The following is a 57190-nucleotide window of genomic DNA, read 5'->3' on the forward strand; positions in this document are numbered from 1 at the left end:
ATTCGGTTTCTGACATGAGTACAAAATCAAAAATCGAATGGACCGAACAGACCTGGAACCCGGCGGTCGGCTGTACCAAGGTTTCACCCGGGTGTGCGAACTGCTACGCTGAGGTTATGGCCCGTCGTCTGGAGGCGATCGGTGTAAAAGGCTATGAGAACGGCTTTGAGCTGACTATTCTTCCCGAACGGCTGGATGAACCACTCAGGCGGAAGAAGCCGACGGTCTATTTCGTCAACTCGATGAGTGACCTTTTTCACGAAGATATCCCCTTTGACTACATCCGCAGGGTGTTCGCAACGATAGAGCAGACCCCGCACCACACGTACCAGATCCTGACCAAGCGTGCCGAACACATGGTCGAATTTTTCTCCTCCTACAAGCCACCGAAAAACGCCTGGCTGGGCGTCACGGTCGAAGACCGGAAACATGGTCTGCCCCGCATTGACTGCTTGCGCAAAGTTCCTGCCTTCATTCGCTTTCTCTCGGTGGAACCCTTGCTGGAAGACCTGGGCGATATTGACCTGACAGACATTCACTGGGTCATCGTCGGCGGTGAGTCAGGACATCGGGCGCGGCCCATGAAGCCGGCATGGGCCAGCAACATCCAACGACAGTGTGCCCGGCAAGGGGCCTCTTTTTTCTTCAAACAGTGGGGAGGCTGGGGACCGGATGGCGTGAAGCGCCGGAAAAAAGAAAACGGTCGGATCCTTGGTGGACGCACCTGGAACGAAGTGCCCGAACTGATCGTGTGATTTATCGGCACGGGAATAATAGAATGGCCTGCCGGCAACTCATCTCAAGACGAATAAAAACGCATCGTCACAAGGTTGACCACTTATGGCCTTGTGCGACCAGCTCGAAGCCAAACTCAACCAGGTTCGGCAGCACAGCGAAAAACTGATGGAAACCACCGTGCAGCAGCTTTTGGTGGCGTAAAATAAACATTGAAAACTTTTCCTCCAAATGATATTGCATATGATATCATTGTGCATGACGGAGCACTTGTGCCAAACAAGAGATTGCTAAAGCGGGTCAGGCAGATAATTGAAAAACCGAAGGATGTTGATTTCAGTGCACTGCAAAGGCTTCTGGAGAGCTTTGGTTATGAATGCCGACAGCCTCGTCGTGGGAGTAGCCACTACGTGTTCAGGAAGGCTGGTGCCGCTCCGATTACTGTGCCAAAGAAAAAACCCGTAAATGCTGTCTATGTAAAACAAGTCATCAAGCTGCTTGACTTGGAGGAATGGTATGAAAAAAACAGTTGAAGAGTATATGGAGCTTCCTTACACCGTAGAACTCACGCCGGACGATGGCAGTTATTTCGTGAAAATTAAAGAGTTGGATGGATGTATGTCTGTCGGCGACAGTCCTGCTGATGCTCTTGCAATGATCGAGGATGCGAAAAGGGAGTGGTTTGCCGTTGCCATTGAAGATGGCTTGGAAATCCCCTTGCCCGAATCAATGCGTGACATTAAGCAAAGCGGGAAGTTTGCCTTGCGTATGCCGAAATCTTTGCACCAGAAGCTTGCTGAAAGCGCAGAGGATGAGGGGGTCAGTTTGAATCAGTATATTGTGACTCTACTTGCAGAGAATCACGTTTTGGCAAGTTTCAAGAGGTTGGTTGTTGGGCCAGGAGTTCAGACTGCTCAGAGCGATATTGTTGATGATGTCCTCGGTTGGGCTGTTACCGACAGAGAAAAATCTCGCAAGGTCTTACCTTATGAACGTCGTAAGCTACGCGTTGTCGGAGAATAAAAGATGGAAAGCAAGTATGAAAAATTGATTTCCGGAATTGAGATGGAAGAGATTTTTCTCTCTTCTGTGAAGTACAAGCGTTCTGGAACCCCAGACCCCGAAAAGTACCCGGAGGTCAGGGTAAGTTTTACACCGGAAAAAGCTTCATATAAGCAAAAAGGGAATCAGCTTGAGGTCAGGCAAAAATTTATTTTCCTTCTTGATGAGTTTGAAGATGGTGACCAAAAACCGCACAAACTTTTCGAGTTAAAAGGTGAATATGCCCTGACCTATCGTTCAGAGGCCAAAATGGATGATGAGCTGTTTGAGTTATTTAAGGCAAGAAATATCCCTGTAAATCTGCAACCTTACATTCGCGAGCTTGTTCAAAGCTCTTTAACGCGAGTTGGGTTGCCCCCGTTTACATTGCCAGTTTTGAAAATTAAAAGGTAAGTTTGGGCCTCTTCGGAGGCCCTTTCTGCTGGGGCAGTCGGTATTTTGGAGATGTCTCCGTGAGCTCGTAAATACAGCGAAGACCAGTTGGGGTTCGGTTTCTGACATGAGTACAAAATCAAAAATCGAATGGACCGAACAGACCTGGAACCCGACCGTTGGCTGGCACCTCTGAGCTTTTACTCTCCATCATTGTACATGAAGTGCCACATTGACTGTCTGGCCCGCGACACATCTTTTCAGACAGTCGTCTGCTTACGGCTCCGGTTTGTCATCATTTACATTTGAGACGGGATAACGTAAAACAATCAAGAGAGTGGATGGCGTCGCAAAAACTCACCAGCGGCTGCGTTGCTGCGCTTGTCTCGCTGCTTCAACGTACGTAAGTACGCCTCATGGCTCGACAATCGCACGCCTTGCTGCCGGCGCTTTTTGCCTGGCCAACAACATTGATGCTTTTTTGCGAAAGCATCAATGATTTGATACTGCTTTTCCCTCCACGTGAGAATGGAACTTCTGGTGAAAGAGACCGACCTGACCGAGATTTATCGCGCCACCCTCGCCAAGTGGGGGGAAGAGGCGCAATACGACCAGATGGTTGAGGAGTGTGCCGAACTGATCGCCGGCCTGAAGCATTTCAAGCGGGACAAGGTCGGTACCGAGGCGATTATCAACGAACTGGCCGACGTGACGCTGATGGTCGGCCAGCTGACCTGGATGTTCGGACCCGACCGGGTCGAAGCGGCCATGGAAGCCAAACTGAAGAAACTGCGGGCGCTGCTCGCTGTCCCCGAAGCACGCTGAAGGTGCCGGGGTATAAAGGAGAAAAATATGGGTATGCTGGATCGTTTCAAAATTGATCGTCACCAGGCGACCCTGCTGGTTGTCGATGTGCAGGAGAAACTCGCTCCGACCTTTCCGGCGGAACAGTACCGGGAGATGCTCGGCACCATCGACCTGCTGATCAAGGGGGCCGAGGAGCTGAAAATCCCGGTTGTGACCACCGAGCAGTACCCTAAAGGCCTGGGCCCGACGGTACCCGAACTGCGGCAGGCCTGTGCTTCCGGAGTTATCGAGAAGACCAGCTTCGGCTGCTGTGCCGAGCCGAGTTTCATGGAGCGGATGCGGGAGCTGGGCCGCTCGCAGGTCATCGTCACCGGGGTCGAGGCCCATATCTGCGTCTACCAGACCGTGCTCGGGCTGCTCGATGCCGGTTATCATGTCCACCTGGCGCGGGATGGTGTCTGCTCCCGGCGGCGTGGTGATTACCGCACCGCCCTGCAGCTGGCCCGGGAGGCCGGCGCCGTGGTGAGCTGCGCTGAAACCGTGCTGTTTCAGTTGATGCGGGACTCCCGGGTGCCCGAGTTCAGGGCCGTTTCAAAACTGGTTCAGGCCCGCTGAGGACGCAGGATGCCTGACTGTGGGCGGTCTCAGCCTTGGTGGCATCCTGTCGTTACGGAAACAGGTTGCTGAAAAAACGTCGGGAGCCGGACTGTGACCCAGACTAAAGAGTTGCCGAAAATTCTGTTGGTCGATGACATCGCTTTTTTTCGCGATGTCATGCAGACCTACTTTCAGCGGACCCCGGCGAAGGTGCTCACCGTCGGCAGCGGCCTGGAGGCTTTTGATCTCGCCGTTGCCGAGCGGCCGGAATTGATCTATCTCGACGCCGGGATGCCGCAGATGTCGGGGTTGGAATGTTGCCGGCGTCTCAAGGCCGATGCCCGCACCGCCGGGATCCCGGTGATCATCATCTTCACCCCCGAACGGGACGCCGGGGTCGACGAGGTCGAGGCGAGCGGTTGCGACGGCTACCTGACCAAGCCGTTCGGCAAGGAGGAGTTTCTCAACCTCGGCCATCGTTTCCTGTTCCATATCGAGCGCCGCGAGCGCCGTGTGTCCTGCCAGATGACGGTCGATTTCACCATTGCCGGACGGGACTTCCGGGGGCGCGGCCATGATATCAGCCGGCATGGACTCTACGTCGAATTTCGCGAGGAGCTGCCGCCGGACAAGCAGATCAGTCTGAGTTTCATGCTGCCGACGGTCAGCACCGAACAGTTCACCGGCCAGGGACGCGTCACCTGGCTCAACCAGGGGTTTCCGCGCCGCAACCTGAAGCTTCCGCAGGGCTTCGGCGTTGAGTTCCAGGGGGCTCCGGAAGGCCTGGCAGAGGCTATTGAGGCCTATCTCAAACAGTTTTAGCCGGAGGATGTCGATGCTTGAACTGCTTCGCCAGAGACGCAGTATCCGCAAATTCCAGTCCCGTCCCGTGGATGTTGAAACACAGCAACAGCTGATCGAGGCGGTTCTGCGTTCCCCCAGTTCCCGGGGGCGCAATCCCTGGGAATTCATTGTTGTTGATGACCCCGCGCTGCTGACAAAGCTGGCCGCCTGCAAGCGGCATGGTTCGGCCTTTCTCGCCGGCGCGCCGCTGGCCGTGGTGGTGGCCGCCGACCCCCGCAAGTCGGATGTCTGGATCGAGGATTGCGCGATTGCCGCCATCATCCTGCAGTTGACCGCGGCCTCGCTGGGCCTGGGCAGTTGCTGGGCGCAGATCCGGCTGCGCGACCATGATGACACGACCGGCGCCGATGATTATATCCGCCAACTGCTCGGGTTGCCGGAGGGGTTGCAGGTCGAATCCGTGGTGGGAATTGGTTATCCGGCGGAAGAAAAACCCGGGCATCCGGCTGCAAACCTGTTGTCAGGGCAGGTTCACCGCAATCGTTTTGGAACGGGGCGTTGATAAAGGGGAGATGTTTCAGTTGCGCTCCAGGGTGGCATAGCCGGAGGGCAGCTTGGATTGCTCGATCGAGTGGCCGGCCATCAGCGACAGCCAGCTTATGGCCAGCAGCATCAGTATAAAGGGAAGGATATGCAGGAGCAGTCTGCGTCTCAGGTTCCGGGCGCGTTCCCGGGTGACCGGGCGGGGCCGGTCCAGGGGATGAATAAGGTTTCCCCGAGAGTTTCTGTATTTCAGCGCCAGACGCATGATCGGTCTCCTGGCAACAGTGCCGACAGCGACACCTGCTCTTCATGAATGCATCACGGGTGCCAAAACTTGCTGTTTTTAATGAAAACTGAATTTCGTAGTGATTCAGGATGGTTGCCTGGCCGGAGAGGTTAACTCCGGTTGAGAGGGAAGGTTGCAACTGTGCCGCAGTTGCACACCTGGCACGCCCGGCGTGTCATGACACAACGGCTGGGTGGCTCGGACTTCCGGGATTGTTGACGAGGGAGGTGTTCAATGCGGGGGTATCTCAACGATTGCTGCAAGATCGAGTTGCTGGCCGGTCGTATCTACCAGCACTTTGCTGGACAGAACGATTTTCCCGAGCGGCTGCGCGAGACCTTTGCCAGCTGGCTCTTGACGAAGAGGCCCACGCTCGCCAGTTCGACCTGGCGCTGGAGTTGCCGGAAGGGACGCTGGGTGATGTTAAACGCGTTGCCTGGGATAGGATTGCTGCCGGTCTTGATGACCGGATTCGGGCCAGGTTCCAGGACCTGCATTACGAGCCCTGTACGGCGGAACAGGCCTTGAAGACCGCCCTGCGGCTGGAGAAGGATTTCATCCGCATCCATCTCGATAACAGCCTTTATATCGAGGATCAGCGTATCCGTCAGCTTTTCGCGGGTCTGGCCCGTGTCGATGAGGAGCATCTGGCGACCCTGCGGGAAGCCATCATCTGGTGGGACCGTCGGCAGGAGGTACAATCCGTCCCGCGTTCAGCAGGCTGAGCAAAAACGCCCATCTGCGGCGTTGCCCTTACCCTGTGTCAACGACGTACCTTTCAGGTACGCCTTATTCCGCAGAGTTGCGGGCGCCTTGCATCTGGACATTTTTGCTCAGCCTGGAGGGGACCTGTTTGGGTAGGCAGGTTCGGGGTTATTCCTCGCTGAAAACCTGCGCCGTGAAGATGTAGATATCGGCGTCGTCGCCCTGCCAGGCGTTGGTGGGAAGACCCGCCTTGATGCAGGTCTGTTTGAGGAATTCATCCCGGTCCCACCCGTGTTCCGCGGCGACCTGGGGCAGCAGAACCCCGCGATGGAAGCTTTTTTCGAGATAGATGCCGTGCCTGCCGACCTGGATCTCGGCAATATCCTCAATTTTCTGCAGTGGCGAGAGGACGGAAATCTCAAGCTTCAGGTCGGTCAGTTCATCCTGCTGGACGGGGTAGAAACGGGGGTCCTGGGTCGCCGAGGAGATGGCCATTCGGGCGACCTCGCGAAAGAGCGGCAATTCGGCCTGAAAGTTGCCGATGCAGCCGCGCAGTTCGCCTTCCTTGTGGATGCTGACAAAACAGCCGTTGCGCATATTGAGGGCTTTTTCTTCGCGCGGTTCCGGCTCGTAGGGCTGTTCCTGAACGGCGTGCTCGATGGCCTGGCGGGCGATTTCGAGCAGCGTCCGGCACTGCTTGACGGTCAGCTTCTTTTCCACGCGGTCACCTCCTGAAGAGCACATTCACCTGAACTGCGCAAGGTCGTTGCCGATACCCGGCAACGGCTATGATAAAATCCCATACTGCCAACCGGCAATATGGGATTTCATGGTAAGGCCCTGCGGGCCTTATTTCAAGCCCTTATTTCGGACCCGAATCCACCAGCAATTTCGGGATTCGGCTGCCGTTACGGATGAATCTGCTTCGTTGACTTCACCGATTCGGTGCCTCGCATCTCCCTGTCCCGTCACCCTCGGTCCGCAAAACAGCCGGCGGATCCGGGTCAGAACGATCAGCTGCCCTCATTGCGGCGTTTTTCGCTTTTCTTCCGTTCGTTGGCGTTGAGGATCTTTTTCCGCAGACGAATCGACTTCGGGGTCACCTCGACCAGCTCATCGTCATCGATGAATTCCAGCGCCTGTTCCAGTGAGAGGATGCGCGGCGGGGTCAGACGCACCGCTTCGTCCGACCCGGAAGCGCGGACGTTGGTCAGTTTCTTCCCTTTGCCGGCATTCACCACCAAGTCATTTTCCTTGGCGTGCTGGCCGATGATCATCCCCTCGTAGACTGAAACCCCCGGTCCGACAAAGAGGATGCCGCGATCCTGCAGTCCGAACAGGCCGTAGGCGACCGTTTCGCAGGCCTCCATGGCGATCAGCACCCCGTTCTTGCGGCCCGGGATCGGTCCCCGGTAGGGGCCGTAGCTGTGGAAGGTGTGGTTCATCACCCCGGTGCCGCGGGTGTCGGTCAGAAACTCGGTGCGAAAGCCGATCAGGCCGCGTGCCGGAATGACGAATTCGAGCCGATTGACGCCGTCGAGATTTTCCATCGAGACCATCTCCGCCTTGCGCGGACCAAGTTTCTCGATCACCGTCCCCTGAAACTCCTCCGGAACGTCGATGGTCAGGTTCTCCAGCGGTTCGACCCGCTGACCGTCTTCTTCACGGAAAATAACCTCCGGCTTGGAGACGGAGAATTCATAGCCTTCCCGGCGCATGTTTTCGATCAGGATCGAAAGGTGCAGTTCGCCGCGGCCGGAAACCTTGAAGGTGTCGGTGTTGTCGGTTTCTTCCACCCGCAGCGAGACGTTGGTCCGCAGCTCGCGGAACAGGCGGTCGCGCAGGTTGCGCGAAGTGACATACTTCCCTTCGCGGCCGGCGAACGGGGAGTTGCTGACGATGAAGTTCATCGACAGAGTCGGTTCGTCGATGTTGATGCAGGGCAGGGCGGTCGGGTTTTCCCCCCCGGCGAAGGTCTCGCCGATGCCGATCTCTTCAAACCCGGCGATGGAGACGATGTCGCCGGCCGCGGCGGTTTCCAGTTCCACCTGCTTCAGGCCCTGGTAGCCGAGCAGCTTGGAGATCCGGCCCCGAATGACGCTGCCGTCGCGTTTGATCATGGTGATCTGTTCGCCCGCTTTAACCCGGCCATTGAAAATTTTCCCGGTGGCGATGCGGCCGATGTAGTCATCATAGTCGATGCTGGTCACCAGCAGCTGGAAGTCGGCCTGCGGATCTCCCGCCGGGGCCGGTACATGGTCGCGAATGGTGTCGAACAGCGGCTCCAGGTCCTGGTTGTCGCTGTCGATCTCGAAACGGGCGAAGCCGAGCTTGGCGCTGGAATAGACGATCGGAAAATCGAGCTGTTCTTCGTTGGCGTTCAGTTCGCAGAAGAGATCGAAAACCATGTCGACGACATCGTCCGGCCGGGCGCCGGGGCGGTCGATCTTGTTGATCACGACGATGGGGCGCAGCCCCAGGTCCAGGGACTTCTTCAGCACGAAGCGGGTCTGCGGCATCGGCCCGTCGAAGGCATCGACCAGCAGCAGCACCGAGTCGACCATGGTCAGCACCCGCTCCACCTCTCCGCCGAAGTCGGCGTGACCGGGGGTGTCGACAATGTTGATTTTCAGGCCGGAATGGTGAATGGAAAGGTTTTTCGACAGGATGGTGATGCCGCGTTCCTTCTCCAGGTCATTGCTGTCCATGACCCGTTCGGTGATCTCCTGATTCTCGCGGAAAACCCCGGATTGTCTCAGCATGGCATCGACCAGGGTGGTTTTACCGTGGTCGACATGGGCGATAATGGCGACGTTGCGAATTTCCTGCTGCATGGTTTCACTTTACTCAGGTTAGGGGTATGTTGTCATCTTTTGGCAAACCCGCCAATATTAATTGAAGTGGATTGTTTTTGGCCAGTAAAAAATGATGATCATTTTTTCATCCCGGCGGAGTGCAATCGACGAAAGGACCGCGGCGGGGCTTGCGTCGACGGATCTTTCATTTTATTCTGCATTGGTTATCCTTGTTTTCAACGCGAGGTTCTACCTTCATGTGGCAAAAACTACTCTGGTTCTGCTGTGCCCTGGCGCTGACCGGCTGCGCCGTCAACCCGGTCACCGGCCGCAATGAACTGGCCCTGAGCCCGGTTTCCACCCAGCAGGAAATCGAGATGGGACAGAAGGCTTTTCCGCGGGTCCTGCAGAAAATGGGAGCGGACTTCCCCGATCCGGAGCTTGATGTCTATATCAACCGGGTCGGCATGCGACTTGCGCGGGTCAGTCATCGTCCCGATCTGCCCTATCGCTTCAAGGTCGTCAATGATTCGTCTCCCAATGCCTTCGCTCTGCCGGGCGGCTCTATCGTCATCAGCCGCGGGTTGCTGGTCGGCCTGCAGAACGAGGCGCAGCTGGCGGCGGTGCTGGGGCATGAAATCGGCCATGTCACCGCCCGCCACGCGGTGCAGGGGATGCAGCGTGAATCGCTTCTGAACCTGGGGCTGGCGGTTCTCGGAGCGGCCGCCGACCAGACCCCCTATGCCGGCCTGGCGGGTCCGACCGGACAGCTGGCTGCCGGTTTGATTGACAAGACCTACAGCCGCGAGCAGGAGAGTGAAGCGGACCGGCTCGGTATCGATTACATGGTCAAGGCCGGGTACAACCCTCTGGGGTCGGTTCAGGTCCAGGAGTATTTCTATCGTCAGATCGAAGGGGGTGCCCAGCCGAGCTGGCTGGCCGGACTGTTCCGCTCCCACCCCTTTTCCAAAGACCGGATGCGGGCCAACGACGCCTATGTCCGGCAGAGTTACGCCGCCACCCTCAACAACCCGGCCTATCGTCTCGATGTCGACCCCTTTCAGGCGGCTGTCCGGAACCTCCGGGCCCTTGAACCGGGTTACCGGCTTTATGACCGCGCCCGTCTGCAGGAACGCAAGGGAGACCTGAACGGCGCCATCGCGACCTATCTGCAGGCGGCGGCCAAAGCTCCCGACCAGGCGCTGATTCTGACCGGACTCGGCATGGCCTACCTGAAGGCCGGGGATCTGCGGTCGGCACGGCGCCACCTGGCCCGGGCGGTTCGGCTGCAGGGGGATTATTACCGTTCGCGACTGGGCCTCGGTTATGTTCTGCTGCAGCAGCACAAAACCGCTCGCGCCATCACCCAGCTGGAACGCAGCATGGACCTCTACCCCACCGCCCAGGGCGGTTTCCTGCTGGCCGAAGGGTATGAAAAAAACGGCCGCAGGCGAGAGGCGCTGCAGCTTTACCAGGCCGTTGCCCGGGCCGATTCACGCGGCGAACTGGGGCAGACCGCGGCCCGTCGGGCGGCCCGGCTGGCGGGGCGGCGATGAGCTGGGTCGGACAGCTGGAAGCTGGAGAGTCGCTGCGCTGGGAAGCGAAACCGGCGCCGCGCTGCTATACCTTCCGCAACTGGAAGCACAGCCTGTTCGGTCTGCTGCTGGTGGTTCTGGCGGCCTGGTGGGAATCGATCGGGCTGCAGCTCGCCGTGGTCTATGATCTGCCGCTGCTGGCCTGGATTCCGATTCCGGTCTGGCTGATCGGTCTCTACCTGGCTTTCGGTCACCTGCTGCTGGCCCGCCTGGAGTGGGAGCAGGTCCGCTATGCTGTCACGGATCGCCGTCTTCTGCTGCGACGTGGGGTGCGGGGGGACAAGTGGTTCTCGATGCCGCTCGACCAGGTCGCCTATTTCTGCCTGCAGCCCCATGGTGAACAGCTTGGCAGCGTGCTGGTCATCTCCCGCGACCGGCAGCGGCTGAAGCTCTGTTGCATCGAGCACCCCCGCATGCTGACCGACCTGCTGGAGCAGGCGATGCGCGACAGTGGCGTGCTCTGTGACGGAGATAATTGAGGCCTTCGCAAGAAAACAACAATGTTGTCGGTCAAGCCAAAAGCGCCGTCATCATATTGACTTTCCGCTCCGGCAGAGCTTAGTATCGGCCCCTGTTTCGCTTCCATAGTCGGCTGATGAAAAACGCCCATCTGCTGCGTTATCCTCACCCCGCGTCAACGACGTACCTTCCGGTACGCCTTATTCCGCGGGGCTACGGACGCCTTGCATCTGGACATTTTTGCTCAGCCTGGGGAACGTGGCTTTTTCAACAGCTCGATAGCTTCGGGTCCGGCAGGGGCCTGAGAATGAAAGTCGTTGACGCATGTCCAAGCAATTCTATCTTGAAACCTTCGGCTGCCAGATGAACGTGGTCGATTCCGAGCGGATTGTTGTTCTGCTCGAAGAGATCGGCTACCGGCAGACCGACCGGGTCGAAGATGCCGACCTGATCCTGCTCAACACCTGTTCGGTGCGTGACAAGGCCGAGCGGAAGGTGATCGGTCACCTCGGTCGGTTCAAGCCCCTCAAGGAAAACAATCCCGGTCTGATTGTCGCTGTCGGCGGCTGTGTCGCTCAGCAGGAAGGCGCGTCTTTCCTGGAGAAAATTCCTCATCTCGACCTGGTCTTCGGCACCCACAACATCCATAAACTGCCCGAGCTGGTGCGGCGGGTGGAGGAAAAGCGGGAACGCTGTCACGAGGTTGAATTCCTTGATCGCGAGACCCGGCTGCGGCTTTTCCCGCAGCGCAGCGGATCGGAAAGCGTGACCCGTTTTGTTACGGTGATGCAGGGATGTGACAACTTTTGCTCCTACTGCATCGTGCCGCATGTCCGCGGTCGCGAGGTGAGCCGACCGAGCGGCGAAATCCTTGAGGAAATCAGGCAGCTCGCCGCCGCCGGGGTCCGCGAGGTAACGCTGATCGGTCAGAACGTCAACTCCTACGGCGCCAGGGATGCCGGAGAGAAGAGCTTCGCCGAACTGCTGCGCGCGGTTCATCGGGTCGACGGCATCGAGCGCATCCGCTTCACCACCTCCCATCCCAAAGATCTTTCTGATCAATTGATCGACTGCTTCGGCGAGTGCGGGAAGCTGGCACATCATCTGCATCTTCCCCTGCAGGCCGGTTCCGACCGGGTGCTGCGGACGATGAACCGCGGCTATACCGTCGCCGACTATCTCGGCAAGGTCGAACGGCTCAAAGCGGTCTGCCCTGATATCCGCCTGACCACCGACCTGATTGTCGGTTTCCCCGGCGAGACCGAGGAGGATTTTCTTGGCACGCTGCAGCTGGTCGAAACCCTGCGTTACAGTGATGCCTACACCTTCCTCTACTCACCGCGTCCCGGTACCGCCGCCGCCGAGCTGCCGGATGACACCCCGCGCGCGGTCAGGCAGGAGCGCTTCGAGCGGCTGCTGAAGCTGCAGAACCGGATCAGTGAAGAGGCCTGGCAGGGGGATGTCGGCAAGACCCTGGAGGTCCTGGTTGAAGGAACCAGCCGCCAGGGCGAAGGCCAGCTGTTCGGCCGTTCAAGCTGGAACCGGATCGTCAATTTCAGCGGCCCGACGGAGCTGGTCGGTCGTATGGTAAAGGTCAGGGTGACACGCTCGTTGCGCAATTCACAGCTTGGCGAACGGGTTGATTGAAGTTTTATTGAGGCAAAAGCGGAAGGCCGCCAAGCCGCCAAGGACGCCAAGAAGGTCAAAAACTCATTTAACGGAGAGTCGCAGAGGGGGAGAGGGCGCAGAGAAAACCAAAAGCAGATGTCAGGTTTTAAACCCGAAGAATTTTCTCTCCGTCTCTGCTCCTCTCCGCCTCTCCGTTAAAAAAGGTTTGGCGACCCCATTCCAGTGGTTTAAGCCCTGCTGAGGGAATCACATGTCCAAGGGACGTATCCTCGCCATTGATGATGAAGCCTTTTTCCGCGACTTCTACCAGGAGTTGCTGAGCGAGGAGGGCTACCGGGTGCGCACCGCCGCCAGCGGGGCGGAAGCCCTGAAGTGGCTGCGGCGCGAGGATTTCGACCTGGTCATCACCGACATGGATATGGACGGCATGAACGGCGTCGAGACCTCGGCGGCGATCAAGAAGTTCAATCCCGACCAGGAAATCATGGTGGTCACCGCCCGTGAGGATGTCTCTCTGGCGGTCGAGGCGATGAAGCGCGGGGTTTCCGAGTACCTGCTCAAACCGATCAATCCCGATGAATTCCTGCTGGTGATCAACCGCATCCTGTTCCGCCAGAGTCTCGGCAGTGAACACCAGCGGTTGATGCATGAAAATATCGAGTTCATTTCCCTGCTCGCCTATTACCGCAAATGCCTCGCTTTTCTGCGGGTGCATGACATCGACCGGCTCGGCGACCTGATTCTCGACACCCTGATGGAGATGTTGCGCGCCGAGGGGGGGCTGCTGTGGCTGGTCGCCTACGGCGGCCACAGTTTCCGCCTGCGTTGCCGGCGGGGGCTGGTGCGGGTTGCCCCGGGGCGGGAAAAACTTGAGCCGGGTGCCGGCGAGGAGCGTCTTTTCCGCAGCGGGGTGCCGGCCCTCGATGACAACGGCCGCGCCATGCTGATTCCGCTGCAGGTGGAACAGGAGAGCCTGGCGGTCATCCGGATCGAGGCGCCGACCGGGCGCGAGGCCTTCAACCGCCACGACCTGAAACGCGCCGAGATGGTCAGCGAGTTTGCCGCGACCGCGCTGCACAATGTCCTGACCTATCGCAGCCTGGCTCACGACAGCCTGCGCATTCCCCACAGCGAAGCCTATAAAATGGCCTACTTCCGTGACCATGTCGCCAAGGAACTGCACAAGGCCAGGCGTTACAATCGCAATCTTTCCTTTATCAAGCTCAACGTGGTCAATTATGCCGAGCTGGCCGCCCACTTCCGCGACCGTGACCTCGACGAGGCGATGGCGCGGCTGGTGGAGATTATCAACACCGCCCTGCGGGACGCCGATATCATGGCCCTGGCGGCTCCCGGCATGTACTACATCATGCTGCCGGAGACCGACTACTGGGGATCCCTGGTCACCCAGCAGCGCATTCGCCGGGCGTTGTCCGGCAAGCTGACCCTCTGCGATCTGAAGAAGAGCTATCCGCTCAAGGTGTTCCTGCGTTCGGCCGCCTATCCGGTTGACGGTGAAAGTTTCGAGGAGTTGATCGCCGTGGCCGCGCGGCGCCAGGAACGCCTGCAACACAGCCTCTATCATCGTGGGCGGATGGAGCAGAGTTCCTTCTGGGGGGTGGTCGGTCGGTTGCTCGGGGCTCCCGGTGATTATGACTTCAGCGGCCCCGCTCTGAAGGTTTCGGCGCGGCTGCAGGCGTTTCAGGATGAGCTGTCGAGCAGCTATTTCCGCATGCCTTTCTGGCAGTTCCGGGAGCTGCAGAAAAGTTTCAGCCGCGATGTCGTTGAATCGCGACGGGTACGGGGGATTATCTACCGCGGTTGCCGGGATTTCGATGAAGTGCGGCGGAACCTTCCCGATCTGGATGCCATCGAGCGCTCGGCCACCAGCCTGTTTCTGCTCGGCGGCCGCCATCGTGTCAATTGGGAATTGCAGCGGGTGGTGCCGATTCATATTGACGATGAACATTTTTCCCGCGTCAGTTTTCTGCTCTATCTCAACGAAGATTACGCCTATGCCCTGTTCGCCCGCAGGCGGGGCGATGAGCTGGTCGGGTTCCACAGCTCCGATTTCTACTTTGTCGAAAACATGATTGCCAAGCTGCAGGTGCAGTACCGACTGCAACCGAAGATTTGATGCCCATGCCGTCTCATTCACGCAAAATCATTCTCGTCAGCAGCCGGGACGATCTGCTCACTCTGGCCGGACAGTTGCGGGCGCAGGGCTTCGATGTGCTCAACTGCGAGGACGGTGCCCGGGCCCTGGAGATGGCGCTGACTACCGGCCCGGCACTGATGATCCTGGAAACCGACCTGCCGTTGCTGCCGGCCTCGCGGTTGGCGCAGATTCTGCGCGCCAACCCGCGCACCGAGGGGATCGCCTTTGTCTTTATCGGCCGGGAAGGGGAGGAGGTGGACGGCTTTCAGCGTCACCGGGACCAGTTCTTTGTCCGCCCCTTCAACCAGGAACAGCTGCTCGGTGCCCTGCTGGCCTATTGTCGGCGGCAGGAACAGACCCGCCAGGTCGGTCGTGAAGAGCAGGAGGTCGAGGGCCACCTGAACCAGATCTCGCTGGTGGACCTGCTGCAGATTTTCAGCCTCAACCGCAAGGATGGTCTGTTGACCCTCCATCATGGCGACCGGCAGGGGAGCATCGCCCTGCTCGGCGGCCTGGTCTGTAATGCCCGGCTTGGTCGGCTGCAGGGAGAAAAGGCCTTTTTCCGTATGCTTGCCTGGAGTGAGGGAACCTTTCACTTCAGGCCGGGGGTGAGCGGGGAAGAAGCCCGGATCACCACGCCGACCGATCACCTGATCATGGAAGGCCTGCGGCAGCAGGATGAACTGGCGGCTCAGGCGCATGCCCTGCCGCATCCCGAAGATAAGCTGGTCCTCAAGGTTCCGAACGGCCATCTGCCGCGTGGTCTGCGGCCCGCCACCCAGGAAATTCTGCTGCTGCTGCAGTATTATCATCGGGTCGGTGATATTCTCGACCATTGCAGTCGTCCGGATCTCGAAGTGCTGCAGATTCTGCAGGTGCTGCTCGACAAGGGGTTGCTCGGCGCCGCGCCCCGTACGGCCGAGGATGATGACGACCGGCAACTGCTCAGTTCCGAGGAGATCATCGCCATCAAGGACAGCTTGGGAGAAGGTGATATCCTGTTGGAGGAGGCTTCGGCCAAACTGGTGGTGCTGGCCAACAGCCCGGCGGATCTGAACTATGTCCTCGATGCCCTGCAGGGCATTCGGGAATTCGAACCGGAAGGAGAATTGCTGCGACATCCGGGACAACTGCCGTTGGGGGATGTCGGCCGACTGAAGATTTCCGAGAATTTTTCCGTGCGGCTTTTCTGCCTGCCGACCGACGCGGAAAAGACCCCGCTCTGGCGGCCTTTCTGCAGGCGTCTACTGGGGGTTCTGTCCCTCGGGGGCAGCAGCGGGACCGCCCGGGCCGAAGAATTTTTCCGTCATCACAGTGATGCCCCGGTTGTCCCCCTGGCCGGTGCCGTTCCGCGGCCCGGGGTGTTGCGGCTGGAACCGGGCGATCGCCAGGGGTTGCGGCAGTTGCTGCACGCCTTTGCCGAGCCGTTCCGCAGCCCGGTGGAGCTGACCCTGTCGTCAACCGGCTGAGGAAAAACGCCCATCTGCGGCGTTGTCCTGCCCCCGCGTCAACGACGTACCTTCCGGTACGCCTTATGCCGCGAGGGTGCGGACGCCTTGCATCTGGACATTTTTGCTCAGCCTGGGGGACGTGTTTTCATTTTAGCGATGTTCCGTACGAGCGGAGAACTGGAGAGACAATGATTGATCTGCACACCCACACAGTTTTCAGCGACGGTGAACTGATCCCGGCTGAACTCGCCCGGCGGGCGGCGGTGGCCGGTTACCGGGCCCTGGCGATGACCGATCATGGCGATCGCTCCAACCTCGACCTGATTATTCCCCGCGTCGCCCGCGTCGCCGGGGAACTCGGCAGCGCCTGGGGGCTGACCGTGCTGTCCGGGATCGAACTGACCCATGTGCCGCCGCAGCAGATCGCCGCTGCGGCTGATGAAGCGCGCGGACTCGGCGCAAAGATCATTATCGTTCACGGTGAAACCATCGTCGAACCGGTTGCCGCGGGCACCAACCGCGCGGCGCTGGAAGCCGACATCGATATCCTCGCCCACCCCGGCCTGATCAGCATCGAGGATGCCCGGCTGGCCGCTGAGCGCGGCATCCATCTCGAACTGACCACCCGCCGGGGGCACTCCCTGTGTAACGGCCACGTCGCCCGCGTGGCGCTGGAAACAGGAGCGAAGCTGGTGATCAACAACGATGCCCACGCCCCCGGCGATCTTCTCTCCCCGGAACTGATGCGCCGCGTGGCGCTCGGCGCCGGACTGGACGAAGCCCGGGTCGACGAGGCGCTGGCCAACTCGGCGGCGCTGGTGGCGCGGGTAGAAAAGGTTTAACGCAGAGCTGGAGAGAGGCAGAGTCGGAGAGAAAACTCTTGTCTCTGCGTACTCTCCATCTCTGCGCCTCTCCGTTAAAAATATTTGCTGCGCATCGGCGGTGACCAACGACACGAAGCCAGGACGGATATCCCCATGACCGACGAGTCTTTCGCCTTTCTCAAACAACTGCTTGAATCCCCCAGTCCCTCCGGTTACGAGGCGCCGGCGCGGGCCCTGCTGCGGCAGCGGGTTGCAGCATGCGCCGACCGGGTCGAGGTCGACATGCTCGGCAACCTGGTGGCGGTGCTCGAAGGGGAGGGGGAGCATCGTCCGCGGCTGATGCTGACCGCGCACTGTGACGAGATCGGTTTCCTGGTGCGGCACATCGATGACCGCGGATTTCTCTTTTTCGCACCCATCGGCGGGGTCGACGCCCACCTGGTGCCGGGCCAGCGGGTCAGCGTGCAGACGGCCAATGGCCCCCTGCGCGGGGTGGTCGGCAAGAAACCGATTCACCTGCTGGAGGCCAAGGAGCGCAAGCGGGTGGTGCCGATCACCGAGCAGTTCATCGATATCGGTTGCGCCGACGGTGAAGAGGCCCGTGCGCTGGTGGCGGTCGGTGACCCGGTGGTGTTTGCCGCCGGTCTTGAACGGTTGCAGGGGACGCGCGTCACCTCGCGGGCGCTGGATGACAAGATGGGCGCCTGGCTGGTGGCCGAGGCCTTCTGTCGTCTGGCGGCGGGCAAGCGGCCGGCGGCCGACATCCACGCCCTGTTCACCGTCCAGGAAGAGGTCGGCCTGCGGGGAGCCGGTCCCGGCGCCTTCGGGGTCGCTCCTGACGTGGCGATCGCGGTCGAAATCGGTCACGGTACCGATACCCCGGCTCACAGTCCCGCGCAGAGCGGCGATGTCCGTCTCGGGAAGGGACCGCTGCTCTCGCGCGGGCCCAATATCAATCACGCCCTGTTCGGGCTGCTGCGGGCCACCGCCGCCGAGGTCGGGATCCCCCTGCAGGTGATCGGTGAAGCGCGCGGCACCGGAACCGACGCCAATGTCATCCAGCTCTCCCGCAACGGGGTGGCGACCGCCCTGCTGCGGGTGCCGACCCGCTACCTGCATACGCCATCGGAAGTCCTCGATCTGAACGACCTGGAACAGGCGCTCGACCTGCTGGTCGCCGTTGCCGGAAAGGTGCGTTCCCGACGCGATTTTATCCCTGACTGACGGCCGTTGCGGCGGGGGATCCGGGCGGGCTGGCGCGTCACGGTCGGCAGGTTGCCGGCGGCGTCTTTTTCTCGCTCTTTCCGGTTGACTCGCATTCGGCTCTGACCTAGTATTCCGGGTTATATTTTTTCACCCGTTTTTTCCAGCATCTCAGCTGCAAGGAGATCCCCATGCTCGACCCCGAGGTACGCGAAGGCCTGACCTTCGATGATGTTCTGCTGGTTCCCGCCCATTCCGAGATTCTGCCCAAGGAAGCCGATATTTCCACCTGGCTGACGTCGACCATCCGCCTCAATATGCCGTTGCTCTCGGCGGCCATGGACACCGTGACCGAATCACGCAGCGCGATCATCATGGCCCGTGAAGGCGGGATGGGGATCATCCACAAGAACATGACACCGAAGGAGCAGGCGGTCGAGGTCGACCAGGTCAAGAAATCGGAGTCGGGCATGATCGTCGATCCGATCACCATGGAGCCGGAGCAGAAGATCTTCGAAGCGCTGGCGGTAATGAAGCAGTACCGGATTTCCGGGGTACCGGTCTGCAAGAACGGCAAACTTGTCGGCATCATGACCAACCGCGACCTGCGCTTTGAAACCAATCTCGACCAGCCGATCGCCAACGTCATGACCCGGGACAAACTGGTTACCGTGCCGCCCGGAACGACCCTCGAAGAGGCCAAGCAGCACCTGCACGCCCACCGCATCGAAAAACTGCTGGTGGTCGATGACAACTACACTCTCAAGGGGCTGATCACCATCAAGGACATCGAAAAGGTCCGCAAGTATCCCAACTCCTGCAAGGACGACATCGGCCGGTTGCGGGTCGGCGCCGCCATCGGGGTCGGTCCGGATCGCGAGGAACGACTCGCCGAGCTGGTCGCCGCCGGTGTCGACGTGGTGGTGATCGACACCGCCCACGGCCATTCCCAGGGGGTGATCGACGCGGTTGTCGATACCCGGCGCCAGTATCCCGATCTGCAACTGATTGCCGGCAATATCGCCACCGGCACCGCCGCCGAAGTCCTGATCAAGGCCGGCGTTAACGCCGTCAAGGTCGGCATCGGTCCCGGATCGATCTGCACCACCCGCGTGGTCGCCGGGGTCGGCGTGCCGCAGATCACCGCCATCGCCGATGTGTCCGCCGTCACCCGCCGGCATGGGGTGTCGATGATCGCCGATGGCGGCATCAAGTATTCCGGTGAACTGCCCAAGGCGATCGCCGCCGGTGCCGACGTGATCATGATCGGTTCGCTGTTCGCCGGCACCGAGGAGTCACCCGGTGAAACCATCCTCTACCAGGGTCGTACCTACAAGTCCTATCGCGGCATGGGCAGCCTCGGGGCGATGAAGCGCGGCAGCAAGGACCGCTATTTCCAAGGGGATGTCGACAACGATGTCAAGCTGGTTCCCGAGGGTATCGAGGGACGGGTTCCCTACCGCGGACCGCTCTCCGACAATATTCATCAGCTGCTCGGCGGTCTGCGTGCCGGCATGGGCTATACCGGTTGCCGGACGATCCGTGAACTGCAGGAAAAGGGGCAGTTCATGCGCATCACCAACGCCGGGTTGCGTGAATCCCATGTCCACGATGTCAATATCACCCACGAAGCTCCCAACTACCGTATCGAGCGCAATTAACCGGATCGCCCGCGGGGCCGATCGCAAGATCGTTCCGCGGGCGCTTTCTTTCTCCGCCGCGATTCCGGCCGGTCACAGGAAATACCATGTCCCAGGATATTCACCAGGAACGGATTCTGATCCTCGATTTCGGTTCCCAGTACACCCAGCTGATTGCCCGCCGGGTCCGCGAAGCCCACGTCTACTGCGAACTGCATCCCTTCGACATGTCGCCGGCCGACATCAGGGCCTTCGCGCCGAAGGGCATCATCCTCTCCGGCGGCCCCAAGTCGGTTTATGAGGAGGGTGCTCCGGCGGTCGCCGAGGAACTGTTCGAGCTCGGCGTGCCGGTGTTTGGTATCTGCTATGGCATGCAACTGCTCTGCCACCATTTCGGCGGCGCCGTAGTGCCGGCCGGCAAGCGTGAATACGGTCATGCCGAACTGCAGCGAAAAGGAACGCCGGGGCCGTTGTTCGACAGTTTTTTCGTCGAAGGCAAAAGCCCGGTGTGGATGAGCCACGGCGATCACGTGGAGAAGGTGCCCGACGGCTTCGAGGTGATCGCCGCGACCGAGAACGCGCCGGTCTGCGCCATCCAGAACGTTGCCCGCAATCTCTATGGCGTTCAGTTTCACCCCGAAGTCAACCACACCCCGCGCGGCGAGGTGCTGATTGACACCTTTGTCCGCAAAATCTGCGCCTGCCACGGGGAATGGACCCCGGGGCAGATCATCGAGGACGCGATACGCCGCATCCGGGGCCAGGTTGGTGATGACAAGGTCATTCTCGGTCTCTCCGGCGGGGTCGACTCGTCGGTGGCGGCGGCGCTGATCCATCGCGCCATCGGCGACCAGCTGACCTGTGTCTTTGTCGACAACGGCCTGCTGCGGCTCGGCGAGGGGGACCAGGTGATGGCGACCTTCGCCGAGAATCTCGGCGTCAAGGTGATCCGGGTCGATGCCGAGGAGCGCTTTCTCGGCAAACTCGCCGGGGTGACCGACCCGGAAGCCAAGCGCAAGATCATCGGCGGACTGTTCGTCGATATCTTCGAGGAGGAATCGAAGAAAATCACCGACGCCAACTGGCTGGCGCAGGGGACCATCTATCCCGACGTGATCGAATCGGCGGGCGCCAAAACCGGCAAGGCGCACAATATCAAGAGCCATCACAACGTCGGTGGCCTGCCCGACTACATGAAGCTCAAGCTGCTCGAACCGCTGCGCGAGCTGTTCAAGGACGAGGTACGGGCGATCGGCGAGGAACTCGGTCTGCCGCACCAGATGGTCTGGCGGCACCCCTTCCCCGGACCGGGGCTGGGGGTGCGGATTCTCGGCGAGGTGAAGAAGGAGTACGCCGACATCCTGCGCCAGGCCGACGCCATCTACATCGAGGAACTCTACCGCAGCGGCCACTATGAGAAGATCAGCCAGGCCTTCGCCGTCTTCCTGCCGGTCAAGAGCGTCGGCGTGATGGGGGACGGGCGCACCTACGAGTACGTGGTCGCCCTGCGCGCGGTTGAGACCAGGGATTTCATGACTGCCGGCTGGTACCCGATGCCCTACGAAGACCTGGCCCGCATCTCCAACCGGATCATCAACGAGGTCAAGGGGGTCAACCGGGTCGCCTACGATATCTCCTCAAAACCGCCGGCCACGATTGAGTGGGAGTAGGGCTGATCTCTGCGCTGCCAGCCGGAAGATTGCGGTCAAGTCGCTGCATCTCGCGCCTGACCTGCTAATCTTGTTTCCATGTGTCCTCTTTTCAGATTGGCCATCGGCCTGTCGCTCCTGCTCCTTTCCGTGACACCGGTCGCGGCCGAGGAGCAGATCAGTGAATTCCAGGTCCGTTCCTTTACCGCCCAGTGCATCAACCTGCTGCGGCAGGACCGATTCGACCTGGTGGCCGGTTATTATCTTCTCGACCCGGGTCGGGATGCCGACCCGGTTGCCCGCGAGCGGCACCAACTGGCCGCCGGCCTGGCAAAACTGCGTGGCATCTTCGGGGATTTCGGCCAGGTGCGGATTCCGGACGCACCGCAGCGTTCCCACCAGTTTGAGATCCAGGGGATGACCGACGCCTACTGGCGGGATCGACCCCGGCATTTCCAGGTGGTCTATGGCACAACCTTTTCCCGTATCGGCGAAGGGGCGCTGGTTTTCCGGGTGGTGGTCTACGATCATCGGCTGCGGTTGCGTTCGGTCGCCTACGCCCTGTCGGCTGACGAGCCCGGGGCCGACCAGCGCAAAGCCGGGATCGAAAAGCATATGCAGAGCTTTTTCCAACATCTTCAGTCCGGTCGGCGCTAGTGCGCGAAGCTTGTTGCTCAACCTGTTCATCAGGGAGGGATCATGAACGGTGAAACGCGTCGCCGGGGAAAACCGGCCAAGAAGTACAGCCAGGCCGCCCGGCTGCACGATGTCATCCGCATCCTCGAGGCGCGCTATGGTGCCACCGTCGACGAACTGGCCGAGGAATGCGGCGTCACCCGGCGGACCATCTATCGCGACCTGCAGGCGATCAGCGACGCCGGCTACCCGCTGGTCAGTGAGCCGGGTGTCGACGGTCGCACGCTACATCGCTTTGTCAGCGGATTTTCCCGCATCCCGCCGGTTGCTTTCTCTCTTGAAGAGCTGATGACCCTCTACTTCTGCCGTGGACAGCTCGGTTTTCTGCGGGGAACCCCTTTTCAGGATGACCTTGACGCCATCTTTGGTCGTATCCGCTCGGTGCTGCCGCCGCGCAGCGTCGCTCACCTGGAGCGGATCGCTTCGGCCGCGGCGCCGAAGTTCCTCGGCATCCGCGACTATGCCGGCAGGAAAAAGCAGCTTGAACTGCTGCGCAGGGCGCTGCTTCATCAGTACCGCTGCCGGTTGCGTTACACCCCCCCGCACCGCGACACCGTCGCGTACCTGTTTGACCCTTACACCCTGCTGTTTCACAAAGATTCTCTCTACCTCGGCGGTTATGCTCACAACCGCGAGGCGTTGCGACTGTTCCTGGTCGACCGCGTGGAGGATGTGGAACTGCTCGATGAACGCTTCGAGGTCCCCGAGGACTACCGGGCCGAGGATCTGACCGGTCAGTCTTTCGGTCTGATCGACGAGGGGGAGGAGTTCACCGCGCGGGTGCGATTTTCCGGCGAGATCGCCCACCTGGTGCGGGAACGAACCTGGCATCCGAGCCAGCAGCTTCGCGAACTGGCAGACGGTTCCATTGAACTGAGCCTGACCGTCAGCGGCGAAACCGAATTGCTGGCCTGGCTTTATTCCTATCTCCCCCACGTCGAAGTCCTGGAGCCCGCTCCGTTGCGGGACCGCTTCGCGGACGGGCTACGCTGCGCACTGCAGAAATATTCCTGAATCAATATTGATGCTTTTGCAAAAAGCATCAAGAGTGTTGGCTAAGCAAAAAGCGCCGGCAGCAAGGCGCGCGATTGTCGAGCAATGAGGCGGACTTAAGTACGTTGAAGCAGCGAGACAAACGCAGCAACGCAGCTGCTGGTGAGTTTTTGCGACGCCATCAACATTGTGTGACTTATTCTGTCGTAAGGCCGGATATCCTGTAAGAGAAGTCAACTTGCTACCTTACGGGAGGTCAACATGGTCTTGCTGAACAGCGTGACAGAGACGGGGCAGGTCCTCTACCTGGATATCTGGAAACGGGAGAAATCGCGGGCCGCGGCCGGCGGGGAGCTGGTCTCCGGGATTCTTGGCGATGGCAGTTACGAAGGGGAAGTCCTGGTGGAGATCACGGCCGGCCGCTGTGAGCTTACCTTTCTCGACCAGCATCTCGATCCTTTGGCCCTCAAGGACTTTTTCGCCCGTGTCGACCGCGAGCAACTGCTGGAAGATCTTCAGGAGGCTCTGCTTCCCACCAGCGACGGGGCGCGCAACAACGGTCTGCCGCTCTTCCGGCGTGATGCGCCGCTTGCAGGCGCCTCGGGGGATGCGTTTCCTGAGCCGCTGGTGCGCGAGGGGCTGGCAGCCTGGCAGCCGAATCCCGAAATTGCCGATGGATTTGGGCTGGGGTAAAGGATTTGCATTTGCCCCGCCGCTGAGCTAAAACAGGGGGAACTTTCCGGAGACCCCCATGCGCACCCTTGTCCTGGCATCCACCAGCCCCTACCGTCGCCGCCTGCTTGCTCAGCTGGGCCTCAGGTTCATCGCCGCCGCTCCCCGCTGCGACGAAGAACTGAATCAGAGTGTCGCCCCCGAACTGCTGGTCAAGCATCTCGCCGCGCTCAAGGCCGAAAGCCTGGCGGAACGTTATCCCGACGCCCTGATCATCGGTTCGGACCAGGTCTTCGTCGATCCGCGCGGCCGCATTCTCGGCAAGCCGAAAACCGCCCATCGGGCCCGGGGCCAGTTGAAGGCCATGGCCGGCCGCACCCACACGTTTTATACCGGTCTGTCCCTGCTCGACAGCGCCAGCGGGCAGGCGCTGACCGATTTTGCCTCCTTCAGCGTTTCGCTGCGGGCTCTGACCGACGCCGAAATCGAGGATTACGTCGAACGGGAACGGCCCCTCGACTGCGCCGGTTCCTTCAAGATCGAGGGGCTCGGCATCGCCCTGATGGAAAGCATGGAGGGCGAGGACTACAACGCCCTGATCGGTCTGCCGCTGATCAAGCTGGTCGATTTTCTCCGCCAGTTCGGGGTGCCGGTACTCGGTTCCTGATTGTTGACCCCGCGTCGCCGCGGATGCTAAACTCGGCGCGCTTTCAGTCGCCGCCGCCGGGAACCCGCCGTCTCCCTTTTGCCTTTCTATCTTATTGGAATTCCAAGGTCTTATGCAGCACGCCAACTTTGTCCATCTGCATCTTCACAGCCAGTACAGCCTGCTTGACGGCGCCATCAAGATCGGTGACCTGGTGCAGCGTGCCAGGGATCTGAAAATGCCCGCCATCGCCGTCACCGACCACGGTAACATGCACGCCGCGGTCGAATTCTATCTCAAGGCCAACGATGCCGGGATCAAGCCGATTATCGGCAGTGAACTCTATGTCGCGCCCGAGTCCCGTTTCAAAAAGACCGACGCCCGCGGCTCTTCGGAGGCATCCTATCACCTGGTGCTGCTCTGCCAGAACCAGGTCGGCTATCGCAATCTCTGCAAGCTGGTGTCGGCGGCCAACCTCGAAGGTTTCTACTACAAGCCGCGCATCGACTGGGAACTGCTGCGTGATCACAACGAGGGGTTGATCGCCCTGACCGCCTGTCTCGGCGGCGAACTGCCGGCGCTGATCACCCTGGGCCAGTTTGACGAGGCCAAACGGCGGGCCGCGCAGATGGCGGAAATCTTCGATGACAACCGCTTCTTCCTCGAACTGCAGGAAAACTTCATTCCCGAACAGGAGCCGGTCAACAACGGCTTGAAACAGATCGCCCGTGATCTCGGCCTGCCGCTGGTGGCGACCAACGACTGCCACTACCTGACCCGCGAACAGGCTCATGCCCATGAGGTGCTGCTCTGCATCCAGACCGGCAAGACCATGGATGACCCCAAGCGGATGCGTTTTTCCAATGACGAGTTCTACGTCAAGACCCCGGAGGAGATGGCCGCCCTGTTCAAGGATGAACCGGAGGCGCTGGCCAACACGGTGCGTATCGCCGAACGCTGCAATATCGAGTTCGATTTCGACACCTACCATTTCCCCCAGTATGAAAAACCGGCCGACAAGAGCCTTGATGACGTGCTCGAAGAGATGTCCCGCGAGGGGCTGGAAGTGCGCCTGGCGGATATCCGCCAGGTGCGCGAGCTCTCCGCAGAGGAGGAGCAGACCTACCGGGACCGCCTGCGGCGGGAACTCGACTGCATCAAGCAGATGGGCTTCCCGGGCTATTTCCTGATCGTCGCCGATTTTATCAACTGGGCCAAGGATCATGATATCCCGGTCGGTCCGGGTCGCGGCTCGGCGGCCGGTTCGCTGGTCGCCTTTTCCATCCGCATCACTGACATCGACCCGATGCCCTACAATCTGCTGTTCGAACGCTTTCTCAACCCGGAGCGGATCTCGATGCCTGATATCGATGTTGACTTCTGCATCTACGGGCGGGAGGAGGTGATCGAATACGTACGCCGCAAGTACGGCGAGCCGAACGTCGCCCAGATCATCACCTTCGGCACCATGGCGGCCAAGGGGGTGATCCGCGATGTCGGCCGGGCGCTGGGCATGACCTACGGCGAGGTCGACCGTATCGCCAAGCTGATCCCCGGGGTACTCAACATCACCCTCAAGGAGGCGATGCAGCAGGAACCGAAGCTGGCCGAGCTGCAGCAGTCCGACCCCAAACTCAAGGAATTGATGCGGGTCGCCCTGGCGCTGGAAGGCCTGACCCGGCACGCCTCGACCCACGCCGCCGGGGTGGTGGTGACGCCGAGACCGCTCTCCGACTACCTGCCCCTCTACAAAGACCAGAAATCGGGCGGCCAGGTTACCCAGTACGCCATGAGTTACGTCGAGAAGATCGGCCTGGTCAAATTCGACTTTCTCGGCCTGAAGACCCTGACCGTCATCGACAACGCGGTGCGGCTGATCCGCAGTGGCGCCGATCCTGACTTCGACCTTAAACTGGTGACCGACGACGATCCGAAGACCTACGAACTGCTCTCCCGGGCTGAAACCACCGGGGTCTTCCAGCTCGAATCCTCGGGGATGAAGGAATACCTGGTCAAGCTCAAGCCGAACTGTTTTGAAGACCTGATCGCCATGGTCGCCCTCTACCGGCCGGGTCCCCTCGGCTCGGGCATGGTCGACTCCTTCATCAAGCGCAAGCACGGCCAGGAGGAATTCGATTACCCCTTCCCGCAACTGGAGCCGATCCTCAAGGACACCTACGGCGTCATCGTCTACCAGGAGCAGGTCATGCTGATCGCCCAGGTGCTGGCCAACTACAGTCTCGGCGGTGCCGACCTGCTGCGTCGGGCGATGGGCAAGAAGAAGCCGGAGGAGATGGCCAAGCAGAAGGAAATCTTTCTCGCCGGCGCCCGCGAGAACAAGCTCGACGCGAAGAAGGCCGAAGGGGTCTTCGACCTGATGGAAAAGTTTGCCGCCTACGGCTTCAACAAGTCGCATTCGGCCGCCTACGCCCTGGTCGCCTACCATACCGCCTACCTCAAGGCCCACTACCCGGTGGAATTCATGGCCGCGCTGTTGACCGAGGACATGGAAAACACCGACAAGGTGATCAAGAACATCAACGAGGTCCGCTCCATGGGCATCGAGGTGCTGCCGCCCGACATCAACGCTTCGGAGCGCAGCTTCACCGTCCATGACGGCCAGATCCGTTTCGGGCTCGGCGCCGTCAAGGGGGCCGGCAGTGCCGCCATCGAGGCGATCCAGCAGGCCCGCGAGGAGGGCGCCTTTGCCAGCCTGAGCGATTTCTGCGAGCGGGTCGATCTGCGGCGGGTGAACAAGAAGGTGGTTGAAGCGCTGGTCAAGTGCGGTGCCTTCGACTCCCTCGGCGGCCACCGCGCCCAGTTTTTCGACGCCCTGGAAGAGGCGATGGAGATCGGTTCCAAGGTCCAGCGTGAGCGGGAAATCGGCCAGGAATCATTGTTCGGCAGCGAGGAGATCATCTCCACGCAGAACGGCAACGGCTACGGCAAGCTGCCCGACGTCCCCGAATGGGAAGAAAAGGTCAAGCTCAATTTCGAAAAGGAATCCCTCGGCTTCTATATCTCCGGTCATCCCCTGGCGCGGCACAAGGAGGCGATCAAGCGCTTCGCCACGGTCGACACCGCCAGTATCGCCGAATGCGGCGACAAGGAGGAGGTTCGGCTGTGCGGCATCGTCAGCGGCATCAAGGAACTGACGACCAAGAAGGGGGACCGCATGGCCTTCGTCACCTTCGAGGACCTCAACGGTTTCGTCGAGACGGTGATCTTCCCCGAGACCTACGCCGCCTGCCGGGAGCTGCTGCAGGGGGATGATGCTTTGCTGGTCAGCGGCACCGTTGATGTCGGCGAGGAGAGCAACAAGCTGATGGTCAACCAGGTGCAGAACCTGGCCGAGGTGCAGTCGAGCCAGACCCGCCGGGTCCATTTCCGGCTCAGCACGCCGGGACTGGACGAGACCATGCTGCGGCGGCTCAAGGAGATCATCGAACGTCACCGGGGAGAATGCCGGGTGCTGCTGCACATGGTTATCCCTGACCGCAGCGAAACCCTGCTGAGCCTGCCGGAGAATCTCAAGGTTGCGGCCAGCGACCAAATGATGGATGATGCGGAAAAACTTTTCGGCTATAATGTCGTTACTTTTGAGTGATAAAAGGAATTTATTGCCAGGAAAATCTTTATTAACGGAGAGCCGCAGAGAGGAAGAAGGCGCAGAGAAAAATTGAAACTAACTTTGATGTTTTCGCCCGAAAGTCAAAATGGCTTTGGCGACGTCATCAACTGTGGTTTCATAATGAAGACCTCTCCACCTCCGCACCTCTCCGACTCAGCGTTAAAAAATCGCCTTTGCGTTTTTTTCGGGAGCCCACAAATGCAACATTACCTCGATTTTGAAAAACCGATTGTCGATCTGCAGCAGAAGATCCGCGAGCTGCGCGACTACTCGACCGATAATGTCGATTTTTCCAGCGAGATCAAGAAACTGGAGAAGAAGGCCACCAAGCTGCGGGACGAGATTTTCTCCAAGCTGAGCCGCTGGCAGCGGACCCAGTTGGCCCGTCACCAGGACCGGCCCTATACCCTCGACTACATCGAGCATGTCTTCACGGACTGGTTCGAGGTCCACGGCGACCGCAACTTCCGTGACGACCCGGCGCTGGTCTGCGGCTTCGCCCGCCTCGACGGCGAGCCCTGCGCGGTGATCGGGCACCAGAAGGGGCGGGACACCAAATCGAAGGTCTATCGCAACTTCGGCATGCCCAACCCGGAGGGCTACCGCAAGGCCCTGCGGGTGATGAAGATGGCTGAACAGTTCGGCCTGCCGATCTTCTGTTTCGTTGACACCCCCGGCGCCTTTCCGGGGATCGGCGCCGAGGAGCGCGGCCAGGCCGAGGCGATTGCCCGCAACCTGCGCGAGATGGCGGCTCTGACTGTTCCGGTGATCGTCACCATCACCGGCGAGGGGGGCTCCGGCGGAGCCCTGGCGATTGCCGTCGGCAACCGGGTGCTGATGCTGCAGTACTCGGTCTACGCGGTGATCTCGCCCGAGGGCTGCGCCGCCATTCTCTGGTCGGACGGCGCCCGCGGCCCGGAAGCCGCCGAGGCCCTCAAACTGACCGCCGCCGATATCGATTCTCTCGGTTGCGTGATCGATGAAGTGGTTCCCGAACCGGTCGGCGGAGCGCACACCGACTATGTTCTGGCGGCCGCCAACCTCAAGCGTTCCCTGAAGAAACACCTGGGCGAGCTGCAGGCCCTGTCGGGCGAAGAGCTGGTCGAACAGCGCTATCAGAAATTCCGGGCCATGACCCGGGTGCAGGAATAGCTTTTTCGCCGCCCGGCTGGAGACATCCCTTGGCCCCCGTCCTCTCGCGTTTTCCCGCTCTGTTGCCGTTCACGACCTGTCTGCTGCTGACGCTGTCGGTTGTCGGCTGCGGCGGTCCCGCCTATCGGACGCGGGTGATCGACACCCCGCAGAACCGGGAGCTGCAGGGCCATCAAAAGCCGTACATGGTCAACGGCCGTCGCTATGACCCGTTGCGGCAGTCGAACGGCTTCGTCCAGGAGGGGATGGCCAGCTGGTACGGTCGGAAATTCCACGGCCGCAAGACCAGCAACGGCGAAATCTACGACATGTACAAGATGACCGCGGCACACAAGACCCTGCCGCTGGGTGTATCGGTGCGGGTGACCAACAAGCGCAACGGCCGTCAGGCCGTGGTGCGGATCAATGACCGCGGTCCCTTCGTTGCCGGCCGGATCATCGATCTCTCCTACGCCGCCGCCAAGCAGCTCGGCGTGGTCGGCCCGGGAACCGCCCCGGTCAGGATCGAGGCACTCGGCTATGCCGAGCAGGGTTCGGGGCGCAAGGTCGCCTATCGGGCCCCGCGGAGTTACGATGTCGGCGAATTCTCGATCCAGGTCGGAGCCTTCGCCCTGGCCGACAATGCCTACCGCCTGGCCGACCGGCTGCGGGCCCGTTACGGCGCTTCCAGCGTCGCCGAAGGCTGGGTTTCCGGACAACGTTTCTACCGGGTGCGGGCCGGGCGTTACCGCAGCCTGGAGGCGGCCGAGGCGGCTCGCGAGCAGCTTGCCGGGCAGGGTTATGCCGGAGCCTTCGTGGTGGCGACGGAGTAGTAGCCGATGAAGCCTGAAGATCTGGCGAAACAGCTCGGCAGGGCGGATGCCCCGTTGGTGGTTGATGTCCGCAGCGGTTTTGAATACCGCGGCGGCCATATTCCGGGCGCCCTGCACATGCCTTTCTGGCGGTTGCCGGTTGATTGCGGGAAACTTCCTGACCGGAACCGGGCCCTTGTCCTGACCTGCGAACACGGGCCGCGGGCGCAGTTGGCACTCGGGTTCCTGCGGATGCGCGGTTTCAGCCGGATCGAGCTGCTGGACGGACACATGCATCGCTGGCGCGGCAGGAAGCTGCCGCTGGAGAAGGGCGGCTGATTCTGCCGTTCAAAGGGCCCGGTTGCGGGTTTCTGCCGCTGCCTCTTCCGTCCCGTTCCGTTTAATCTTTCGGGTGCTGATTCAAACCTGAATCAGTGGGTTTGTGCCGGATGAAGAGTGCAGGTGACAAGCTCACTGATTCAGGATAAAGGAGGGGTGATGCGTTTTCGTCTCTGGTTTCCGGTCCTGTTGCTGGGGCTGCTGACCGGCTGCGGCAGCAGCAATGATGCCACTCGCAGCAACAATTTCCTGCCGCTGACCGCCATCGAGGTCACCTCCAACCTGTCGCAGATCGCCAACCTGACTTCCGCCCAGCTGACGGCGGTCGGCAATTTCTCCGGTCAGTTCACCCGCGACATCACCGCCGAGGTGACCTGGAGCAGTTCCGATCCGGCCATCGCCACGGTTGACAACCAGCCCGGCAGCGTGGGGCGGGTGACGGCCGTTGCTCCCGGGACCGTAACCCTGACCGCCGACCTCGACGGGGTGACGGCCGATTTTCTGCTGACGGTGAGCAATGCGACCATCTCCACCTTGACCCTCAGCCCCCTGACTCCGAGCGCGGCCAAGGGTTTGACCCGACAATTCACCGCTACCGGCACCTTTTCCGACGCGACCAGCCAGGACCTGACCAGCGATGTCTCCTGGTCCTCGACCGTGCCGACGGTGGCGGCCATCAGCAACAGTCGCGGCAGCGAGGGACTGGTCTCGGCGCTGCTCGAAGGAACGACCGACATCTCCGCGACCTTCGACGGCCTGACGGCCTCCACCACCATGACGGTGACCGCGGCGGTGCTGCAGAGTCTCGCCCTTGCTCCCCAGAATGCCGCCATGGTCAGCCTCTCGATGCGTTCTTTCACAGCCACCGGGTCCTTTTCGGACGAGACGAGCCAGGATTTGACAGCCCAGGTCGCCTGGAGTTCAACGGATGCCACGGTTGCCGAAATTGACGCGGCCGGGGTTGTCACCAGCCTGAAGTCGGGGCAGACGACGATCAGCGCGGCCCTCAACGGTGTCAATGCCGGGACCGGACTCAAGGTCACCGGCGGGGACCTGACCGGTATCAGTATCACTCCCGTATCTCCCCTGTCGCTGGTCGCCGGAACCCGCGCGCAGCTGACCGCCACCGGGCAGTTCAGCAACAACACATCCCGCGACATCACGTCGCTGGTGACCTGGAACTCCGGCACCCAGGCCGTTGCTTCCATCAGCAATGTCAGCGGTCTGCAGGGCCGGCTGTCGGCCCTGACGCAGGGGACATCGACCATCACGGCCACCTATGACACCTTCTCACCCTCGGTCAGTCTGACCGTGAGCACACCTGTTCTGAACAGGTTGGACATCAGTCCGGCGGCACCCATCATTTTTGCCGGGACGACCCGGGCCTTTACCGTGACCGGGACCTTTGCCGGGAATGTCACCCAGGACCTGACCCTGGACGCGGCCTGGAGCAGTTCCAATTCGGCGGTGGCCGGTATCGGTGCGGTCGACCCGATCAGGGGGGTGGCGACCGGGGTGGCAGCGGGCCAGACCACGATCTCGGCCGCTTTCGGCGGGGTGCCGGACGGGACCGCCACGCTCGCTGTCCAGACGGCGACTCTCCAGTCGCTCAGCATCGTTCCACAGACGGTGAGTGTTTCATCCGGGGCGACTGTTCAACTTGCGGTGACGGCCACCTACAGTGGCGGCAGCCAGGATGTGAGCGCCGATGTCACTTGGAGCAGTCCGGACGAATCGGTCGCGGCATTTCTGGATTCAGTGCGCCACCCGGGTCTTCTGACCGGTGTCGATGTCGGTACCCTCGACGTTCAGGCCGCTTTCGGCGGTCAGACAGCCACGGTAACAGTCAATGTGCAGTAGTTCGGGAAGGATCTTGGCGATGAAAACGATGCTGTTGACGATCCTGATGCTCTGCTGGTCGATTGGCGGATGGGCATTTGACGGGACATTCTACAGCCAGCTCAATGCCGGTGCCGGCCTGCTGAATGATGCTGACAACAGCAGTGCCGATGGGACCTTCATTACCCAATCCGATCCCGGCGTGATGGCGTCCCTGAGCCTCGGTTACGCTCTTCCCGAGTCCTCCGCCTATCATGGCGGCCGGGTCGAAATCGAAGCGGCCTGGCGGCAGAATGCCGTCGACAAGGTCGAGTTCGTTGAAGGAAAGTTTGCCGGTGACGGCGACATCACCGCCTGGAGCCTGTTGCTCTGCAGCTATGGTGAACGTCGTAATCGCACCCCCTGGACTCCCTACTTCGGCGCCGGGCTCGGTGTCGCCTCGATCTCCCTCGACACGGTGACCGTGGCCGGTTCCCCGCTGGCGGATGATGATGACCTGGTGCTGGCCTACCAGGTCGGACTCGGGGTTGATTACGCCATCAACCCGCGCTGGAAACTCGACCTCGGTTACCGCTATTTCGGTACCACCAGCCCGAGTTTCAAGGACGCGACCGGCGAGGAGTTTGACGGCGAGTATGACAACCACAGCTTCATGGTGGGGTTGCGGGCGTCGTTCTGAAGTATCTGCAGAGGGGATTGATATATCCCACCCCTGATTTCCCGGTTGTATGAGGGGCCAGGCTAAGGAACCTTGCCCCATTGCCGATCAATTTCGCTCCAGATTCGGCGTATCTCGTCTTCCGATACCACTGTCATGAGGCTGTCATAGAGTCGGCAGAGTCGCTTTTTTTTGTGTTGGGCCGCCTCACCCAACACCCTCTCCTTCGGGAAGAAATCATCATTGGGGGCGAACATGCTCAGCGTCACACTGAAATTGCGTCGTGCCTGCTGTAACGTCCAGCCCCCGTTCGGCCCGCCATTATCCTGGTCCGCATAAGGGTCGTCCTGGCCGTCATCCTCCCAATGGCAGATGGAGCAATAGTCAAAAGCTCCCCGGAATTCCAGGGTGGGATAGCCGCAGCAGGGGCAGGTCGTGTGTCCGTTGCAGTGGGTTGGATGGTGATTGAAGAACAGTCGCCTTCGGGCAAAAGGTGAATCCTCCAGCCCGGCCGGGGGCGTCCACTCTTTAGGTGCAAGAATATCTCCCTTGAGCCATTGATAGCTATACTGTTCCATTGTTCCTCCCTGTGGTCGGCAAGGATATCATAACAGGCTTTTGATCAATAGCGGACAACTCGCAAATTCCCTTGAGATGGCGTCTGAAATGACCTACATTGTTGATGTTTTTTGCTCTGTTGCGGGATAGCGGATCGCCTTGACGACGAACTGCGGCACAATCCATTCGGGCTGCTCGGCGAACATCAGCACCCCGGCAATAAAATACACGCCACCGACTATCTTGATACGGAAGATTTCGCCGGACCGCTGCCGAAAATATTCGATGGTGCCCTGGCCTTTGTCATGCGCAATCTGCACAAGGTACAGGCCGGGCGCGGGGTGAATGCGCCGGGGACGCCGGAGATTCCTGAAACCGTCTTCGAGGAACTGCTGGTCAATGCTCTGGTCCACCGTGACTACCTGATAAGTGCTCCAATCCGCCTGTTCATGTTCGACAACCGCATCGAGATCATCAGTCCCGGTCATCTGCCGAACAACCTGACGGTAGAAAAAATCCGCGCCGGGAACTCCAATATTCGCAACCCGATCCTGGTGTCCTACGTGGCCAAGGGTCTGTTGCCCTACCACGGGCTGGGCTCGGGCATCAAACGCGCCCTGGAGAAGTGGTCCGACATCGATTTTACCGACGACCACGACGGCTGCTTGTTCACCGCAACGGTGCACCGAAAACCTGTGGAGGAGCCGGAGCTTGTGGAGCACGATGCTGTTTTATCCGGTCAACCTGACCCGAGTCGTGATCTTTTAACCGACGCTCAGTCGGGAAAACGTCGGGAAAACGTCGGGAAAGATCCTGAAAGCCTGTCGAGACAAAAGCACTATCACTATCCCGGAATTAGCTGTTTTGATTGGTATAACCGAGCGATCTATTGAACGGAACATTCAGAAGCTCCAGGCGCAAGGTTTGCTTCGGCGGGTTGGAGGGAGGAAAGAAGGGTATTGGGAGGTGGTCGAGTGAGAATTCAGACCATTGGAATCACCCACTACAAGGCCTTTCTCGGTACCCGTGAGGTCCAGCTGGCCGGAAAGTCTCTTTTCATTTACACGCCCACATTGACGCAGTCCTTTGAGGGTTCGAAACAGAGAATCGCTTCCCGCAGGTGATATGGATTTTTGATTCAGTTGATGCCGGATTGTTCCGACGTCAATGGGGTTTAATGCGGACGCCCATGGCCCGGCAGAAACTGATCAAGTCGTTAAGCCCTTCAGAAATAATCGTTTTAAGAATTTCCAGATCCAGTTCCTGGTACTCATGAATGGCGATGTTGCGAAATCCGACCATCGCCTTCATTGCCCGCGCCAGAGACTGTTCCAGCAACCCCCTGGCAACCAGCATCTCAAAAGCCTGGGCGGCACCCTGCGGAATGCCGAGATGATGCCGTGCCACCTGGTGCATGGCCATGTCGATTGTCGCCTGGCAGGCCCGTTCAAGGTTCAGGATCAGAGCATCAACATGGGTGAAATTGTCGAGGTTGGGGCAGGCCGTCACTTCCTGATGAATCCGGCTGATGCATCGTTCGATAATCTGGGCCTTATTCAGCAGTATATTCATCTGAGTCATTCTCCCGGATCAGGTACGCGTCCAGAACCTCCCGGCGGGCGTAGTTGTAGTCGACATAGGCCGAAAGCATCTGCATGAGAAACAGGTCACGGCAGTCCTCGTCACGGCAGAAAATTTCCTTGCCGTGCCGGTAAACTTCGGTGGCGTAAATCAGGTTTTCCAGGGAAAGAATTCCCAGATGGACGGGGCGGCCGGCGATTGTTTCGAGGTCTGCCGACAGGGAGAGCAGTTTGTTCGTGAGCGGAGCAGGCCCATTGAAGAGCAGGGCGATGTCAAGATCGCTTGCGGGGCGCAGTCGCCCTCTCGCTGCCGAGCCGTGCAGATAAGCGACGGCAAGGCCGGACAGGGAACCCAAACTTTCAGCGATTGCCGACAGTTGCTTTGCGGGGACTGTAAGGGAGCTTGCCGTCATGATGAGTGATAATCCATTTCAGGTCCAGGAATTCGGCGGTTGAACCTGAATCCGTCGACAAGGGGCTCATGGAGTCAGGTTGAAATCAATCTTAGAGTTCGCCGGTAAGGCAGTCAACCGCTATATCTTCGTGATGTTGGATGCAGACAGTGCTGTGAAACCTAGCCGAGCCCGCGTTTTTTCATTTCGGCCTTCAGCAGCTCTTTTTGCCGCACCGGCAGGTTGCGCTGTGCCGCGAGGGCGCGCAGGTCGCCGCTTTTCAATCGCGGCAGCCAGAGGGTGTACCAGACGGCCGGGGTCTTCGGGCACTTGAGGATGGCGAGGCGCAATTGTCGGCGCTGCTGCCAGCGCGGATGGCGGGCGATCTGCGAGATGCTCTCGGCGTTGGCCTTGCCGCTGCGCAGGAATTGCAGCAGCGCGACCTCCTTGAGGCGCGGGTTGTCGAGGCAGGCCTGGACCAGGCGCGGGTCGCCGTCCCTGATCAGGGCCTGCAGAATGGTGGAGGTGGCGCGGCGCGCCAGGCTGAGCTTGTTGCCGAGTTCCTCGCCGGGCAGGCGCAGGATGATCTGGCGCTCGGCCGCCAGGCGCTGGTCGGGTGTGGGGCCGGGCAGGGTGCAGAGGTCAAGCAGTTCGAACAGGTAGAGGTGCGGCAGCAGGCGCAGCACGGTGGCCGCCGGGGTGTTCGGATTGCGCGCCAGCGCCAGCTGCAGCCGGTGCCCGGCCTTCTCCCGGGTGCGCTGGTCGATCGCCTTGAGCAGTCCTTCCGGCAGGTCACGCCTTTTCAGCAGCACCAGCAGGTGCTCTTCCCCGACCCCGGGGTTCTTCAGCAGGTTGAGCAGCACCTCAGGATCGGAGTCGCGGACCAGCTGGAACAGCTCGTCCCCGTCGGCCCGCAGGGCGCACAGCAGCCTGATCGCCTTGTCCCGCTCATCCCCCATGGTTCCGCTCAGCCCTGGCGATAGAATCCGTACTCTTCGAGGAACGCTTTCTTGAAGGCGACGAAGTCGTTCCGCTCGATCGCCCGGCGCGCTTCCGCCACCATGGTCAGGTAGAAGTGGACGTTGTGGATCGCCGACAGGGTCGCCGAGAGCACCTCGTTGGCATTGAACAGGTGGTGCAGGTAGGCGCGGGTGAAATTGCGGCAGCAGTAGCAGTCGCAGGAGGTGTCGACCGGGTAGAAGTCACGCCGGAACCTGCGGTTGGTCAGGCGCAGCTTGCCGCGCCGGGTGAAGAGGGTGGCGCTGCGGGCGTAGCGGGTCGGGATCACGCAGTCGAACATGTCCATGCCGCGCTCGATGCTTTCGAGGATGTCCTCCGGCAGGCCGACCCCCATCAGGTAACGGGGTTTGTTTTCCGGCAGGAAGGGCTCGGTGAACTCGACCACCTGCTTCAGCAGTTCCAGCCCCTCGCCGACGCTGACGCCGCCGACCGCGTAGCCGGGGAAGTCCATCGCTGCGAGCTGCTCGGCGCACTCGCGGCGCAGATCCCGGTAGACGCTGCCCTGAACGATGCCGAACAGCGCCTGGTCTTCGCGGCGGTGGGCTTTGCGGCAGGCTTCGGCCCAGCGCAGGGTCTTCTTGATTGATTGGGCGGCATAGTCGTGGCTGGACGGGTAGGGGATACACTCGTCGAAGGCCATGATGATGTCGGCGCCGAGGGCGTTTTCGATGGCGATCGCCTCTTTCGGGCCGAGAAAGGTCTGTTCTCCGGTCACCTCGTTGCGGAAGGTGACCCCGTCTTCGCCGATCTGTTTCTTCGGCAGGGAAAAGACCTGGAAGCCGCCGCTGTCGGTGAGAATTGGCTTGTCCCAGTTCATAAAGCGGTGCAGGCCGCCGGCTTTCTCCACCAGTCCTTCCCCCGGTTTCAGGTGCAGGTGGTAGGTGTTGGCGAGGATGATCTGCGCGCCGGCGGCATCGACCTGATCGGGGGTCATCGCCTTGAGGGCGCCGTGGGTGCCGACCGGCATGAAAATCGGTGTTTCAATAACCCCGTGCGGGGTGGTCAGACGACCGCGCCGGGCACGGCTGTCTGTATCGTTGGCGAGAAGCTCGAAGGGAAACATCAGTCGGTCTCTTTCGGTTGAATTGCGGGCATTGAAAAGGCCTCTTCTTTTACCAGAAAACGGCGATATCGACAAGCATTACCGGCTCTTTTTGTCGCCCCTCAACAGGCATTCAAACCCGCATGAAATGGGCCCTTGACGGAGAAGAACAAAGTTTGAAACATTGTATACAGTGTGCATGTTTTCAGTTGACATGTATACGTTTCGAGTGGTATGTAGGGCGGGCTGAACCGGACCTTGAAGCGACTGTCCGGTTCCTGCATTCTTTGTTCCTTTTTCAACCTTTTTAACTCTTGATACAGGGGGTCTGTCAAATGCAATCTGTGATCGAATGGAGAGGTCCACCCCGTTCCAACTGTCCAGCCTCAGTGCCATCGCCGTTGCAGGGAGGCGGCGAGGCTGGTGTCCCGTTCCCCTGATTCTTTAGTTCACTTCACTACTTTGAGGGATTAAACATGAGTATGCTGAAAAGTTCCGTGGGCAGAAAGCTCACCATGGCCGTGACCGGGGCAATCCTGGTCCTCTTCATCCTTGGCCACGTGCTCGGCAATATGTCGATTTTCGTCGGCCCGGAAGGCATCAACGCCTATGCTGTTCACCTGCGGGATCTCGGTCCGTTGCTGTGGGTCGTGCGCCTGGTGATGCTGGTGGTTTTTGTTCTGCATGTCTGGTTCGGCATCCAGCTGACCTTGGAAAACCGGGCGGCCCGTCCGGTCGACTACCAGCAGAAAAAGAACCTCGTCACCACCTTCGCCGCCAAGACCATGATTGTCAGTGGGCTGGTGCTGCTGGCCTTCGTCATCTACCACGTGCTGCACTTCACCCTGCATGTCGGTGTCGACAATGTCGATCAACTCGCCAAGGCCTATATGGGTGAGCATTTCGATGTTTACACCATGGTCGTGACCGGGTTCGGCAAGGCGATCAATGTTCTCGTCTATGTGGCCGCCATGATCCTGCTGTTCTTCCATGTCAGCCACGGCTTCCAGAGTTTTCTGCAGACCCTGGGGCTGAGCAACGAATGTGTTCAGCCGAAATACCAGGCGGTCGGCAAATTTCTTGCTCTGGTGGTTTCCATCGGCTTCATCTCCATTCCCGTCCTTATCATGGTCGGCATTGTCAAACTCTAGGGGGTACATACAGTGATTCTCGACGGCAAATGCCCTACAGGGCCTATTGAAACTTCATGGGATCGCCACCGCTTTGACATGAAGCTGGTGAACCCGGCCAATAAACGTAAATACAAGATCCTGATGGTGGGAACCGGCCTCGGCGGAGGCGCCGGCGCGGCCACCTTGGGTGAACTCGGCTACAATGTCGAATGCTTCTGTTACCAGGACAGCGCCCGCCGCGCCCATTCGATCGCCGCCCAGGGCGGCATCAACGCGGCCAAGGCCTACCCGAACGACGGCGACAGCATCCGCCGGCTTTTCTACGATACCATCAAGGGCGGCGACTTCCGTGCCCGTGAGGCCGATGTCTGGCGTCTTTCCCAGGTGTCGAACAATATCATCGACCAGTGTGTCGCCCAGGGCGTTCCCTTTGCCCGTGACTACGCCGGTTACCTGGTCAACCGCTCCTTCGGCGGCGCCCAGGTTTCGCGGACCTTCTACGCCCGCGGCCAGACCGGCCAGCAGCTGCTGATCGGCGCTTACCAGTCCCTTTCCCGCCAGGTGAAAGCCGGCAAGGTCAAGATCCACAACCGTCGCGAGATGCTCGACCTGGTGGTGGTTGACGGCCATGCCAAGGGGATTACCTGCCGCAACCTGATCACCGGCGAGATCGAGTCCCACTGGGGCGACGCGGTGGTGCTGGCGACCGGCGGCTATGTCAACGTCTTCTACCTGTCGACCAACGCCATGGGGTCCAGTGTCACGGCGAACTGGAAGGCGGCCAAGAAGGGCGCCTTCTTTGCTAATCCCTGCTACACCCAGATTCACCCGACCTGTATTCCGGTGACCGGCGATCATCAGTCGAAACTGACCCTGATGTCGGAATCGCTGCGGAACGACGGCCGCGTCTGGGTGCCGAAGAAAGCCGGCGACAAGCGGCCGGCCAACGAGATTCCCGAGGACGAGCGCGACTACTACCTCGAAACCAAGTACCCCTCCTTCGGCAACCTGGTGCCGCGTGACGTTGCTTCGCGCAACGCCAAGCTGCAGGCCGATGCCGGCAAGGGAGTCGGGGCTTCGGGCTATGCGGTCAATCTTGATTTCCGCGATGCCATCAAGCGCGATGGCGAAAAAGCCATTCGTGAGCGCTACGGCAACCTGTTCCAGATGTATGAGAAAATTGTTGATGAGGATGCCTACAAAGTGCCGATGCGTATCTACCCGGCCCCGCACTACTGCATGGGCGGTCTTTGGGTCGATTATGAACTGCAGAGCAACGTCCCCGGCCTGTTCGTTCTTGGCGAGGCCAACTTCTCGGTTCACGGCGCCAACCGTCTCGGCGCTTCGGCGTTGATGCAGGGGCTCTCCGACGGTTACTTCGTCATTCCCTACACCATCGGTCCCTACCTCGCCTCGACCACCCCGGGCGCGGTGACCACCGACCACGACGCCTTCAAGGAGTCGAAGGCCCAGGTTGAAGCGAACATCGAAAAGCTGCGTAATATCAAGGGCAACAAGACCCCGTTTGAGTTCCATCGTGAGCTGGGCAAGATTATGTGGGACAACGTCGGCATGGCCCGTTCGGAAGAGAGCCTGAAGAAGGCTCTGACCGAAATTCCCAAGCTGCGTGAAGAGTTCTGGCAGAACCTCAAGTGTGTCGGCAACGACAAAGAGGTCAACCAGCAACTGGAGAACGCCGGCCGCGTCGCCGACTTCCTTGAATTTGCCGAAGTGCTGGCATTCGACGCCCTCAACCGCAAGGAATCCTGCGGCGGCCACTTCCGGGTCGAGAGCCAGACCGAAGAAGGCGAGGCGCTGCGCGACGACGAAAATTACGCTTACGTCGCCGCCTGGGAGTACAAGGGCGAAGGGAAGGCTCCTGAGCTGCACAAGGAGCCCCTCAAGTTTGAAAATATCCATCTTGCCCAGAGGAGTTACAAATAATGTCCGAGAAAACAATGAATCTTACGCTGTACGTGTGGCGGCAGGCCAATGCCAAAGCACCCGGAAAAATGGAGCGTTACGAGGCCAAAGGTATTTCTCCGGACATGTCTTTTCTCGAAATGCTCGACGTGACCAACGAGCAGCTGATCAAGCAGGGGATCGAGCCGATCGTCTTCGATCATGATTGTCGTGAGGGCATCTGCGGCATGTGTTCCCAGGTGATCAACGGCGTGCCCCACGGCCCCGAAGAACTGGTCACCGTCTGCCAGCTGCACATGCGTCGTTTCAACGACGGCGACACCATCTTCATCGAGCCCTGGCGCTCGAAGGCCTTCCCGATCGAGAAGGACCTGATGGTTGATCGCGGCGCCTTCGACCGCATCATGCAGGCCTATGGCTATACCTCGATCACCTGCGGCGGGGCTCCGGATGCCAACGATCATCCGATTCCGAAGTGGCAGCTTGACCGGGCCATGGATGCCGCCGAGTGCATCGGCTGCGGCGCCTGTGTCGCCGCCTGTCCGAATGCTTCGGGAATGCTCTTCACCGCCGCCAAGGTGGCGCATCTGAACATGCTGCCGCAGGGCAAGCCGGAAGGCGCCCGCCGGGTCAAGGCGATGATTGCCGCTCATGATCTCGAAGGTTTCGGTAACTGCACCAATCACTACGAGTGTGAAGCCGCCTGCCCGAAAGGGGTCAAGACCGCTTTTATCTCGTATCTGAACAAGGAGCTGATCAAGGCGCTGCCGAAAGGGGCCCAGGATTAAGCTTTCTGCATCCAGCTTTTATGGGCGGGTCCTTTCGGGCCCGCCCTTTTTTTGTTAGTCTGTCGCCATGGAATGGTTCGATACCCAGGCACTGAGGCAGGTTGACTACGTCCACGCGCGTTTTCAGATCGAATTCGACCGGGATTTCGAGCTGGGGCCGGACGTGTTGCTGCAGTTGCGTCGCGAATTGAAAATGGCCCGTAAAATTCTCGCCGGGTGTTGCCGGGAGGAGAAACTCCAGGCACAGCTGGACCTGTTGTTCACGCCATGCCGAAATCCGGATCCTCGGACACGCAAGGCGTTCCCGTTTTATCCACCTCCCTTTGTCATTCAGCTGCCCGAGAACCTGCCTGTTGTCCTCTCGGCAGGTGACCTTTTCTCCCTCGATGTGGTTTTCTGGGGAGAGGGAAGGCAGTTGATCGGATCCTTCTGCAGGTTGTTGCTGACTTTGGGGGAAATCGGGATCCATCGCCGGGAAGGTGCTTTCAGTATTGTCCGGGTTGCGGCTCAGCTCCCCGATGGTACCTGGCATGACCTTGAATTTGGAGGTGATCCTGAAGTCGATCCCGCGCTGCCGATCCTTCAGGCGCTCGATCTGGTCGAATCGCAGCGTTGTGACGCGACCCTGAAGTTTCTGTCTCCGGCCCGGTTGCTGGTTCATGGCCGGCCGCTGTTTGCTCCGAATCATACCGTCCTGCTTCCCTTTTTTTTACGACGCCTGACCGGAATGTGCGTTGCCTGGTGCGGAGTGGAGGTTGTCCCGAACCCTGCTGAACTGCTTGCGCGCTTCGCCGTGGTGGATAAAGGGGCTTCCCGTCTGCATTGGCAGGATTGGCGGACCCTTGACAAGGGCCATTCAACCCAGGATCTTGGCGGTCTGGCAGGGGAGATCGACCTGCCGGGTCCATGGCGGGAGGAACTTCACCCTCTGTTTGCCATCGGTCATTTACTTAATCTCGGCAAGGGAGCTTCCTATGGCGGCGGCTCCTGGAAGTGCCGCTGAATTCTCCGGTACCTGTTGCGACCCTTCGATTGCCCGGTATAATGGAGAAAAGGCTTGTAAAATCAAGGGGGTGCCGAATGGTCGATATCTGGAAAGAACGTGAAAAGGCCTTGGAAAACGAATACATCTATCGTCAGGAAAAAGAAAAAATCCGCAAAATGCAGAAGGACGCGCGCGAAGAGCTGATTCATGACCTTTGCCGAGGTCGCTGCCCCAAGTGTGGAGAAATGATTGAGGCGATGACCTTTCGTGGGGTTCCGCTTGACAAATGTCCCGGTTGCGGCGGCATCTGGCTGGGGCCTAATGATCTCCAGATTCTTTCCGGAAAGGATCATCGCAACTGGTTTGACCAGTGGTTCAACGCAGCCGATGATTATCCCGAAAAACTTGCCGAATAGTGTCGCGGCGGTATTGATGTCCGCGGTGTCGCCCTGATGGGAGGAGCATGCGATGGGTTTCTGGTTGTTTCTGATTCTGGTGATTTTGATTCTCGCCGGAGGGTGGTTTTACCGTCGTCTGCTCGACATCGAACGGGATATCCGGCGGGAGATGGCCGAAGAACAGGGCGCAGTCGCGAACCGGGGTGAGGTGCCGACATTGGAAGAGGCTCCGGAGATCCGGTCTCAGGAGCCCCCGGAGATGGCTGATGTTGAGCGACGGATTCAGGATATTGTCTCTGCCGAATCCGGATTGCTGCAGACGGAACTGTATGACAGGATTGCCGACCTGCCGCGCCGGAAACTGCAGCAACTGTTGCGCAGCATGGAAGGTGAAGGTCGTCTGCGCCGGGAAAAAGAGAAAGGTCGTTACCGGCTCTATCCTTCGGGATGACGTGGATCCAACCCGAAGCAGATGCACCTGGTCCAATAAAAATGCCCCCGGCCTGTCAACCGGGGGCATTTTTACTGGTCTCGCCCGGAGGTTTACCGGTTGCGCAGGTTATAGAAAACATCTTTGCCGTTGAAGACCGCAACCTTGTCGAGTTCGTCCTCGATACGCAGCAGTTGGTTGTACTTGCAGATCCGGTCGGTACGGCAGAGAGACCCGGTTTTGATCTGGCCGGCGTTGGTGGCGACCACCAGGTCGGCGATGGTGGTGTCTTCGGTCTCGCCGCTGCGGTGAGAGACAACCGCGGTGTAACCGGCGCGTTTGGCCATCTCGATCGCTTCAAGGGTTTCGGTCAGGGTGCCGATCTGGTTGAGTTTGATCAGGACCGAGTTGGTGATGTTCTTCTCGATCCCTTCCCTGATGATGCGGGTGTTGGTGACGAACAGGTCGTCACCGACCAGCTGAATGCGTTCACCAAGCCGCTCGGTCAGCAGTTTCCAGCCGTCCCAGTCGTTTTCCGCCATGCCGTCTTCGATCGAAATGATCGGGTAGCGGTTGACCAGATCTTCGTAGAAGTCAACCACCTGTTCTGCTGTCTTGATGGCATGCTCTTCGTTGGCGAAGTTGTATTTGCCGTCTTCGTAGATTTCCGACGCGGCAACATCGAGGGCCAGCAGGACATCTTCCCCGGGTTTGTAACCGGCGGCCTCGATCGCCTCGACAATCACCTGCAGGGCTTCCTCGTTACTGGCCAGATTCGGGGCGAATCCACCTTCGTCGCCGACGGAGGTGTTGTAGCCTTTGTCCTTCAGGACTTTTTTCAGACGGTGAAAGATCTCGGCGCCCATCCGCAGTGCCTCTTTGAAGGAAGCGGCACCGGCCGGCAGAATCATGAATTCCTGAATGTCGACGTTGTTGTCGGCGTGCTCGCCGCCATTGAGGATGTTCATCTGCGGCAACGGCAGCTCCTTGGCGTTGGCGCCGCCGATGTACTGATAGAGAGGCAGTCCGGCCTCTTCGGCGGCCGCCTTGGCGCAGGCCAGGGAGGCACCGAGGGTGGCGTTGGCGCCGAGATTGCTCTTGTAATCGGTGCCGTCCAGCTCGATCAGCTTGCGGTCGATGCCAACCTGATCCGAAGCTTCCCAGCCGACCAGGGCGTCGGCGATGATTTCGTTGACATTTTCGACAGCCTTGAGAACGCCCTTGCCGAGGTAGCGTGACGTGTCGCCGTCGCGCAGCTCCAGGGCCTCTCTTTCGCCGGTCGAGGCGCCGCTCGGTACCGCCGCGCGGCCCATGGCGCCGCTTTCGAGGAAAACTTCAACTTCAACGGTCGGGTTGCCGCGCGAATCAAGGATTTCGCGGGCGTAAACATCAATAATTTCGCTCATTTTTGCCCCCTTGGCGATGGGATTGGAAGTTTGGGCCGAAACAGCCGGTCCTATTTATATCATAAGGATTTGATTTGGGAAGGGTTTTTCCTGCCGCCGGAGGACAGGCAACAGCGTTGCTTTTCTGAACCCGGAATGATATTTATTTGTCTCTTGGCCGGTGACGGCCCTCAGTCGCCGGCGGACCCTGGTTCCGACTGTCGTCAAAGGTGGTTTTACTTGAACGAAAGTGATCGCTCCAATCGTTTTGAAGCGCCTGATCCCGAGTTGGCTGCACGTCTGTTCGGACGTCAGAATTGTCATCTTAAACTGGTGGAACGACTGCTGGACCTGCGGATCGGCTCAAAAGGAACGATTCTTCATTTCCGCGGAGAGCGCTGTCGGATTGAACTGGCGCAGCGGTTGTTCGAGGAACTGACCGACCTGCTCCGTCAGGGGTATCCCCTTTATCCGCAGGATATCGATTATGCTATCCGCATTCTGTCTGCCGATTCCCGCACCCGGTTGAAGGATATTTTCCTCGATACCATCTATGTTTCGGCGCGCAAGAAGATCATCACGCCGAAAAGCCTGGCGCAGAAAAATTATATTGACGCCATCCGTGAGTATGATGTGGTTTTTGGTGTCGGACCGGCCGGAACCGGCAAGACCTACCTGGCGATGGCGATGGCTGTTGCCGCCCTGATGCGCAAGGAAGTCAGCCGTATTCTGCTGGTGCGGCCGGCGGTGGAGGCGGGGGAGAAACTCGGTTTTCTGCCGGGAGATATCGCCGAGAAAGTCAATCCCTACCTGCGGCCGCTGTATGACGCGCTGTACGACATGGTCGATCTGACCCACGGACAGGAACTGGTCGAGGAAGGAATCGTCGAGGTTGCTCCCCTGGCGTTCATGCGCGGTCGCACTCTCAATAATGCTTTTGTTATCCTCGACGAGGCGCAGAATACCACCACGGAACAGATGAAAATGTTTCTGACCCGTCTTGGATTCGGCAGCAAGGCTGTTGTGACCGGCGATATCACTCAGATCGACCTGCCCTCCGGGCGTGCGTCGGGATTGCTTGAGGCGATTCAGATTCTCAGGGGCGTTCAGGGCATCGAAATCATGACCTTCTCCGACCAGGATGTGGTCCGGCATCCGATCGTGCAGACCATCGTGCAGGCCTACGAGCGGGCCTCAAAACTGCCAAAACGGGCACAGCCCGGGATGAAACAAGGTTCACCATGAGCAATCCGGAACGCAAACCGGAATCACCGGTGAGGAAGAAGACGCGCGACCATGGCGTGTCCGCCACCCTGCAGGGTGTTCCGTCGCACAACCAGTCGCTGGTCCTGCTGGCGATTCTCGCCCTGCTGCTGACCCTGATTATCATTCCCAAGGGTGGGGGGGCGCCGGCTCATTATGCACCGGGTGATATCGCATCGCGGGACATCAAGGCGCCGCGGGATCTGTTGATCCCGGATCTCGAACTGACCGAAAAGAAACGCCGCGAGGCGCAGCAGGCGGTGTTGCCGCTGTATGATTATGATCCCTCTGTCGGACGGGGACTGGCGGATCGTCTTGGTCAGGTTTTTACCCTTTTAAAGGAGGGCCCGCAGGATAACCTGGCTCCCGGCAACCTGCAGCCCGAGGTTGAAAAAATTCTCGGGGTCAATCTTGGGGAGAAGGAATTCAAGACCCTGGTGGCATTGGCGTCGCAGGAAGAAATCCATGCCGCTCTGCAGCAGGGGCTGGTCAAGGCTCTCAAGACCAAGGCGGTTGCCAATCTGCGCCTTTTTCAGCAGGATCGCAACCGCGGGGTGACGGTTCGCAACCTGGTCAGCAACAGTGAAACAGAGCTGGCGGATCTGACCACCGTGGTCGGGGTCGGAGAACTGCGTAACCGGATTCTTGCCGCCGTGAAGGGTGTTGCCGGTCTCAAGAAGAGCAATGGCAAGGTTCTGGCTGACCTGCTCGGTCGGTTGGCCCGGCCGAACCTGACCTTTAACAAGAATGCCACCGAGGAACGCAAGCGGCTTGCCGCTGAAGCGGTTCAGCCGATTCTTTCCCAGGTCAAGAAGGGGGAGATGATTGTCCGCGAGGGTGCCAGGGTCAGCGCCGACCAGGTCAAAAAGCTGACTGCGGTGCGGGCCCTGAACAAGGACCAGGGACGCCTGCCTCTGGCAACCGGCCTGTTGTTGACGATCTTCCTGCTGTTGATCGTCTGCAACAATTACGCGGACCGCAACATCAGCAAATACCGGTTGAAATCACGAGACCTCTTTTTCCTGGTGACAACCTTCATCGGCCTGATGGTGCTGATCAAGCTCTCGATTTTTATCGTAGCCGCGGTCGATACCGCGTTTCCGATGATCGAATCGAGCAGTTTTTTCTATCTCTTTCCGTTTGCCGCCGGCGCGATGGTGGTGCGGATTGTCCTCAACTCGGAAATCGCGCTGGTTTTCGCGGCCCTGATCGCGCTGGTCGTCGGATTCATGTTCGGCAACAGCCTTTTCCTGTCCCTTTTCACCCTGGTCGGTTCGTTGACCGGCGCGCACTGGGTGCGCCACTGCAACGAACGCTCGACGCTTTATCGGGCAGGCTGGCACCTCTCACTGATCAACATGGCGACCGTGGTCGGGCTGCATCTGCTGGGGGGGCAGCAGCTTGATCTGCAACTGCTCTACAAGCTTGGTTTCGCTTTCGGCGGCGGAATTTTCTCGGCGATCGTCGTCACCGCCGCGGTGCCCCTGGTTGAAACCGTCTTCAAGTACACGACCGACATCAAGCTGCTGGAGCTGGCCAATCTCAACACCCCGGTGCTGAGACAGCTGATGGTCCAGGCGCCGGGGACCTATCATCATTCGATCGTCGTCGGCAATCTTGCCGAAGCCGGTGCCGAAGCGATTCGCGCCAATCCGCTGCTGGCCAGGGTGGCGGCTTACTATCATGATATCGGCAAGATCAAAAAACCGCTTTATTTTGTTGAAAACCAGAGTGGCAGTGAAAACCGGCATGACAAGCTGACGCCGTCGATGAGTGCCCTGGTGCTGATGGCGCATGTCAAGGACGGCGTCGAGCTGGCGCGTGAGAACCGGCTGGGTGATGCCCTGATCGATATCCTCCGCCAGCATCACGGCACGGCGCTGATGAAGTTCTTCTATGACAAGGCCAAAAATCAACAGGATCCCGATGTGCAGCAGGTCGATGAACGGGATTACCGCTACCCCGGACCCAAACCGCAGACCCGTGAAGCGGCCCTGATCATGCTGGCCGACGCGGTCGAGGCCGCCGGCAGGACTCTGGCCGACCCGACCCCGGCCCGTATCCAGGGAATGGTGCAGAAGATCATCAACAATATCTTTATCGACGGCCAGCTTGATGAGTGTGAACTGACGCTGAAAGACCTGCACAATATCGCCAAGAGCTTCAACCGCATCCTGGCGGGAATTTTCCACTATCGTATTGATTATCCCGAGCCGGTTCACAAGGAAAAGGACCAGACGAAGAAAAAAAATGGCGACCATTCAGATAGAGAATCAGGCCAGGAATCAGCAGACCGATCCGGTCATGCTCGAAAAGGTAGCGCAGAGGATCTTAAGCGTCTTGGCATGTCCTGACGCCGAATTGTCCATTCTGCTGGTTGACGATGAGCTCATCCGCGAGATCAACCGTGACTACCTGCAGCGTGACCGGCCGACCAATGTTATTTCCTTCGCCATGCGCGAAGGGGATGGCCCCGAAAACAGCGCTGATCTGCTCGGCGACGTGGTTATTTCAACCGAAACAGCGGCCCGTGACGCGGTCGAAGCCGGGATCGGCTATCGCGATGAACTCTATTTTCTGCTGCTGCATGGCATTCTGCACCTGGTCGGTTACGACCATGAACGCAGCGGCGAAGAGGAGGCCCGGCGCATGGAGGAACGCGAGCAGGAAATTTTCGCCCTGATCAAAGCGGAATTCCTGCCGACGTGAACCGGCAGCCGATCAAGCCGGGCAACTGGCTGGAGAGCGTCAACTGCGCCATTGAAGGCATCCTCTGGGCGGTCAGAAGCCAGCCGCACCTGCGCTGGCACTTTCTCGGCAGTATCTGCGTGCTGCTGGTGGCGCTGTTTTTCCGGGTTTCGGTGCTGGAACTGATCCTGCTGGTTTTTGCCATCATCCTGGTGCTGTTTGCCGAGATCATCAATACCGCCGTCGAGGTGGTGGTCGATATGATCTCCCCCGATTACCATCCCCTGGCCAAGCGTGCCAAGGATGTCGCCGCCGGATCGGTGCTGATTGCCAGTATCGGCGCGGCGGTGATGGGTTACCTGGCGCTTTCCCAGTACCTGTTGCCTCCGTTGAGCAAGGGACTGAACCTGTTGCGTCATCCTCCCGGCGAAGTGAGTGTTATCGCCGTGCTCGCGGTGACGATCCTGGTGGTTCTGCTCAAGGCCCGTTTTGCCGGTGGTACCCCGCTGCATGGCGGCATGCCGAGCGGTCACGCGGCGGTCGCGTTTTCGATCGCGACCTCGATTGCCGTCACCGATGTCAGTTTGGTCATCGTGGTGATGGCGCTTTTGCTGGCGACCATGGTCAGCCACAGCCGCCTGCTGATGAAGATTCACAGCCTGCGTGAAGTTCTGGTCGGCGCCGCCATCGGTGTGACGATAACGCTTCTGATCCACCTGGTCTTCTGAACCGGTCATTGGGTTCACGGATTCAAGGGTTTGGAAAAAACGGAGGATCGTTTGGACGAGGAACAACCATCAGAACAGAAAAAATCTTTCTTTTCCGGTTGGCGACGGCTTTTCGGCGGGCGCCGTCGGGCTCTTTCAGAGGAGGACCTGCAGGCGATTATCGAAGAATCGGAAGAGGACGGGATCATCAATGAAGAAGAGGGCGAAATGCTCGCTTCGATTTTTGAATTCGGTGAAACCATCGTGCGCGAGGTGATGGTGCCGCGAACTGATATGGTCTGTTGTCCGGTCGACGCCGGCATGGAAGATCTGCTGCAGATCATCATCCGTTCCGGGCACTCCCGTTTTCCGATTTTCGAAGGGACCACGGACCGTATTGTCGGCGTCATCTATGCCAAGGACCTGTTACGTTACTGGGGAAGGGCCCCGGACGGGTTGAGCATCCGCCAGCAGATGCGGGCCCCGTTCTTTGTCCCGGAAACCAAGAAAATCGAAGAACTGCTCAAGGATTTCAAGAGCCGGCGCATACACATGGCGATTGCCGTCGATGAGTTCGGCGGCACTTCGGGGCTGATCACCATAGAGGATCTGATCGAGGAGATCGTCGGCGATATCCAGGATGAATATGATCTGGAGGAGAGCCTTTTCTCCGTCGAGGGGCCGGACAGCTATCTGGTTGACGCCCGCCTCAGCCTGTCCGAACTTGAGGAACATCTCGATCGGTCACTGACCGACAATGAGGAGATCGATACTCTTGGCGGTTATCTCTGCCATCTTTTCGGCCATGTCCCGGTGGTCGGTGAAACGATCGAGGATGCCGGATTGCAGATGACGGTTCTTGAGGCTGATGAACGTCGGATCAGCAAGGTTCGACTGGTTGTCACCGGGCAGGACGAGGACGAGGCCTGATCATGGTGCTGCGTTTTCCCCGCCGGGATACCCTTTGCGCCCTGGCATCCGGTCTGGTGTCGGCATTTGCCTTCCCTCGACCGTCCTGGTTTGTTTTCGCCTGGTTCGGTCTGCTGCCGTTGTTGTTGACCGGGGAACGGCGTCCCTTCCGCAACGGCTGGCTGGCAGGCTGCGGCTTTTTCGCTCTGGTTCTTTACTGGCTGAATATTGTCATGACCACCTATGGCCGGTTGGAACCTCTCCTCTCGCTGGCGGCCTACCTGCTGCTGGTCACCTACCTGTCCCTCTACTGGGGACTGGCCTGGTGGGGAAGCTGCAAGTTGCGGGAACGGTTGGGGCTCCCGCATGTGTTCAGTCTGCCGCTGCTCTGGACCGGTCTTGAGTACCTGAGAGGTCATCTGCTGAGCGGTTTTCCCTGGGCCCTGCTCGGCTATTCCCAGCAGCCTTTCACCACGCTGTTGCAAAGTGCCGACCTGTTCGGTGTTTACGGCCTCAGTTTCCTGCTGGTGCTGGCCAATGCGTCGCTGGCGGGACTGGTGCGGGCTGGAAAGGGAGAACGGCGCAAACCGTTATTTGCTGCCGGCCTGACCGCAGTGCTGGTGATCGCCGCGCTCTGTTACGGAGGATGGAGGCTGGATCAGCGGCCGGTTGCCGGAAAACCCCTGACCATCGGTCTGGCGCAGGGCAACATTGACCAGGCGGTCAAGTGGGATCCCGCCTTCCGGCAGTGGACACTGCGGACCTACCGGGAATTAACCGCCAGGGCCGCTGCCGCGGGTGCCGACCTGGTGATCTGGCCCGAGAGTGCCGTACCCTTCTATTTTCAGGAACCGGGGCAGGAACAACGTGAAGTTCTGCAGGTGGCCGGCAGACTCAAAGGTTTTCTTCTCTTCGGCAGTCCGGCCTACCTGCGCCAGGAAGGAAAGGTGCGTTACCTCAACAGCGCCTATCTGTTGAATGCGGACGGCAGACAGCTCGGGCGCAGTGACAAGGTGCATCTGGTTCCCTTTGGTGAATACGTTCCCCTGAAGTGGCTTTTCCCTTTTATTGACAAACTGGTGGTCGGAATCGGTGATTTTTCACCGGGACGGGTCGAGCCGCTGGTCATGAACGGACACCGGCTCGGCGTGCTGGTCTGTTACGAGGCGATCTTTCCGGAGCTGGCCCGTGATTACGTCAACAGCGGCAGCGACCTGCTGGTCAATATCACCAACGACGCCTGGTTCGGCCGTTCTTCGGCGCCCTGGCAGCTGCTGGAGATGAGTGCCGTGCGTGCCGTGGAAAACCGGATCTGGATCGCCCGTGCCGCCAACACCGGTATCTCTGCTCTGATCTCCCCGCTGGGCGAGATCAGGCAGCAGACCCCCCTCTTTAAACCGGCCCTGCTGGTCGGGAAGGTTTATCCCGGTGCCGGGGCGTCTCTCTATCGACGGATCGGCGATCTGCTTCCGCAGGGCTGCCTGCTGGTCGCGGTCCTGCTTGGATTTGCCGCCCGGCTGCGACCCTGCCGCCGTTTCCGGGGGCAGCTTTCCGGGGAATGAAGGATTCCGGTTTACGGTGCTTGCTCCCGGAACGGAGGGGAGCTATAATCGCGCCTCCCGCCGGGAAATTGTCATCTTTGGACGGTGCCTGTCCTGCCGGCCACATTGTGCGAGGTTATTCATGTTTCGTGAAGAAAAAGAACAACTGCAGAATCTGAAGGAAAAGCTCGTCGAGCTGAGGAGGTATCTTTGACGTCGACAGCAAGCAGGAAAGATTGCTGGAACTCGACGCCGAGATGGCCCAACCCGATTTCTGGGACCGCGGCGAGCAGGCCCAGGAGATCCTCAGGGAGCGCAACGGATTGCAGAAGACGGTCGAAACCTGGCAGGAATGCAGCCGGGAACTCGATGACCTGCTGATTCTCTGCGAGCTGGGTGAAGAGGGGGAAGACGAGGCGACTCGGGACGAAATTCGCGGGCTGCTGCCGGACCTCGAAAAAAAAGTCGGACAGATGGAGTTCGCCCGCATGCTCAGCGGCGAATATGACGCCAACAACGCCATCGTCAGCATCAATGCCGGCGCCGGCGGCACCGAGGCCCAGGACTGGGCGGAAATGGTGCTGCGCATGTTCCTGCGCTTCTGCGAACGGCGCGGTTTCAAGACTGAAATCACCGATTACCAGCCGGGCGAAGAGGCCGGTGTCAAGGGGGTAACCTTCACCGTCGAGGGGGACTATGCCTACGGCTGGCTGCGGGCGGAGAAGGGCATCCATCGCCTGGTACGGATCTCTCCTTATGACTCCAACGCCCGCCGCCACACGTCCTTCTGCTCGGTCTTTGTCTTTCCGGAACTGACCGATGAAGTCGAAGTTGACATCCAGGAGAAGGATCTCAAGGTTGATACCTTCCGGGCCAGCGGCGCCGGCGGGCAGCATATCAACAAGACCGATTCGGCGATCCGCATCACCCATGTTCCGACCGGAATCGTCGTTGCCTGCCAGAACGAACGTTCTCAGCACAAGAATCGCGCGATTGCCCTGAAACAGCTCAAGGCCCGACTGTTCGAAATGGAATTGCGGAAAAAGGAAGAAGAGGCCGCCGCCCTGGCGGGAGACAAAAAAGAGATCGCCTGGGGCAGTCAGATCCGTTCCTACGTGCTGCACCCCTACCGGATGGTCAAGGATCATCGGACCAATTACGAGGTTGGCAATACCGATGCGGTTCTCGATGGTGATCTCGACAAGTTCATCGAAGCTTACCTGCTCAGTCAGAAGGCCTGAGTGAATGTCCGAATCATGCCGAAAACAGTTGATTTTCTTGACTTGTTAGGGGCGGACGTATAAACTCGCTGGCTTGTATAAAACGTTATTGAAAGGCAGTTCAGACGATGGAAGAGACAGGCGATATTCGCGGCCAGCGGCTGGCGAAAGTTGAAGAATTGAGGGCCGCCGGGGTCAACCCCTACGCCAACGGTTTCGAGGTCAGTCACACGGCGGCCGATATTGCCGCTTTGCATGCCGAAGACACGGCCGAGGTGCTGGAGGAGAAGTCGATTGACTATGCTGTCGGCGGCCGGATCATGGCGCGGCGCGATTTCGGCAAGGCGGCTTTCATCCAGATCCAGGACCGTAGCGGCCGTCTGCAGGTCTATGTCAACAAGGCCGGCCTGGGGGAGGAAAACTTCGAACTCTTCCGCAAACTCGATCTCGGAGACATTGTCGGTGTCGTCGGTCGACCTTTCCGGACCAAAACCGGCGAACTTTCCCTGCGGGCTTCTTCGTTGCAGCTGCTGACCAAGTCTCTGTTGCCGTTGCCGGAGAAATGGCACGGTCTGACGGATGTCGAAACCCGCTATCGTCAGCGTTATCTCGACCTGATGGTCAATGCTGAAGTCAAGGAGAATTTCCGCAACCGCAGCCGGATCATTGCCCTGATCCGCCAGTTTATGGTTGACCGGGAATTTCTTGAAGTCGAAACGCCGATGATGCAGCCGATCGCCGGCGGGGCAACGGCGAAACCTTTCGTGACGCATCACAATGCGTTGAATATGGACCTTTTCCTGCGCATCGCCCCTGAACTCTACCTGAAGCGGCTGGTGGTCGGCGGCTTTGAACGGGTTTTTGAAATCAATCGTAACTTCCGCAACGAAGGCATCTCCATCCAGCATAATCCCGAATTCACCATGATGGAGTTTTATCAGGCCTTCGCCACCTATCATGACCTGATGGACATGACCGAGGAGTTGATCTGCCACTTGGCTGAAACGATCTGCGGGGGACTGAAGATCTCCTATGGGGGCCGGGACGTCGATCTGACGCCCCCCTGGGACCGGCTCACGGTCCGTGAATCGATCTGCAAGTATGGCGATGTCAGTCTTGAGGTCCTGAATGATCATGACCAGTGCCTGGCCTACGCGGCAAAATGCGGTCTTGAATTCGATGGGCCGATCGGGCATGGCAAGCTGTTGGCCGAAATCTTCGACGAGGTTGTCGAACCGAATCTCTGGCAGCCGACCTTCATCACTGAATATCCGACCGAGATTTCGCCGTTGTCGCGTAAAAACGACGACAACCCCGATGTTGTCGATCGTTTTGAGCTGTTCGTTGTCGGTCGGGAGCTGGCCAACGCTTTTTCCGAGTTGAATGACCCGATTGACCAGAAGCAGCGATTCGAGAAACAGTTGCAGGAGAAGGAAGCGGGGGATGAAGAAGCTCACGCCATGGATGAAGACTATGTGCGGGCCCTCGAATACGGACTGCCGCCGACGGCCGGGGAGGGAATCGGCATTGATCGGCTGGTGATGCTGCTGACGGATGCCGCCTCGATCCGGGACGTCATCCTGTTCCCCCTATTACGCAAGGAAACCAGGTAGGCGGGCGTTCCGCGCCTGACCTTCTTTTTTATCGCCATGGCCTACGAATGGTTTGTCAGCCTGCGCTACCTGCGGGCCAAACGTAAACAGACCTTTATCTCGATCATCTCCTTCATTTCGATTGCCGGGGTGACCTTGGGGGTTGCAGCGCTGATCGTGGTCCTGGCGGTCATGACCGGTTTTCATGACGGTGTCCGCCAGCAGATTCTCGGCAACATTCCGCATGTGCTGATTCAACGCCAGGGCGGCGGTCTGAGTGATTATCAGCAGATCATAAAACAGGTCCGGACCTCTCCTCATGTTACGTCGGTTGCGCCCTTTGTCGCCAAGGAGGCGATGCTGCTGTCGCACCGGAATGTGGCCGCGGTCAATGTCAAGGGGATTGAACCGGGGCACAAGATTCTCAACCAGAAATTTCTCAGTATCGACCATAAACCGGTCAGTGAGCTGCTTTTCGAACGAAACGGAAAGTTGCCCGGCATCGTGATCGGACTCGATACCGCCACCAGCCTCGGTGTGGCCATCGGCGATTCGGTGAATGTCATTCCGCCGATGTTCACCATCACGCCGTTCGGTATGATCCCCAAGATGAAGCCCTTTCGCATCGTCGGCATTTTCCGGCAGGGCGGCGGGTTTCTTGACACTTTCTACGCCTATATCGACATGGCGCAGGCACAGTCCTTTTTCGACAGTGAAGGTCAGGTCAGCGGTATTGAAGTCGAGGTTGACGGCTTTGGCCAGGCCCGCCCGGTTGCCGCACAACTGCGTGGTGAATACCATTTCCCCTACGTGGTTCGCTCCTGGGAGGATATGTTCGGCTCGTTTCTCTCGGCCCTGAAACTGGAAAAACTCGGATTGTTTATTGTCCTCGGCATCATCGTGCTGGTTGCCGCCTTCAATATTGCCACCACCCTGATCATGGTGGTGATGGAAAAGAGCAAGGATATCGCGATCCTGCGTTCAATGGGCGCCACGTCGCGCAGCATCATGAAAATTTTCCTGTTCGAGGGACTGGTGATCGGTGTCCTCGGAACCGGTCTCGGGGCAGCTCTGGGAGTCGTGCTGGCCAAGAATGCCGATCCGATCATCAAGTGGCTGGAGCGAACCCTGGGAGTGAAGATTTTTGACCAGTCGGTTTACGGCATGGATCATTTCCCTTCCGTGGTCAACAGCGGGGATGTGATGGCGGTGGTCGGCGTGGCATTGACCATCTGCCTGCTGGCGACCATCTACCCGGCCTGGCAGGCGGCAAGGATGGATCCGGCCGAGGCCCTGCGCTATGAATAGCGGGCTGAGGAAAAACGTCCATCTGCTGCGTTGTCCTTCCCCCGCGTCAACGACGTACCTTTCGGTACGCCTTATTCCGCGGGGGTACGGACGCCTTGCATCTGGGCATTTTTGCTCAGCCCGGGGAACGCGACTTTTTCAATACCCTGACAGGCGGGTGCAATGATTGAGGTTGGCGGACTGAAAAAAGAATACCGTACCGATGACGGCGTGGTTGAAGTTCTGCGCGGTATCGATATGCGGGTCGGACGGGGTGAACGCCTCGCCGTGGTCGGTTCATCGGGTGCCGGCAAGACCACCCTGATGCATATTCTCGGCGGTCTTGATCGTCCCACTTCGGGAACGGTCCATTTCTCCGGGCAGGATCTCTACCGGCTGCGCGGGACGGCGCTTGACGCGTTCCGCAATCGCACCGTCGGCTTTGTTTTTCAGTTTCATCAGCTGCTGCCTGAATTCGACGCCCTGGAAAATGTGATGATGCCGGCCCTGATCGGCGGTGCTTCGCGCAGTGACGGCATTGTTGCGGCGCGGGCCCTGCTTGAAGAGGTTGGACTGGCCCATCGCCTTGGACACAAGCCCGGGCAGCTGTCAGGCGGAGAACAGCAGCGCGTTGCGATTGCCAGGGCCCTGGTGATGGCGCCGGAGGTGCTGCTGGCCGACGAGCCCACGGGAAACCTTGATTCGAAAACCAGTGACGGGATCTTCCGTCTCCTCAATGAACTGCATGAACGGCATAACCTGACCATGGTTATCGTAACGCACAGCAGCCGGCTCGCGCAGCGTCTTGATCGTATCGTGCATATTGAAGATGGGGAAATTTCGGTGTGAAAAGGGTTTACACCCCTCGGGGCCGTTTCCTATAATGACCCATTTTGTGGGCAGCGCGGATCTGTGAATTCGCTGCCGATTCGGGGACAATCTCAATTCCGGAGAACCAGGTTCCATGTTTAAATTCATTTGCGCCGTCGTTGCGCTGCTCATATGTGTTGCCTCTCCGGCCTGGAGCCAGGTCTACAGGATTGACGATGTTACCGTCGATGGGAACCGGAGAGTTGAGAAGGAGGCCATCCTGCCGCTGCTGTCCGTCAAGCCGGGGCAGAAGGTGACCAGTGAACAGATCGACCGGGATATCCAGGCCATCTACAAGCTGGGTCGGTTCGAGGACATCAGTGCCGAGATCATTGATCAGAACGGCGCCAAGATCCTGGTCTATCACCTCAAGGAACGCCCGCTGGTGCGGAAGGTTCTGTTCGAGGGCAATGATGAATTCGATGATGCCAAGCTTGAAAACCTGGTGGCTCTGAAGACCCCTGACATCTATGAACCCCGGGTGGTCGACGAGAGCGTCAAGGCGATGAAAAAGGAGTATTTCAAGGAGGGGTTCTACGGCATCGAGATCGAACCCGAGGTGCAGATCAATGACCGGGCCGAAGCGGTTGTCACCTTCAAGATCAAGGAAGGCGACAAGGTTCTGGTTGACAATATCCTTTTTGACGGCAACGAGGTGATCCCCGACAGTAAGCTCCGCAAGATCATGGAAACCAAGGAACGCTGGTGGCTCTCCTGGCTGACCGGTCGCGGAACGTTCCTGGAGGAT

The 57190-nt window shown here is 59.5% G+C and carries 56 protein-coding genes (1 of these 56 running past the window's edge); 47 read left to right on the forward strand and 9 right to left on the reverse strand.

What is annotated here, in order from left to right:
- Positions 1 to 14 precede the first annotated feature (14 nt).
- The 8 genes from C2E25_RS04545 (at position 15) to C2E25_RS04580 (ending at position 4939) form a co-directional block, all read left to right on the forward strand.
- Complete coding sequence (locus tag C2E25_RS04545; RefSeq protein ID WP_103114607.1) at positions 15 to 755, forward strand: DUF5131 family protein; 741 nt, start codon at positions 15 to 17, stop codon at positions 753 to 755.
- Positions 756 to 947: 192 nt separating this feature from the next.
- A complete protein-coding gene (locus C2E25_RS04550; protein WP_233189336.1) occupies positions 948 to 1268 on the forward strand; it encodes a type II toxin-antitoxin system HicA family toxin in 321 nt (106 codons plus the stop codon).
- Positions 1252 to 1758, forward strand: coding sequence for a type II toxin-antitoxin system HicB family antitoxin (locus tag C2E25_RS04555; RefSeq protein ID WP_103114608.1), 507 nt, complete (start codon positions 1252 to 1254; stop codon positions 1756 to 1758). Before C2E25_RS04550 ends, C2E25_RS04555 begins: the two co-directional genes overlap by 17 nt.
- Before the next feature lie 3 nt (positions 1759 to 1761).
- Positions 1762 to 2190 carry a protein-export chaperone SecB gene (locus tag C2E25_RS04560; protein WP_103114609.1) on the forward strand — a complete coding sequence of 143 codons (429 nt, stop codon included), beginning with the start codon at positions 1762 to 1764 and terminating at the stop codon, positions 2188 to 2190.
- A gap of 519 nt (positions 2191 to 2709) precedes the next feature.
- Positions 2710 to 2994 carry an antitoxin gene (locus tag C2E25_RS04565; protein WP_233189337.1) on the forward strand — a complete coding sequence of 95 codons (285 nt, stop codon included), beginning with the start codon at positions 2710 to 2712 and terminating at the stop codon, positions 2992 to 2994.
- Positions 2995 to 3021: 27 nt separating this feature from the next.
- Complete coding sequence (locus tag C2E25_RS04570) at positions 3022 to 3591, forward strand: isochorismatase family protein (protein ID WP_103114611.1); 570 nt, start codon at positions 3022 to 3024, stop codon at positions 3589 to 3591.
- Positions 3592 to 3684: 93 nt separating this feature from the next.
- On the forward strand, positions 3685 to 4395 hold the full coding sequence (locus tag C2E25_RS04575; protein WP_103114612.1) for a response regulator: 711 nt from the start codon (positions 3685 to 3687) through the stop codon (positions 4393 to 4395).
- Positions 4396 to 4408: 13 nt separating this feature from the next.
- Positions 4409 to 4939: a nitroreductase family protein gene (locus tag C2E25_RS04580; RefSeq protein WP_103114613.1), complete on the forward strand. Its 531-nt coding sequence runs from the start codon at positions 4409 to 4411 to the stop codon at positions 4937 to 4939.
- Positions 4940 to 4954: 15 nt separating this feature from the next.
- Here C2E25_RS04580 and C2E25_RS04585 read toward each other — a convergent pair whose 3' ends face one another.
- Positions 4955 to 5185, reverse strand: a complete 231-nt coding sequence (locus C2E25_RS04585) for a hypothetical protein (RefSeq protein ID WP_103114614.1) — start codon at positions 5183 to 5185, stop codon at positions 4955 to 4957.
- A 275-nt stretch (positions 5186 to 5460) separates the two neighbouring features.
- On the opposite strand from C2E25_RS04585, the gene C2E25_RS04590 reads away from it, so the two are divergent.
- Positions 5461 to 5931 (forward strand): hypothetical protein, encoded by a 471-nt coding sequence (locus C2E25_RS04590; RefSeq protein WP_146032892.1) that lies wholly within the window; start codon positions 5461 to 5463, stop codon positions 5929 to 5931.
- 148 nt (positions 5932 to 6079) lie between these two features.
- Here C2E25_RS04590 and amrA read toward each other — a convergent pair whose 3' ends face one another.
- Together amrA and typA are read right to left on the reverse strand one after the other, a co-directional pair.
- Positions 6080 to 6631 carry an AmmeMemoRadiSam system protein A gene (gene amrA / locus C2E25_RS04595; RefSeq protein WP_233189338.1) on the reverse strand — a complete coding sequence of 184 codons (552 nt, stop codon included), beginning with the start codon at positions 6629 to 6631 and terminating at the stop codon, positions 6080 to 6082.
- A gap of 293 nt (positions 6632 to 6924) precedes the next feature.
- Positions 6925 to 8745, reverse strand: coding sequence for a translational GTPase TypA (gene typA / locus C2E25_RS04600; protein WP_103114617.1), 1821 nt, complete (start codon positions 8743 to 8745; stop codon positions 6925 to 6927).
- A 218-nt stretch (positions 8746 to 8963) separates the two neighbouring features.
- Between typA and C2E25_RS04605 the strand changes: the two genes are divergently transcribed.
- The 19 genes from C2E25_RS04605 (at position 8964) to C2E25_RS04695 (ending at position 32752) form a co-directional block, all read left to right on the forward strand.
- Complete coding sequence (locus C2E25_RS04605; RefSeq protein ID WP_103114618.1) at positions 8964 to 10262, forward strand: M48 family metalloprotease; 1299 nt, start codon at positions 8964 to 8966, stop codon at positions 10260 to 10262.
- Positions 10259 to 10780: a PH domain-containing protein gene (locus tag C2E25_RS04610; RefSeq protein ID WP_103114619.1), complete on the forward strand. Its 522-nt coding sequence runs from the start codon at positions 10259 to 10261 to the stop codon at positions 10778 to 10780. Before C2E25_RS04605 ends, C2E25_RS04610 begins: the two co-directional genes overlap by 4 nt.
- Positions 10781 to 11084: 304 nt before the next feature.
- Positions 11085 to 12407 (forward strand): tRNA (N6-isopentenyl adenosine(37)-C2)-methylthiotransferase MiaB, encoded by a 1323-nt coding sequence (miaB, locus tag C2E25_RS04615; RefSeq protein WP_103114620.1) that lies wholly within the window; start codon positions 11085 to 11087, stop codon positions 12405 to 12407.
- A 232-nt stretch (positions 12408 to 12639) separates the two neighbouring features.
- Positions 12640 to 14526, forward strand: a complete 1887-nt coding sequence (locus C2E25_RS04620) for a response regulator (protein WP_103114621.1) — start codon at positions 12640 to 12642, stop codon at positions 14524 to 14526.
- 5 nt (positions 14527 to 14531) lie between these two features.
- Positions 14532 to 16016, forward strand: a complete 1485-nt coding sequence (locus C2E25_RS04625) for a DUF4388 domain-containing protein (RefSeq protein WP_158247122.1) — start codon at positions 14532 to 14534, stop codon at positions 16014 to 16016.
- Between the two features lie 170 nt (positions 16017 to 16186).
- Positions 16187 to 16840: a histidinol phosphate phosphatase domain-containing protein gene (locus tag C2E25_RS04630; protein ID WP_103114623.1), complete on the forward strand. Its 654-nt coding sequence runs from the start codon at positions 16187 to 16189 to the stop codon at positions 16838 to 16840.
- A 135-nt stretch (positions 16841 to 16975) separates the two neighbouring features.
- Complete coding sequence (locus C2E25_RS04635; RefSeq protein WP_103114624.1) at positions 16976 to 18046, forward strand: M42 family metallopeptidase; 1071 nt, start codon at positions 16976 to 16978, stop codon at positions 18044 to 18046.
- A gap of 170 nt (positions 18047 to 18216) precedes the next feature.
- Positions 18217 to 19686, forward strand: coding sequence for an IMP dehydrogenase (gene guaB, locus C2E25_RS04640; protein ID WP_103114625.1), 1470 nt, complete (start codon positions 18217 to 18219; stop codon positions 19684 to 19686).
- An 86-nt stretch (positions 19687 to 19772) separates the two neighbouring features.
- Positions 19773 to 21335, forward strand: coding sequence for a glutamine-hydrolyzing GMP synthase (gene guaA / locus C2E25_RS04645; RefSeq protein WP_103114626.1), 1563 nt, complete (start codon positions 19773 to 19775; stop codon positions 21333 to 21335).
- A 96-nt stretch (positions 21336 to 21431) separates the two neighbouring features.
- A complete protein-coding gene (locus C2E25_RS04650; protein ID WP_103114627.1) occupies positions 21432 to 21971 on the forward strand; it encodes a hypothetical protein in 540 nt (179 codons plus the stop codon).
- 42 nt (positions 21972 to 22013) lie between these two features.
- Positions 22014 to 23024 (forward strand): helix-turn-helix transcriptional regulator, encoded by a 1011-nt coding sequence (locus tag C2E25_RS04655; protein WP_103114628.1) that lies wholly within the window; start codon positions 22014 to 22016, stop codon positions 23022 to 23024.
- Between the two features lie 240 nt (positions 23025 to 23264).
- A complete protein-coding gene (locus C2E25_RS04660; protein WP_103114629.1) occupies positions 23265 to 23696 on the forward strand; it encodes a hypothetical protein in 432 nt (143 codons plus the stop codon).
- Positions 23697 to 23754: 58 nt separating this feature from the next.
- The gene (locus C2E25_RS04665; RefSeq protein ID WP_103114630.1) at positions 23755 to 24342 is read left to right on the forward strand and encodes a Maf family protein; all 588 of its coding nucleotides are present in this window, start codon (positions 23755 to 23757) and stop codon (positions 24340 to 24342) included.
- A 112-nt stretch (positions 24343 to 24454) separates the two neighbouring features.
- Positions 24455 to 27928: a DNA polymerase III subunit alpha gene (dnaE, locus tag C2E25_RS04670; protein ID WP_103114631.1), complete on the forward strand. Its 3474-nt coding sequence runs from the start codon at positions 24455 to 24457 to the stop codon at positions 27926 to 27928.
- 222 nt (positions 27929 to 28150) lie between these two features.
- Positions 28151 to 29104: an acetyl-CoA carboxylase carboxyltransferase subunit alpha gene (locus C2E25_RS04675; protein ID WP_085010834.1), complete on the forward strand. Its 954-nt coding sequence runs from the start codon at positions 28151 to 28153 to the stop codon at positions 29102 to 29104.
- Positions 29105 to 29133: 29 nt separating this feature from the next.
- A complete protein-coding gene (locus C2E25_RS04680) occupies positions 29134 to 29916 on the forward strand; it encodes a septal ring lytic transglycosylase RlpA family protein (RefSeq protein ID WP_269845099.1) in 783 nt (260 codons plus the stop codon).
- A 6-nt stretch (positions 29917 to 29922) separates the two neighbouring features.
- Positions 29923 to 30234, forward strand: coding sequence for a rhodanese-like domain-containing protein (locus tag C2E25_RS04685; protein WP_103114632.1), 312 nt, complete (start codon positions 29923 to 29925; stop codon positions 30232 to 30234).
- 159 nt (positions 30235 to 30393) lie between these two features.
- The gene (locus C2E25_RS04690; protein ID WP_103114633.1) at positions 30394 to 32094 is read left to right on the forward strand and encodes an Ig-like domain-containing protein; all 1701 of its coding nucleotides are present in this window, start codon (positions 30394 to 30396) and stop codon (positions 32092 to 32094) included.
- Between the two features lie 19 nt (positions 32095 to 32113).
- Positions 32114 to 32752 (forward strand): outer membrane protein, encoded by a 639-nt coding sequence (locus tag C2E25_RS04695; protein WP_158247123.1) that lies wholly within the window; start codon positions 32114 to 32116, stop codon positions 32750 to 32752.
- 62 nt (positions 32753 to 32814) lie between these two features.
- On the opposite strand, the gene C2E25_RS04700 is transcribed toward C2E25_RS04695, so the two are convergent.
- Positions 32815 to 33309 carry a CPCC family cysteine-rich protein gene (locus tag C2E25_RS04700; RefSeq protein ID WP_103114635.1) on the reverse strand — a complete coding sequence of 165 codons (495 nt, stop codon included), beginning with the start codon at positions 33307 to 33309 and terminating at the stop codon, positions 32815 to 32817.
- Between the two features lie 111 nt (positions 33310 to 33420).
- Here C2E25_RS04700 and C2E25_RS17630 point away from each other — a divergent pair, with 111 nt between their 5' ends.
- Positions 33421 to 34182 (forward strand): ATP-binding protein, encoded by a 762-nt coding sequence (locus C2E25_RS17630; protein WP_199177362.1) that lies wholly within the window; start codon positions 33421 to 33423, stop codon positions 34180 to 34182.
- Complete coding sequence (locus C2E25_RS04710; protein ID WP_233189345.1) at positions 34136 to 34267, forward strand: hypothetical protein; 132 nt, start codon at positions 34136 to 34138, stop codon at positions 34265 to 34267. Before C2E25_RS17630 ends, C2E25_RS04710 begins: the two co-directional genes overlap by 47 nt.
- A gap of 186 nt (positions 34268 to 34453) precedes the next feature.
- Here the strand turns inward: C2E25_RS04710 and hepT are convergent, their stop codons facing one another.
- The 4 genes from hepT to tgt all read right to left on the reverse strand — a co-directional run bounded on the left by hepT (position 34454) and on the right by tgt (position 37344).
- Positions 34454 to 34861: a type VII toxin-antitoxin system HepT family RNase toxin gene (hepT, locus tag C2E25_RS04715; RefSeq protein ID WP_199177363.1), complete on the reverse strand. Its 408-nt coding sequence runs from the start codon at positions 34859 to 34861 to the stop codon at positions 34454 to 34456.
- A complete protein-coding gene (gene mntA / locus C2E25_RS04720; protein WP_103114638.1) occupies positions 34842 to 35282 on the reverse strand; it encodes a type VII toxin-antitoxin system MntA family adenylyltransferase antitoxin in 441 nt (146 codons plus the stop codon). Before mntA ends, hepT begins: the two co-directional genes overlap by 20 nt.
- Positions 35283 to 35443: 161 nt before the next feature.
- Complete coding sequence (locus C2E25_RS04725) at positions 35444 to 36220, reverse strand: hypothetical protein (protein WP_103114639.1); 777 nt, start codon at positions 36218 to 36220, stop codon at positions 35444 to 35446.
- An 8-nt stretch (positions 36221 to 36228) separates the two neighbouring features.
- Complete coding sequence (gene tgt / locus C2E25_RS04730) at positions 36229 to 37344, reverse strand: tRNA guanosine(34) transglycosylase Tgt (RefSeq protein WP_103114640.1); 1116 nt, start codon at positions 37342 to 37344, stop codon at positions 36229 to 36231.
- 455 nt (positions 37345 to 37799) lie between these two features.
- Here tgt and C2E25_RS04735 point away from each other — a divergent pair, with 455 nt between their 5' ends.
- From C2E25_RS04735 to C2E25_RS04760, 6 genes are all read left to right on the forward strand, one after another.
- On the forward strand, positions 37800 to 38474 hold the full coding sequence (locus C2E25_RS04735) for a succinate dehydrogenase cytochrome b subunit (protein WP_103114641.1): 675 nt from the start codon (positions 37800 to 37802) through the stop codon (positions 38472 to 38474).
- A 12-nt stretch (positions 38475 to 38486) separates the two neighbouring features.
- Positions 38487 to 40400 (forward strand): fumarate reductase/succinate dehydrogenase flavoprotein subunit, encoded by a 1914-nt coding sequence (locus C2E25_RS04740; RefSeq protein WP_103114642.1) that lies wholly within the window; start codon positions 38487 to 38489, stop codon positions 40398 to 40400.
- Positions 40401 to 40414: 14 nt separating this feature from the next.
- A complete protein-coding gene (locus tag C2E25_RS04745; protein WP_103114704.1) occupies positions 40415 to 41167 on the forward strand; it encodes a succinate dehydrogenase/fumarate reductase iron-sulfur subunit in 753 nt (250 codons plus the stop codon).
- A gap of 67 nt (positions 41168 to 41234) precedes the next feature.
- The gene (locus C2E25_RS04750) at positions 41235 to 42170 is read left to right on the forward strand and encodes a hypothetical protein (RefSeq protein WP_103114643.1); all 936 of its coding nucleotides are present in this window, start codon (positions 41235 to 41237) and stop codon (positions 42168 to 42170) included.
- A 77-nt stretch (positions 42171 to 42247) separates the two neighbouring features.
- Positions 42248 to 42568, forward strand: a complete 321-nt coding sequence (locus C2E25_RS04755) for a zf-TFIIB domain-containing protein (RefSeq protein WP_085010824.1) — start codon at positions 42248 to 42250, stop codon at positions 42566 to 42568.
- Between the two features lie 52 nt (positions 42569 to 42620).
- Positions 42621 to 43001 (forward strand): hypothetical protein, encoded by a 381-nt coding sequence (locus C2E25_RS04760; RefSeq protein WP_103114644.1) that lies wholly within the window; start codon positions 42621 to 42623, stop codon positions 42999 to 43001.
- A gap of 92 nt (positions 43002 to 43093) precedes the next feature.
- Here C2E25_RS04760 and eno read toward each other — a convergent pair whose 3' ends face one another.
- The gene (gene eno / locus C2E25_RS04765) at positions 43094 to 44386 is read right to left on the reverse strand and encodes a phosphopyruvate hydratase (protein WP_103114645.1); all 1293 of its coding nucleotides are present in this window, start codon (positions 44384 to 44386) and stop codon (positions 43094 to 43096) included.
- A 219-nt stretch (positions 44387 to 44605) separates the two neighbouring features.
- On the opposite strand from eno, the gene C2E25_RS04770 reads away from it, so the two are divergent.
- From C2E25_RS04770 to bamA, 11 genes are all read left to right on the forward strand, one after another.
- Complete coding sequence (locus C2E25_RS04770) at positions 44606 to 45610, forward strand: PhoH family protein (protein ID WP_233189339.1); 1005 nt, start codon at positions 44606 to 44608, stop codon at positions 45608 to 45610.
- Positions 45607 to 47982, forward strand: a complete 2376-nt coding sequence (locus tag C2E25_RS04775) for an HD family phosphohydrolase (RefSeq protein ID WP_103114647.1) — start codon at positions 45607 to 45609, stop codon at positions 47980 to 47982. Before C2E25_RS04770 ends, C2E25_RS04775 begins: the two co-directional genes overlap by 4 nt.
- Positions 47969 to 48337, forward strand: a complete 369-nt coding sequence (ybeY, locus tag C2E25_RS04780; protein ID WP_332882131.1) for an rRNA maturation RNase YbeY — start codon at positions 47969 to 47971, stop codon at positions 48335 to 48337. Before C2E25_RS04775 ends, ybeY begins: the two co-directional genes overlap by 14 nt.
- Entirely contained in the window at positions 48334 to 49044 is a 711-nt protein-coding gene (locus C2E25_RS04785; RefSeq protein WP_233189341.1) for a diacylglycerol kinase, read from the forward strand. The genes ybeY and C2E25_RS04785 overlap by 4 nt, the downstream gene beginning before the upstream one ends.
- 51 nt (positions 49045 to 49095) lie before the next feature.
- The gene (locus C2E25_RS04790) at positions 49096 to 49953 is read left to right on the forward strand and encodes a hemolysin family protein (protein WP_103114706.1); all 858 of its coding nucleotides are present in this window, start codon (positions 49096 to 49098) and stop codon (positions 49951 to 49953) included.
- A gap of 2 nt (positions 49954 to 49955) precedes the next feature.
- Positions 49956 to 51494 carry an apolipoprotein N-acyltransferase gene (gene lnt / locus C2E25_RS04795; RefSeq protein ID WP_103114649.1) on the forward strand — a complete coding sequence of 513 codons (1539 nt, stop codon included), beginning with the start codon at positions 49956 to 49958 and terminating at the stop codon, positions 51492 to 51494.
- Positions 51495 to 51615: 121 nt separating this feature from the next.
- Positions 51616 to 52714, forward strand: a protein-coding gene (gene prfB, locus C2E25_RS04800; protein WP_103114650.1) for a peptide chain release factor 2 whose coding sequence is annotated in 2 segments (ribosomal slippage) — positions 51616 to 51684 and positions 51686 to 52714 — 1098 coding nt in all. Because the reading frame shifts where the segments join, the coding sequence is not laid out codon by codon here.
- A gap of 107 nt (positions 52715 to 52821) precedes the next feature.
- Positions 52822 to 54306, forward strand: coding sequence for a lysine--tRNA ligase (gene lysS / locus C2E25_RS04805; RefSeq protein ID WP_103114651.1), 1485 nt, complete (start codon positions 52822 to 52824; stop codon positions 54304 to 54306).
- Between the two features lie 36 nt (positions 54307 to 54342).
- Positions 54343 to 55593, forward strand: coding sequence for a lipoprotein-releasing ABC transporter permease subunit (locus C2E25_RS04810; RefSeq protein ID WP_103114652.1), 1251 nt, complete (start codon positions 54343 to 54345; stop codon positions 55591 to 55593).
- Positions 55594 to 55755: 162 nt separating this feature from the next.
- Positions 55756 to 56421, forward strand: coding sequence for an ABC transporter ATP-binding protein (locus tag C2E25_RS04815; RefSeq protein ID WP_103114653.1), 666 nt, complete (start codon positions 55756 to 55758; stop codon positions 56419 to 56421).
- A 115-nt stretch (positions 56422 to 56536) separates the two neighbouring features.
- Positions 56537 to 57190: the start of an outer membrane protein assembly factor BamA gene (gene bamA / locus C2E25_RS04820; protein ID WP_103114654.1), read on the forward strand. It continues 1620 nt past the right edge of the window; the window shows 654 of its 2274 coding nt (coding positions 1-654); its start codon is at positions 56537 to 56539; the stop codon falls past the right edge of the window.

Source organism: Geothermobacter hydrogeniphilus (assembly GCF_002898515.1).
Lineage (GTDB): Bacteria > Desulfobacterota > Desulfuromonadia > Desulfuromonadales > Geothermobacteraceae > Geothermobacter_A.

What these genes read in the sequence shown, in the direction of transcription:
- C2E25_RS04775 (WP_103114647.1), top strand. Translation starts at nt 45,607, where the DNA reads ATGAGCAATCCGGAACGCAAACCGGAATCACCGGTGAGGAAGAAGACG.
- C2E25_RS04760 (WP_103114644.1), top strand. Translation starts at nt 42,621, where the DNA reads ATGGGTTTCTGGTTGTTTCTGATTCTGGTGATTTTGATTCTCGCCGGA.
- C2E25_RS04560 (WP_103114609.1), top strand. Translation starts at nt 1,762, where the DNA reads ATGGAAAGCAAGTATGAAAAATTGATTTCCGGAATTGAGATGGAAGAG.
- dnaE (WP_103114631.1), top strand. Translation starts at nt 24,455, where the DNA reads ATGCAGCACGCCAACTTTGTCCATCTGCATCTTCACAGCCAGTACAGC.
- miaB (WP_103114620.1), top strand. Translation starts at nt 11,085, where the DNA reads ATGTCCAAGCAATTCTATCTTGAAACCTTCGGCTGCCAGATGAACGTG.
- eno (WP_103114645.1), bottom strand. Translation starts at nt 44,386, where the DNA reads ATGAGCGAAATTATTGATGTTTACGCCCGCGAAATCCTTGATTCGCGC.
- C2E25_RS04635 (WP_103114624.1), top strand. Translation starts at nt 16,976, where the DNA reads ATGACCGACGAGTCTTTCGCCTTTCTCAAACAACTGCTTGAATCCCCC.
- C2E25_RS04750 (WP_103114643.1), top strand. Translation starts at nt 41,235, where the DNA reads ATGGAATGGTTCGATACCCAGGCACTGAGGCAGGTTGACTACGTCCAC.
- C2E25_RS04755 (WP_085010824.1), top strand. Translation starts at nt 42,248, where the DNA reads ATGGTCGATATCTGGAAAGAACGTGAAAAGGCCTTGGAAAACGAATAC.
- C2E25_RS04580 (WP_103114613.1), top strand. Translation starts at nt 4,409, where the DNA reads ATGCTTGAACTGCTTCGCCAGAGACGCAGTATCCGCAAATTCCAGTCC.
- mntA (WP_103114638.1), bottom strand. Translation starts at nt 35,282, where the DNA reads ATGACGGCAAGCTCCCTTACAGTCCCCGCAAAGCAACTGTCGGCAATC.
- guaA (WP_103114626.1), top strand. Translation starts at nt 19,773, where the DNA reads ATGTCCCAGGATATTCACCAGGAACGGATTCTGATCCTCGATTTCGGT.
- C2E25_RS04815 (WP_103114653.1), top strand. Translation starts at nt 55,756, where the DNA reads ATGATTGAGGTTGGCGGACTGAAAAAAGAATACCGTACCGATGACGGC.
- C2E25_RS04685 (WP_103114632.1), top strand. Translation starts at nt 29,923, where the DNA reads ATGAAGCCTGAAGATCTGGCGAAACAGCTCGGCAGGGCGGATGCCCCG.
- C2E25_RS04610 (WP_103114619.1), top strand. Translation starts at nt 10,259, where the DNA reads ATGAGCTGGGTCGGACAGCTGGAAGCTGGAGAGTCGCTGCGCTGGGAA.
- C2E25_RS04555 (WP_103114608.1), top strand. Translation starts at nt 1,252, where the DNA reads ATGAAAAAAACAGTTGAAGAGTATATGGAGCTTCCTTACACCGTAGAA.
- C2E25_RS04660 (WP_103114629.1), top strand. Translation starts at nt 23,265, where the DNA reads ATGGTCTTGCTGAACAGCGTGACAGAGACGGGGCAGGTCCTCTACCTG.
- C2E25_RS04810 (WP_103114652.1), top strand. Translation starts at nt 54,343, where the DNA reads ATGGCCTACGAATGGTTTGTCAGCCTGCGCTACCTGCGGGCCAAACGT.
- typA (WP_103114617.1), bottom strand. Translation starts at nt 8,745, where the DNA reads ATGCAGCAGGAAATTCGCAACGTCGCCATTATCGCCCATGTCGACCAC.
- C2E25_RS04570 (WP_103114611.1), top strand. Translation starts at nt 3,022, where the DNA reads ATGGGTATGCTGGATCGTTTCAAAATTGATCGTCACCAGGCGACCCTG.
- C2E25_RS04725 (WP_103114639.1), bottom strand. Translation starts at nt 36,220, where the DNA reads ATGGGGGATGAGCGGGACAAGGCGATCAGGCTGCTGTGCGCCCTGCGG.
- C2E25_RS04620 (WP_103114621.1), top strand. Translation starts at nt 12,640, where the DNA reads ATGTCCAAGGGACGTATCCTCGCCATTGATGATGAAGCCTTTTTCCGC.
- C2E25_RS04745 (WP_103114704.1), top strand. Translation starts at nt 40,415, where the DNA reads ATGAATCTTACGCTGTACGTGTGGCGGCAGGCCAATGCCAAAGCACCC.
- C2E25_RS04585 (WP_103114614.1), bottom strand. Translation starts at nt 5,185, where the DNA reads ATGCGTCTGGCGCTGAAATACAGAAACTCTCGGGGAAACCTTATTCAT.
- C2E25_RS04675 (WP_085010834.1), top strand. Translation starts at nt 28,151, where the DNA reads ATGCAACATTACCTCGATTTTGAAAAACCGATTGTCGATCTGCAGCAG.
- C2E25_RS04665 (WP_103114630.1), top strand. Translation starts at nt 23,755, where the DNA reads ATGCGCACCCTTGTCCTGGCATCCACCAGCCCCTACCGTCGCCGCCTG.
- C2E25_RS04655 (WP_103114628.1), top strand. Translation starts at nt 22,014, where the DNA reads ATGAACGGTGAAACGCGTCGCCGGGGAAAACCGGCCAAGAAGTACAGC.
- lysS (WP_103114651.1), top strand. Translation starts at nt 52,822, where the DNA reads ATGGAAGAGACAGGCGATATTCGCGGCCAGCGGCTGGCGAAAGTTGAA.
- C2E25_RS04695 (WP_158247123.1), top strand. Translation starts at nt 32,114, where the DNA reads ATGAAAACGATGCTGTTGACGATCCTGATGCTCTGCTGGTCGATTGGC.
- C2E25_RS04700 (WP_103114635.1), bottom strand. Translation starts at nt 33,309, where the DNA reads ATGGAACAGTATAGCTATCAATGGCTCAAGGGAGATATTCTTGCACCT.
- C2E25_RS04735 (WP_103114641.1), top strand. Translation starts at nt 37,800, where the DNA reads ATGAGTATGCTGAAAAGTTCCGTGGGCAGAAAGCTCACCATGGCCGTG.
- C2E25_RS04605 (WP_103114618.1), top strand. Translation starts at nt 8,964, where the DNA reads ATGTGGCAAAAACTACTCTGGTTCTGCTGTGCCCTGGCGCTGACCGGC.
- C2E25_RS04545 (WP_103114607.1), top strand. Translation starts at nt 15, where the DNA reads ATGAGTACAAAATCAAAAATCGAATGGACCGAACAGACCTGGAACCCG.
- guaB (WP_103114625.1), top strand. Translation starts at nt 18,217, where the DNA reads ATGCTCGACCCCGAGGTACGCGAAGGCCTGACCTTCGATGATGTTCTG.
- tgt (WP_103114640.1), bottom strand. Translation starts at nt 37,344, where the DNA reads ATGTTTCCCTTCGAGCTTCTCGCCAACGATACAGACAGCCGTGCCCGG.
- hepT (WP_199177363.1), bottom strand. Translation starts at nt 34,861, where the DNA reads ATGAATATACTGCTGAATAAGGCCCAGATTATCGAACGATGCATCAGC.
- C2E25_RS04630 (WP_103114623.1), top strand. Translation starts at nt 16,187, where the DNA reads ATGATTGATCTGCACACCCACACAGTTTTCAGCGACGGTGAACTGATC.
- lnt (WP_103114649.1), top strand. Translation starts at nt 49,956, where the DNA reads ATGGTGCTGCGTTTTCCCCGCCGGGATACCCTTTGCGCCCTGGCATCC.
- C2E25_RS04625 (WP_158247122.1), top strand. Translation starts at nt 14,532, where the DNA reads ATGCCGTCTCATTCACGCAAAATCATTCTCGTCAGCAGCCGGGACGAT.
- C2E25_RS04690 (WP_103114633.1), top strand. Translation starts at nt 30,394, where the DNA reads ATGCGTTTTCGTCTCTGGTTTCCGGTCCTGTTGCTGGGGCTGCTGACC.